This window comes from Tessaracoccus flavescens (genome assembly GCF_001998865.1).
GTDB classification, from domain to species: Bacteria; Actinomycetota; Actinomycetes; order Propionibacteriales; family Propionibacteriaceae; genus Arachnia; species Arachnia flavescens.
Genome location: NZ_CP019607.1, coordinates 400,108 through 456,850 on the forward strand (window position 1 = coordinate 400,108; position 56,743 = coordinate 456,850).

Annotated in this window: 53 protein-coding genes, 1 tRNA gene and 1 riboswitch (2 of these 55 running past the window's edge); of the genes, 19 read left to right on the forward strand and 35 right to left on the reverse strand. The window is 69.3% G+C overall.

The genetic code is table 11. From position 1 onward, the window contains the following. Window positions 1–299, reverse strand: partial view of an excinuclease ABC subunit UvrA gene (uvrA, locus tag BW733_RS01950; RefSeq protein WP_077347414.1) — the start only. Its footprint begins 2,542 nt before the window's first position; only the first 299 of its 2,841 coding nucleotides appear in the window; its start codon is at window positions 297–299; its stop codon lies beyond the left edge, outside the window. A gap of 35 nt (window positions 300–334) precedes the next feature. On the opposite strand from uvrA, the gene BW733_RS01955 reads away from it, so the two are divergent. From BW733_RS01955 to gcvP, 9 genes are all read left to right on the forward strand, one after another. Continuing rightward, entirely contained in the window at window positions 335–1,033 is a 699-nt protein-coding gene (locus tag BW733_RS01955; protein ID WP_077347416.1) for a maleylpyruvate isomerase family mycothiol-dependent enzyme, read from the forward strand. Between the two features lie 59 nt (window positions 1,034–1,092). Beyond that, window positions 1,093–1,371, forward strand: a complete 279-nt coding sequence (locus BW733_RS01960) for a hypothetical protein (protein WP_152024523.1) — start codon at window positions 1,093–1,095, stop codon at window positions 1,369–1,371. A gap of 76 nt (window positions 1,372–1,447) precedes the next feature. After that, window positions 1,448–2,251, forward strand: a complete 804-nt coding sequence (locus tag BW733_RS01965) for an LppU/SCO3897 family protein (protein WP_077347419.1) — start codon at window positions 1,448–1,450, stop codon at window positions 2,249–2,251. A 103-nt stretch (window positions 2,252–2,354) separates the two neighbouring features. After that, window positions 2,355–4,421 carry an excinuclease ABC subunit UvrB gene (uvrB, locus tag BW733_RS01970; protein ID WP_077347421.1) on the forward strand — a complete coding sequence of 689 codons (2,067 nt, stop codon included), beginning with the start codon at window positions 2,355–2,357 and terminating at the stop codon, window positions 4,419–4,421. Window positions 4,422–4,447: 26 nt separating this feature from the next. Then, window positions 4,448–4,990: a hypothetical protein gene (locus BW733_RS01975; protein ID WP_152024524.1), complete on the forward strand. Its 543-nt coding sequence runs from the start codon at window positions 4,448–4,450 to the stop codon at window positions 4,988–4,990. After that, complete coding sequence (locus tag BW733_RS01980) at window positions 4,987–5,298, forward strand: hypothetical protein (protein WP_077347425.1); 312 nt, start codon at window positions 4,987–4,989, stop codon at window positions 5,296–5,298. Before BW733_RS01975 ends, BW733_RS01980 begins: the two co-directional genes overlap by 4 nt. A gap of 57 nt (window positions 5,299–5,355) precedes the next feature. Continuing rightward, a riboswitch (glycine riboswitch) is annotated at window positions 5,356–5,443 on the forward strand. A gap of 120 nt (window positions 5,444–5,563) precedes the next feature. Continuing rightward, window positions 5,564–6,670 carry a glycine cleavage system aminomethyltransferase GcvT gene (gene gcvT, locus BW733_RS01985; protein WP_077347427.1) on the forward strand — a complete coding sequence of 369 codons (1,107 nt, stop codon included), beginning with the start codon at window positions 5,564–5,566 and terminating at the stop codon, window positions 6,668–6,670. An 8-nt stretch (window positions 6,671–6,678) separates the two neighbouring features. Beyond that, window positions 6,679–7,038, forward strand: a complete 360-nt coding sequence (gcvH, locus tag BW733_RS01990) for a glycine cleavage system protein GcvH (protein WP_202970258.1) — start codon at window positions 6,679–6,681, stop codon at window positions 7,036–7,038. A gap of 4 nt (window positions 7,039–7,042) precedes the next feature. Next, window positions 7,043–9,874, forward strand: coding sequence for an aminomethyl-transferring glycine dehydrogenase (gene gcvP, locus BW733_RS01995; protein ID WP_077347429.1), 2,832 nt, complete (start codon window positions 7,043–7,045; stop codon window positions 9,872–9,874). Window positions 9,875–9,983: 109 nt separating this feature from the next. On the opposite strand, the gene BW733_RS02000 is transcribed toward gcvP, so the two are convergent. Then, window positions 9,984–11,492: an MFS transporter gene (locus tag BW733_RS02000; protein ID WP_077347431.1), complete on the reverse strand. Its 1,509-nt coding sequence runs from the start codon at window positions 11,490–11,492 to the stop codon at window positions 9,984–9,986. A gap of 76 nt (window positions 11,493–11,568) precedes the next feature. On the opposite strand from BW733_RS02000, the gene BW733_RS02005 reads away from it, so the two are divergent. Beyond that, window positions 11,569–12,093: a TetR/AcrR family transcriptional regulator gene (locus BW733_RS02005; RefSeq protein ID WP_077347433.1), complete on the forward strand. Its 525-nt coding sequence runs from the start codon at window positions 11,569–11,571 to the stop codon at window positions 12,091–12,093. Here the strand turns inward: BW733_RS02005 and coaE are convergent. Continuing rightward, window positions 12,080–12,670, reverse strand: coding sequence for a dephospho-CoA kinase (gene coaE / locus BW733_RS02010; RefSeq protein WP_077347435.1), 591 nt, complete (start codon window positions 12,668–12,670; stop codon window positions 12,080–12,082). The genes BW733_RS02005 and coaE overlap by 14 nt on opposite strands. A gap of 408 nt (window positions 12,671–13,078) precedes the next feature. Beyond that, window positions 13,079–14,518 carry a 30S ribosomal protein S1 gene (gene rpsA, locus BW733_RS02015; protein ID WP_077352641.1) on the reverse strand — a complete coding sequence of 480 codons (1,440 nt, stop codon included), beginning with the start codon at window positions 14,516–14,518 and terminating at the stop codon, window positions 13,079–13,081. A 205-nt stretch (window positions 14,519–14,723) separates the two neighbouring features. Here rpsA and BW733_RS02020 point away from each other — a divergent pair, with 205 nt between their 5' ends. Next, window positions 14,724–15,998, forward strand: coding sequence for an integrase catalytic domain-containing protein (locus tag BW733_RS02020; RefSeq protein WP_202970180.1), 1,275 nt, complete (start codon window positions 14,724–14,726; stop codon window positions 15,996–15,998). Between the two features lie 90 nt (window positions 15,999–16,088). Next, a complete protein-coding gene (locus BW733_RS02025) occupies window positions 16,089–16,850 on the forward strand; it encodes a class F sortase (protein ID WP_077347439.1) in 762 nt (253 codons plus the stop codon). Between the two features lie 71 nt (window positions 16,851–16,921). Here the strand turns inward: BW733_RS02025 and polA are convergent, their stop codons facing one another. Beyond that, the gene (polA, locus tag BW733_RS02030; RefSeq protein WP_077347441.1) at window positions 16,922–19,639 is read right to left on the reverse strand and encodes a DNA polymerase I; all 2,718 of its coding nucleotides are present in this window, start codon (window positions 19,637–19,639) and stop codon (window positions 16,922–16,924) included. Here polA and BW733_RS02035 point away from each other — a divergent pair. Further along, window positions 19,638–20,045: a PaaI family thioesterase gene (locus BW733_RS02035; protein ID WP_077347443.1), complete on the forward strand. Its 408-nt coding sequence runs from the start codon at window positions 19,638–19,640 to the stop codon at window positions 20,043–20,045. The genes polA and BW733_RS02035 overlap by 2 nt on opposite strands. A gap of 62 nt (window positions 20,046–20,107) precedes the next feature. On the opposite strand, the gene BW733_RS02040 is transcribed toward BW733_RS02035, so the two are convergent. Further along, the gene (locus tag BW733_RS02040; protein ID WP_077347445.1) at window positions 20,108–20,686 is read right to left on the reverse strand and encodes an ANTAR domain-containing response regulator; all 579 of its coding nucleotides are present in this window, start codon (window positions 20,684–20,686) and stop codon (window positions 20,108–20,110) included. A 133-nt stretch (window positions 20,687–20,819) separates the two neighbouring features. On the opposite strand from BW733_RS02040, the gene BW733_RS02045 reads away from it, so the two are divergent. Beyond that, a tRNA-Leu gene (locus BW733_RS02045) sits at window positions 20,820–20,902 on the forward strand. Between the two features lie 93 nt (window positions 20,903–20,995). On the opposite strand, the gene pyk is transcribed toward BW733_RS02045, so the two are convergent. From pyk to mraZ, 19 genes are all read right to left on the reverse strand, one after another. After that, window positions 20,996–22,423, reverse strand: a complete 1,428-nt coding sequence (gene pyk / locus BW733_RS02050) for a pyruvate kinase (protein WP_077347447.1) — start codon at window positions 22,421–22,423, stop codon at window positions 20,996–20,998. A 53-nt stretch (window positions 22,424–22,476) separates the two neighbouring features. Further along, window positions 22,477–23,394, reverse strand: a complete 918-nt coding sequence (locus BW733_RS02055) for an RluA family pseudouridine synthase (protein ID WP_077347449.1) — start codon at window positions 23,392–23,394, stop codon at window positions 22,477–22,479. After that, the gene (lspA, locus tag BW733_RS02060) at window positions 23,391–23,900 is read right to left on the reverse strand and encodes a signal peptidase II (RefSeq protein WP_161490105.1); all 510 of its coding nucleotides are present in this window, start codon (window positions 23,898–23,900) and stop codon (window positions 23,391–23,393) included. Before lspA ends, BW733_RS02055 begins: the two co-directional genes overlap by 4 nt. 2 nt (window positions 23,901–23,902) lie before the next feature. Continuing rightward, complete coding sequence (locus BW733_RS02065; protein WP_077347453.1) at window positions 23,903–24,331, reverse strand: TraR/DksA family transcriptional regulator; 429 nt, start codon at window positions 24,329–24,331, stop codon at window positions 23,903–23,905. Between the two features lie 119 nt (window positions 24,332–24,450). Then, window positions 24,451–25,407, reverse strand: a complete 957-nt coding sequence (locus BW733_RS02070) for a DivIVA domain-containing protein (protein ID WP_077347455.1) — start codon at window positions 25,405–25,407, stop codon at window positions 24,451–24,453. A 113-nt stretch (window positions 25,408–25,520) separates the two neighbouring features. Continuing rightward, window positions 25,521–25,997 (reverse strand): cell division protein SepF, encoded by a 477-nt coding sequence (locus BW733_RS02075; RefSeq protein WP_077352643.1) that lies wholly within the window; start codon window positions 25,995–25,997, stop codon window positions 25,521–25,523. Window positions 25,998–26,078: 81 nt separating this feature from the next. Then, window positions 26,079–27,227: a cell division protein FtsZ gene (ftsZ, locus tag BW733_RS02080; protein ID WP_077347457.1), complete on the reverse strand. Its 1,149-nt coding sequence runs from the start codon at window positions 27,225–27,227 to the stop codon at window positions 26,079–26,081. A 123-nt stretch (window positions 27,228–27,350) separates the two neighbouring features. Next, window positions 27,351–28,076: a cell division protein FtsQ/DivIB gene (locus BW733_RS02085; RefSeq protein ID WP_077347459.1), complete on the reverse strand. Its 726-nt coding sequence runs from the start codon at window positions 28,074–28,076 to the stop codon at window positions 27,351–27,353. Beyond that, window positions 28,073–29,524, reverse strand: coding sequence for a UDP-N-acetylmuramate--L-alanine ligase (murC, locus tag BW733_RS02090; RefSeq protein WP_077347461.1), 1,452 nt, complete (start codon window positions 29,522–29,524; stop codon window positions 28,073–28,075). The genes BW733_RS02085 and murC overlap by 4 nt, the downstream gene beginning before the upstream one ends. Continuing rightward, window positions 29,521–30,615 carry an undecaprenyldiphospho-muramoylpentapeptide beta-N-acetylglucosaminyltransferase gene (gene murG, locus BW733_RS02095; RefSeq protein WP_077347463.1) on the reverse strand — a complete coding sequence of 365 codons (1,095 nt, stop codon included), beginning with the start codon at window positions 30,613–30,615 and terminating at the stop codon, window positions 29,521–29,523. Before murG ends, murC begins: the two co-directional genes overlap by 4 nt. 1 nt (window position 30,616) lies before the next feature. Continuing rightward, window positions 30,617–31,849, reverse strand: a complete 1,233-nt coding sequence (gene ftsW, locus BW733_RS02100; RefSeq protein ID WP_077347465.1) for a putative lipid II flippase FtsW — start codon at window positions 31,847–31,849, stop codon at window positions 30,617–30,619. 16 nt (window positions 31,850–31,865) lie between these two features. Then, the gene (murD, locus tag BW733_RS02105) at window positions 31,866–33,332 is read right to left on the reverse strand and encodes a UDP-N-acetylmuramoyl-L-alanine--D-glutamate ligase (RefSeq protein WP_077347467.1); all 1,467 of its coding nucleotides are present in this window, start codon (window positions 33,330–33,332) and stop codon (window positions 31,866–31,868) included. After that, the gene (mraY, locus tag BW733_RS02110) at window positions 33,314–34,384 is read right to left on the reverse strand and encodes a phospho-N-acetylmuramoyl-pentapeptide-transferase (RefSeq protein ID WP_077347469.1); all 1,071 of its coding nucleotides are present in this window, start codon (window positions 34,382–34,384) and stop codon (window positions 33,314–33,316) included. Before mraY ends, murD begins: the two co-directional genes overlap by 19 nt. After that, complete coding sequence (locus BW733_RS02115) at window positions 34,381–35,814, reverse strand: UDP-N-acetylmuramoyl-tripeptide--D-alanyl-D-alanine ligase (protein WP_077347471.1); 1,434 nt, start codon at window positions 35,812–35,814, stop codon at window positions 34,381–34,383. Before BW733_RS02115 ends, mraY begins: the two co-directional genes overlap by 4 nt. Next, entirely contained in the window at window positions 35,792–37,348 is a 1,557-nt protein-coding gene (locus BW733_RS02120; protein ID WP_077347473.1) for a UDP-N-acetylmuramoyl-L-alanyl-D-glutamate--2,6-diaminopimelate ligase, read from the reverse strand. Before BW733_RS02120 ends, BW733_RS02115 begins: the two co-directional genes overlap by 23 nt. After that, complete coding sequence (locus BW733_RS02125; RefSeq protein ID WP_418361339.1) at window positions 37,348–39,117, reverse strand: peptidoglycan D,D-transpeptidase FtsI family protein; 1,770 nt, start codon at window positions 39,115–39,117, stop codon at window positions 37,348–37,350. The genes BW733_RS02120 and BW733_RS02125 overlap by 1 nt, the downstream gene beginning before the upstream one ends. 326 nt (window positions 39,118–39,443) lie before the next feature. Then, complete coding sequence (gene ftsL, locus BW733_RS02130; protein ID WP_077347477.1) at window positions 39,444–39,956, reverse strand: cell division protein FtsL; 513 nt, start codon at window positions 39,954–39,956, stop codon at window positions 39,444–39,446. Further along, complete coding sequence (gene rsmH, locus BW733_RS02135) at window positions 39,953–40,912, reverse strand: 16S rRNA (cytosine(1402)-N(4))-methyltransferase RsmH (RefSeq protein ID WP_077347479.1); 960 nt, start codon at window positions 40,910–40,912, stop codon at window positions 39,953–39,955. The genes ftsL and rsmH overlap by 4 nt, the downstream gene beginning before the upstream one ends. Before the next feature lie 107 nt (window positions 40,913–41,019). After that, the gene (mraZ, locus tag BW733_RS02140; protein WP_077347481.1) at window positions 41,020–41,454 is read right to left on the reverse strand and encodes a division/cell wall cluster transcriptional repressor MraZ; all 435 of its coding nucleotides are present in this window, start codon (window positions 41,452–41,454) and stop codon (window positions 41,020–41,022) included. Window positions 41,455–41,795: 341 nt separating this feature from the next. Here mraZ and BW733_RS02145 point away from each other — a divergent pair, with 341 nt between their 5' ends. The 4 genes from BW733_RS02145 to BW733_RS02160 all read left to right on the forward strand — a co-directional run bounded on the left by BW733_RS02145 (window position 41,796) and on the right by BW733_RS02160 (window position 46,586). Beyond that, window positions 41,796–42,695: an AAA family ATPase gene (locus tag BW733_RS02145; protein ID WP_237268358.1), complete on the forward strand. Its 900-nt coding sequence runs from the start codon at window positions 41,796–41,798 to the stop codon at window positions 42,693–42,695. 6 nt (window positions 42,696–42,701) lie between these two features. Continuing rightward, the gene (locus BW733_RS02150; RefSeq protein WP_152024525.1) at window positions 42,702–43,919 is read left to right on the forward strand and encodes a DUF58 domain-containing protein; all 1,218 of its coding nucleotides are present in this window, start codon (window positions 42,702–42,704) and stop codon (window positions 43,917–43,919) included. Next, a complete protein-coding gene (locus BW733_RS02155) occupies window positions 43,916–46,066 on the forward strand; it encodes a transglutaminase TgpA family protein (RefSeq protein ID WP_077347487.1) in 2,151 nt (716 codons plus the stop codon). The genes BW733_RS02150 and BW733_RS02155 overlap by 4 nt, the downstream gene beginning before the upstream one ends. A gap of 139 nt (window positions 46,067–46,205) precedes the next feature. After that, window positions 46,206–46,586, forward strand: a complete 381-nt coding sequence (locus tag BW733_RS02160; RefSeq protein ID WP_077347489.1) for an SCO2097 family morphological protein — start codon at window positions 46,206–46,208, stop codon at window positions 46,584–46,586. A 2-nt stretch (window positions 46,587–46,588) separates the two neighbouring features. Here BW733_RS02160 and BW733_RS02165 read toward each other — a convergent pair whose 3' ends face one another. From BW733_RS02165 to BW733_RS02200, 8 genes are all read right to left on the reverse strand, one after another. Then, entirely contained in the window at window positions 46,589–47,179 is a 591-nt protein-coding gene (locus BW733_RS02165; protein ID WP_077347491.1) for a CueP family metal-binding protein, read from the reverse strand. Window positions 47,180–47,255: 76 nt separating this feature from the next. After that, complete coding sequence (locus tag BW733_RS02170; protein WP_237268274.1) at window positions 47,256–47,648, reverse strand: HNH endonuclease; 393 nt, start codon at window positions 47,646–47,648, stop codon at window positions 47,256–47,258. A 28-nt stretch (window positions 47,649–47,676) separates the two neighbouring features. Continuing rightward, complete coding sequence (gene dinB, locus BW733_RS02175) at window positions 47,677–48,864, reverse strand: DNA polymerase IV (RefSeq protein WP_077347493.1); 1,188 nt, start codon at window positions 48,862–48,864, stop codon at window positions 47,677–47,679. 3 nt (window positions 48,865–48,867) lie between these two features. Continuing rightward, window positions 48,868–52,695, reverse strand: coding sequence for a DNA polymerase III subunit alpha (locus BW733_RS02180; protein WP_077347495.1), 3,828 nt, complete (start codon window positions 52,693–52,695; stop codon window positions 48,868–48,870). Then, the gene (locus BW733_RS02185) at window positions 52,695–53,048 is read right to left on the reverse strand and encodes an SAV_6107 family HEPN domain-containing protein (protein WP_077347497.1); all 354 of its coding nucleotides are present in this window, start codon (window positions 53,046–53,048) and stop codon (window positions 52,695–52,697) included. The genes BW733_RS02180 and BW733_RS02185 overlap by 1 nt, the downstream gene beginning before the upstream one ends. Beyond that, a complete protein-coding gene (locus tag BW733_RS02190; RefSeq protein ID WP_077347499.1) occupies window positions 53,048–53,350 on the reverse strand; it encodes a DUF6504 family protein in 303 nt (100 codons plus the stop codon). Before BW733_RS02190 ends, BW733_RS02185 begins: the two co-directional genes overlap by 1 nt. Before the next feature lie 208 nt (window positions 53,351–53,558). Next, window positions 53,559–54,314, reverse strand: coding sequence for a sortase domain-containing protein (locus BW733_RS17675; protein WP_152024526.1), 756 nt, complete (start codon window positions 54,312–54,314; stop codon window positions 53,559–53,561). A gap of 114 nt (window positions 54,315–54,428) precedes the next feature. Then, on the reverse strand, window positions 54,429–54,755 hold the full coding sequence (locus BW733_RS02200; RefSeq protein ID WP_152024528.1) for a hypothetical protein: 327 nt from the start codon (window positions 54,753–54,755) through the stop codon (window positions 54,429–54,431). 116 nt (window positions 54,756–54,871) lie between these two features. On the opposite strand from BW733_RS02200, the gene BW733_RS02205 reads away from it, so the two are divergent. After that, entirely contained in the window at window positions 54,872–56,020 is a 1,149-nt protein-coding gene (locus BW733_RS02205) for an FAD-binding protein (protein ID WP_152024529.1), read from the forward strand. Here BW733_RS02205 and BW733_RS18775 read toward each other — a convergent pair. Beyond that, window positions 56,017–56,268, reverse strand: a complete 252-nt coding sequence (locus BW733_RS18775; protein WP_443081356.1) for a hypothetical protein — start codon at window positions 56,266–56,268, stop codon at window positions 56,017–56,019. The genes BW733_RS02205 and BW733_RS18775 overlap by 4 nt on opposite strands. Then, a protein-coding gene (locus BW733_RS02210; protein WP_202970260.1) for a cytochrome c biogenesis CcdA family protein crosses the window boundary here: on the reverse strand, window positions 56,265–56,743 show its 3' portion. The gene runs 100 nt beyond the window's last position; the window shows 479 of its 579 coding nt (coding positions 101–579); the start codon falls outside the window, past its right edge; it ends in the stop codon at window positions 56,265–56,267. The genes BW733_RS18775 and BW733_RS02210 overlap by 4 nt, the downstream gene beginning before the upstream one ends.

The window sequence follows — 56,743 nt, forward strand, 5'->3', positions numbered from 1 at the left end:
CCGACGGTCGAGCGCGGGTTGCGGCTCGTGGACTTCTGGTCGATCGACACCGCAGGCGAGAGGCCCTCGATGAAGTCGACGTCGGGCTTGTCCATCTGACCGAGGAACATGCGGGCGTAGGCCGAGAGCGACTCGACGTAGCGGCGCTGACCCTCGGCGAAGATGGTGTCGAAGGCCAGCGACGACTTGCCCGATCCGGACAGTCCGGTGAAGACGATCAGCGAGTCCCGAGGGAGGTCGAGGGAGACGTTCTTGAGGTTATGGACGCGTGCGCCACGTACTACGAGCCGATCATTCACGCCCGCAATGGTACGTCTTTGATAACTTGGGGCACATGCCGACCAATCGCGCCATGTTCGCCGAGGTGGTGAACGCGGTCCGCGATCACACAGCACTCATGTTGGGGACGACCATCTCCTACTCCGAGGAAGACTGGGCCGCCCCGACCGGACTCAGCGGATGGACGCGCAGCCACGTCGCGGCGCACCTCGCCGACGGCGCCGACGCGATGTTCCGGGTGATCAAGGGCCTCGAAGACGGGGCGCCCATCCGGATGTACGACTCGGCGAAGGCGAAGCACCGTGCCATCGAGCTCGGCGCGCTGACCAGCCCGCTCGATCTGCAGATCCGGCTCGACACCAGCGCGAGCGCCCTGCAACGCGAGTTCGCTGCGCTCGAGGGAGACACCCGGCCTGTCACTCTCCGCGCCGGGTACCGGATCCCGGCGAATCAGATCCCCCTCGCGCGGCTCGGCGAGGTCGTGCTGCACCACATGGACCTCGGCTCCCACTTCACGACGGCCGACCTGACGCCGGACATCGCCGTCGAACTGCTCGCGTTCAACGTCGAGAGGATCGGCCGCCGCGACGACTACCCGCCCCTGCTGCTCGTCGCGGACGAGGGCTTCGAGGGTTCGGTCGGCCGCGCAGGCTCCCCCACCCGGATGCACGGCCCGGCCGGTGACCTGGTGGCCTGGCTCGTGCGCGGCACCGAGTCGGGACGCATCTACCGCTCCGGGGACGCGGGCGCCTGACCGAGCGTGCGCGCGGATCGAGCGACGGCAGGCCCGAGCCGGGCCCGGTGGCCCTCGGCGTGCTGATCGTGGCTGTCGTCCTGCTTGCCACCGGGATCGTGCTCTCCCTCAGGACACCACTCGCGCTCAGGCTCACCGAGGGCGACTGCATCGCGCTCAGCTCGGGCGAAAGGAGAGCTCGATGCGACCTGCCCGAGTACAAGCTCGCCGAATGCGCAGCGGCCGATTTCCGGATCACCAAGGTCGCGGACGAGTCGGCGATCTCGTGCGATCCAGGCTCGGGTCCCTGCGAGTTCCCGAGGACCGGACGAAGCTACTGCGTGGCAGAAGCCGGATGACGCGGTCGAACCGGCCCCGGGTGAGGCCATGTGCTGCTAACCTGCCCCGAGCACCTCGCGACCCAGAAAGACAGAGATGACGCAGCCCCCTGACAACCAGTTCCCCGGCCAGCAGTCGGGCCCCGGCTTCGAGCCTGGCCCCGATGCGCAGTCCGGAGCCCAGCACACCCCCAATCCTGAGGGCCCCGGGCAGCAGCCGGCGGGTGCCCCGTCCCAGCACTCGCAGGGACAGCCCCAGCAGCCGCAGGGCGGATACACGCAGCAGCCGCAGGGACAGCCCCAGCAGCCGCAGGGTGGCCCCGGCGACCCCTACGCCCAGCCGGCCGGTTACGGCCAGCCGCAGGGCTTCCAGCCGATGGCCGAGGAGCCGAAGAAGGGCGGGGTCCGCAAGATCCTCAGCACCATCCTCACCGTCGCGATCCTGGCGGCCGGCGCCTACTTCATGTGGCAGCGCTTCGCCTCCGACGCCGCCCTGAAGGCGGGCAACTGCCTGGAGATCAGCGAGGGCACCGAGGACCTCACGCACAAGGCGGTGGACTGCGACTCGACCGACAAGTACACCTACTACGTGACCGAGGTCATCGACGGTGACGCCGAGTGCGCCGAGGACGCCCTTGCCTACCTGTCCGTGTCCTCCGGCCGCTTCGGCACCAACGAGAAGACCGAGTCGACGACGTGCCTCGTCCCCAACTTCGTGCCCGACACCTGCTACACCGAGGTGGACGGTTCCCTGTACGAGTACCGGATCGAGGACTGCGGCACCGCCGAGTTCAAGGTGACGAAGGTGGAGGAAGCCGCCACCATCTCCTGTGATGCGCCTGCCGAGCCGGTCCAGCTCGCTGCCTCGAACCGCAGCTACTGCCTCGCCTGGAACGAGTGAGCGGGTCCCGAATCTGACGCGCGGGCGGTCCTTCCGGGGCCGCCCGCTTTGTCCCTCGGCGAACGGACCTGGTTCTGTCAGGGGCCCGCACTAGTCTGGATCCATGCGTCCAGTCGAAGACCTAACGCGCCAGGTGGCGCCGCTCGAGGTGATCTCGGAGTTCAAGCCGTCCGGCGACCAGCCGCGCGCCATTGACGAACTCGAGAAGCGGATCGGCTCGGGCGAGCAGGACGTCGTGCTGCTGGGTGCCACAGGCACGGGAAAGACCGCGACGGTGGCCTGGCTGGCCGAACGGCTGCAGCGCCCCATGCTCGTGATGCAGCCCAACAAGACGCTCGCGGCGCAGTTCGCCAACGAGCTGCGCGATCTCCTGCCGAACAACGCCATCGAGTACTTCGTCTCGTACTACGACTACTACCAGCCTGAGGCGTATCTCCCCCAGACAGACACCTACATCGAGAAGGACTCCTCGCTGAACGAGGAGGTCGAGCGGATGCGCCACGCCGCGACCAGTTCGCTGTTGACCAGGCGCGACGTGATCGTCGTGGCGACCGTCTCCGCGATCTACGGCCTCGGCACACCCGAGGAGTACCTGCAGCAGCGCGTCACCCTCCGGGTGGGCGACGAGACGGACCGCGACGACCTGCTGCGCCACCTCGTCGACATCCAGTACGCGCGCAACGACATCGGAGGCGGCCGCGGCACGTTCCGTGTGAAGGGCGACACCCTCGAGATCTTCCCGATGTACGAGGAGAACGCGCTTCGGGTCGAGTTCTTCGGCGACGAGATCGAGCGGATCGCCACCATGCATCCCCTCACCGGCAACGTGATCCACGAGGAGCGCGAGGCCTACGTCTTTCCCGCCACGCACTACTCGGCGGGCGCGGAGCGGATGGAGCGCGCGATCGGGCGGATCGAGACCGAGCTCGCCGAGCGCCTCGCCCAGTTCGAGGCCGAGGGCAAGCTCCTCGAGGCCCAGCGGCTGCGGATGCGCACGAGCTACGACATCGAGATGATGCGCCAGATCGGCACCTGCTCCGGTATCGAGAACTACTCGCGCCACATCGACGGCCGTGCCGCGGGCTCGGCACCGTCGTGCCTGCTCGACTACTTCCCCGAGGACTTCGTGCTCGTCGTCGACGAGTCCCACGTCACGATCCCGCAGATCGGCGGCATGTACGAGGGCGACGCCTCACGCAAGCGCACGCTCGTCGAGCACGGCTTCCGGCTGCCGAGCGCCATCGACAACCGCCCCCTCAAGTTCGACGAGTTCGTCGATCGGATCGGCCAGACGGTCTACCTCTCCGCGACGCCCGGACCATACGAGATGGACCGTAGCGACGGCTTCGTCGAGCAGATCATCCGCCCGACCGGGCTCGTCGACCCGGAGGTCGTGCTCAAGCCGACGAAGGGCCAGATCGACGACCTGATGGCCGAGGTGAAGCTCCGCGTCGAACGCAACGAGCGAGTGCTGGTGACGACCCTCACCAAGAAGATGGCCGAGGACCTCACCGACTACCTCATGGACCACGGCATCCGCACCCGCTACCTGCACTCCGACATCGACACCATCCGGCGCATCGAACTGCTGCGTGAGCTGCGCCTTGGCGAGTACGACGTGCTGGTCGGCATCAACCTTCTGCGCGAGGGCCTCGACCTCCCCGAGGTGTCGCTCGTGGCCATCCTCGACGCGGACAAGGAGGGGTTCCTCCGCTCCGAGCGTTCCCTGATCCAGACCATCGGCCGAGCAGCGCGAAACGTGGCTGGCCAGGTGCACATGTACGCAGACAAGATCACCGACTCGATGGAGGCGGCGATCGGCGAGACGAACCGCCGCCGCGACATCCAGGTCGCCTACAACCTCGAGCACGGCATCGACCCGCAGCCCCTGCGCAAGCGGATCGCTGACGTCTCCGACATGCTCGCCCGTGAGGACGCAGACACCGACGCGCTGCTCGACTCGGCGAAGACCACCGGAAAGGGCGGAAGGAAGAAGGGGCTCGACGCGTCTTCGCTGGCCCAGGAGGAGCTGGCGCAGTTGATCGAGGACCTCACCAGCCAGATGCACCAGGCCGCGGCCGAGCTCCAGTTCGAGGTGGCGGCCCGTCACCGCGACGAGATCTCCGACCTGAAGAAGGAACTGCGCGGCATGATCGAGGCCAACAAGTAGCGTTGTCAGCGCGTAGTCTTGCGCTCATGGAGCAGCCGACCCCGCCCCCGTGGTGCGCCGAATCGGGGCCGCGCCGTCTCCGCCCTGTTGTGGGGTTCATCACGCAAGGCGACGACGGCCCAGGCAACATCGCACACGACGCGGTCGCGGCACGGCTCGACGACCTGGCTGAGCGGTTCGGGCAGCGCCTCGCCCGACTCGAGCGGGCCGGCCTCCCCGTTGCGGACAGTTCCGACTTCTGGCTGCGGTTGACGCTCGTCGACGGGGACGATGAGGTGATCGGGTTTCCCTGGTACGACACGCTCGCCGAGATCGACCACTTCCTCGTCCATGTCCTGCAGGGCGTGAACTCCGGCGACAGCTGGTTCGACGAGGACCAGGGGTGGGAGCTGCACACCTGGTTCACTGCGTCGTCGCTCCACCTGCGCGAGGCCGTCACCGGCGTCAACGTCGTCACGGAAAGGGAGCCGTTCACGCTCCGCGCCGCCGCCCTCCGGGAAGAGGTGCCCGAGGCGATCGCCCTGCTCGCGGGGCGGCTGGGCAGCGACCCCTGGACGGGAGCGCGATGAGCAGCGTCGAGAAGATCCGGGCGGCCACCCTCGCCAGTCTCGCGAGGCGCTGGGTGACGGGCGAGGTCGGCTTCGGGCCGTCGACCACCCGGTTCGTCAACGACACGGCTCGGCACCGCGTGGCCCTTGTCACCCATTTCGGTTCGGACCGGCTCCCCGCCACCCCGAGTCGCTCGGTCGTCGGCCACGACCTGGACCACTCAGGCGTTCTGCTCCCCGAGGCGCTCCGCTGGCTGTGGCGACCCGACCCGACGCCGGCCACCGACGACCGGGAGACCACGCTGGTGCGCCCGCTCGTCGTCACCTGAGCCCGCACCTGCCACGCCCACCCCTCCCGCCGGCGCCCGCCGTCCGCTAGGCTGACGCACGTCGACTCGGGAGAACCGGCCTCGCGCCGGTGCCGAAGGAGCAACCGCCCCGGAAACTCTCAGGCCCCAGGACCGCGCCGACGCTGGAACTCTGGAAAGAGGCCGCTGGCCCGCCGAAGGATACGAAGATCTCAGGCAACCGCGACAGAGGGGGCTTAGGGTGGAAACGCCCGACAGCGCCGTGCGCGGCAGAAGGGGTCCATCGATGGCGATCACCGCACTTCATCCACTGCACCGGGAACTCGGTGCCCGGCTCGTCGACTTCGCAGGCTGGGAGTTGCCCGTCCAGTTCGCGGGCATCATCGCCGAGCACCAGCACACCCGCAGCCACGCGTCACTGTTCGACGTGTCCCACATGGGGCAGGTGCTCGTAACCCCCCTGTCTGGTGATCTCGCCGACGCGGCGGCCGCGCTCGAGAGCCTGATCCCGGCAAGCGCCGCGGGGCTGGCCGAGGGCAGGCAGCGCTACGGCCTGATCACGACCGACGACGGTGGCGTGGTCGACGACCTGATGTTCGCCAACCGCGGCGACCACTTCCTGCTCGTGCTCAACGCGGCCCGCACGTCGGTCGACCTGGAGCGGCTGCGCGCCCTCGACGGCATCACGGTCGAGCACCTCACCGACCGGTCGCTGCTCGCGCTGCAGGGGCCGAGCGCCTCCGAGGCGCTGGCCACTCTCATCCCTGAGGTCGCCGACCTCACGTTCATGGACTCCGTGGCCCTGACCTGGGACGGCACTAAGGTGTGGGTCTCACGCTCCGGCTACACCGGCGAGGACGGTTTCGAGATCTCGGTGCCCAACGAGCGGGCGGTCGAGTTCGCCCGCGCCCTGCTCGCCCTCGACGCCGTCGCTCCGGCCGGTCTGGGCGCGCGCGACTCGCTGCGGCTCGAGGCGGGCATGCCGCTGTACGGGCACGAGCTGAGCGAACAGATCTCGCCGGTGGAGGCCGGGCTCGGCTGGGCGATCCCCAAGGTGCGTCGACCAGGCGGCTCACGCGCCGGAGGCTATCCGGGTTCGGCCACGATCGAGGACCAGCTCACCGACGGCCCCGCACGCGAACGTATCGGCCTGCGAATCGACGGGCGGGCCCCTGTCCGCGAGGGCGCCGCCGTCTTCGCCGACGAGGACGCCTCCGAGCCAATCGGCAGCGTCACCTCCGGCGGCTTCGCCGCCACGCTCGGTGGGCCGGTCGCCATGGCACTCGTCGAGACCGGCTCGGCCGGAGAACGCGTCTACGCCGAGGTCCGCGGCAGGCGGGTCGCCGCCACCGTCACCCCCATGCCCTTCGTCCCGCACAACTACCACCGATAGGAACCGACATGCTGAAGTTCACCACCGAGCACGAGTGGCTCGACCCCTCCGGCGATGACGTCGCCGTCGGCATCACCGACCACGCTGCGAGCGAACTCGGAGACATCGTGTTCGTCGAACTGCCCGAGGTCGGTGCCTCGGTGAGCAAGGGTGACGAGGTCGTCGCCATCGACTCCACGAAGGCCGCGAGCGGCATCACCACCCCCATCGACGGCGTGATCACCGCAGTCAACGAGGAGCTGGCCGACACCCCCGAGTCGGTCAACGCCGACGCGATGGGCACGTGGTTCTTCCGGATCGACCCCACCGATCCCGCCCAGCTCGACGAGCTCATGGACGAGGCCGCCTACCGCGCCATGATCGGCTGACCCTGTGCCGACGTGGGAGAAGGTCGCCTACGACCCTGACGATTTCGCCAACCGACGCCACATCGGCCCCAGCCCTTCCGAGATGGAGAAGATGCTGGGCGCGCTGGGCGTCAACACCCTCGACCAGCTGATCGACCAGGCCGTGCCGGGAAGCCTTCGCCAGGGCGAGGACCTCGGCTGGGAGCCGATGACCGAGGGCGCAGTGCTCGACGAGCTGCGTCGGATCGGGTCCCGTAACCGAGTGCACACCTCGATGATCGGCCAGGGCTACCACCAGACGATCACTCCCCCGGCCATCCAGCGCAACATCCTGGAGAACCCGGCCTGGTACACCGCCTACACGCCCTACCAGCCGGAGATCGCGCAGGGCAGGCTGGAGGCGCTGCTCAACTTCCAGACCATGGTCATCGACCTGACCGGTCTCGAGGTCGCGGGCGCCTCCCTGCTCGACGAGGCGACCGCGGCCGCCGAGGCCATGGTGATGGCGTACAACGCGGCGAAGGGCAAGCGGCAGCGCTTCTTCGTGGCCGACGACCTGCACCCGCAGGTGCGCGCCGTGCTCGCGACGAGGGCGGAGCCGTACGGCATCGACCTGGTCTCCGCTCCCGTCGACGGGGCCACCCCGGACGACACCTGGTTCGGGGCGATCGTTGCCTATCCCGGCACCCACGGCCACGTCCGCGACTACACCGACTTCATCACGCGGGTCCATGCCGCGGGCGCCCTCGCCATCGTCGACGCCGACCTGCTCAGCCTCTGCGTGCTGAAGGAACCCGGCGCGATGGGCGCCGACATCGCGATCGGTTCGGCGCAGCGCTTCGGCGTGCAGCCGGGCTACGGCGGCCCCCACGCCGCCTACCTCAGCTGCCGCGACCCGCTGAAGCGGATCATGCCCGGCCGACTGGTCGGCGTGTCACAGGACGCGGCGGGCAACCGCGCCTACCGCCTCGCCCTGCAGGCCCGCGAGCAGCACATCCGCCGCGAGCGGGCCACCTCCAACGTCTGCACAGCCCAGGCTCTGCTTGCCGTGATGGCCTCCTTCTACGCCGTGTTCCACGGCCCGCTCGGGCTCAAGGCGATCGCCCAGCGCGTCCACCTGATGGCCGCGACGCTTGCTCAGGCACTGCGTGACGGCGGGGCCGTCGTCGAGCCTGAGGCGTTCTTCGACACCGTCACCGTGACGGTGGGAGTCGGCCAGGCGGGCATCATCGCGGCGGCCGAGCAGCGCGGCATCAACCTGAGGCGGGTGGGGCGCGACAAGGTCGGCATCTCCTGCGACGAGACCACGACGCTCGACGTGATCGGCCGCGTGCTCGACGCATTCGGCATCGAGCAGGGCGAGGCCCTCACCGAGACCCCCTCGATCCCGGATGAGCTGCTGCGCGAGAGCGAGTACCTGACCCATCCGGTCTTCCACATGAACCGGGCCGAGTCGGAGATGATGCGCTACATGCGCCGCCTCAGCGACCGCGACCTCGCCCTCGACCGGGCGATGATCCCGCTCGGCTCGTGCACCATGAAGCTCAACGCCGCCGCGGAGATGATGGCCATCACCTGGCCGGAGTTCGCCTCCCTGCATCCCTACGCTCCACGCAACCAGGCCGAGGGCTACCGCGAGGTGATCGACGACCTCGAGGCAAAGCTGTGCCAGGTCACCGGCTACGACGCCTTCTCCATGCAGCCCAACTCCGGAGCGCAGGGCGAGTACGCCGGCCTGATGACCATCCGCGCCTACCACCGCTCCCGGGAGGAGGACCGCGACATCTGCCTGATCCCCACCTCAGCCCACGGCACCAACCCGGCCTCCGCGACGATGGCAGGCCTCAAGGTGGTGCCAGTGAAGTCGGCGGCCAACGGCGACATCGACCTGGCGGACTTCGCCGCGAAGGCCGAGCAGGCAGGCGACCGGCTGGCCGCGGTGATGATCACCTACCCGTCCACGCACGGCGTCTTCGAGGAGACGGTGCGGCAGGTGTGCGACATCACCCACGAGCACGGCGGACAGGTCTATATCGACGGCGCCAACCTCAACGCCATGGTCGGCCTCGTCCGGCCGGGCGACCTCGGTGGCGACGTGAGCCACCTGAACCTGCACAAGACCTTCGCCATCCCGCACGGAGGCGGCGGCCCGGGCATGGGCCCCATCGGCGTCAAGGAACACCTCGCTGCGCACCTGCCCGGCGATCCGGGCTCCGGCGAGGAGGGCGCCGTCTCGGCCGCCCCCTTCGGCTCGGCCTCCGTGCTGTTGATCTCCTGGGCCTACGTCCGGCTGATGGGCGGCGCCGGCCTCACCCAGGCGACGCGGGTCGCGATCCTGAACGCCAACTACCTTGCCGTACGGCTGTCCGAGGCCTATCCCATCCTCTACACCGGGGATCAGGGCAGGGTCGCGCACGAGTGCATCGTCGATCCCCGCTCCTTCGCGGAACACGGGGTGACGGTCGACGACATCGCCAAGCGCCTGATCGACCACGGCTTCCACGCCCCGACGATGTCGTGGCCGGTGCCTGGCACGCTGATGATCGAGCCGACCGAGTCGGAGCCGCTCGCCGAGCTGGAGCGCTTCTGCACCGCGATGCTCGACATCGCCCGCGAGGCAGGCGAGGTCGTCGACGGCACAGTCGCGGCCGAGGAGTCGCCGCTGCGCAGGGCCCCGCACACCACCGAGGACCTGGTCTCCGAGTGGGACCGCCCCTACACGCGCGAGGTGGGCTGCTTCCCACCTGGCGCTTTTCGGGTGGACAAGTACTGGCCGCCGGTCGGGCGGGTGGACAACGCGTACGGCGACCGCAACCTCGTCTGCTCCTGCCCGCCGTGGGAGGGCTCGGAGGCCTGAAAGCACCGACGGACCGGGGCCCATGCCCCGGTCCGCCGGTACCGCGACCTCCGGCTGGTCGACAGCCGGGTGCTCGACGGCGCGATCGCCTACCTGCGCTACCGCGTGGTCAGGCCCGACGAAGGGTGACGCCAGCGAGCACTGCCGCCCCGATCATGAGCGCGACGCCGATCGCCGAGGTGACAACGACCCCCGAGTCGAAGGCCGCCCGCGCCGACTCGAGCAGCTCGGCTGCCGCCTCGGCGGGAAGCGACCGCGCGACGTCGCTCGCGCCACCCAGGGTCTCCCCCGCGGTGGCGGCCTGCTCGGCGGTGAGGCTCGTGGGAAGCGCGACGCCGCCGCGGTAGATGGCCGTGAGCAGGCCGCCGAGGACGGCGGTCCCCAGCACCGAGCCCACCTCATAGGCGGTCTCCGAGATCGCCGACGCGGCGCCCGCCTTCTCGGCCGGGACGCTGGAGAGGATCAGGTCGTTCGAGATCGTCTCGGCCGCGCCGACCCCGGCGCCGAGGAGGGCGAAGGCGATGAGCAGCCCGAGGTCGGAGCCCGTCTCGCCGCTCACCATGACGAGCGAATAGCCGACCGCGTTGAGCAGCAGCCCTGCGACCACCACCGTTCCCGGCCGCACCCGCCGGACCACCTTGACCACGAGCAGGCCCGCGATCACCGTCACCGCGAGCCCCGGCAGCAGCACGAGCCCCGCCTCGACCGGCGTCTTGCCTGAGACCAGTTGCAGGTGCTGGGAGACGAAGAACAGGAACCCGACCAGCGAGAAGACGCTGAGCAGGTTCGCCGCGACGGAGCCGCTGAACACCGGGTTGGCGAAGAGGCGCACGTCGAGCATCGGTGTGGCCCGGTTCAACTGACGCCGGACGAACCAGGTGCCTGCGACGAGCGCGAGCAGCAACGTCGCCGTGACCGTCGTCGTGAAGCCGTGGACGGCGACCGACTTGATGCTCCACACGAGGGCCGTCATGGCGGCGAGCACCAGAACGATGCTCAGCGGGTCGATCGGGCCCGGGTTCGGGTCCTTCGACTCGGGCAACAGCTTGAGCCCGGCCACGAGCAGGGGAAGCAGCAGCGGGATGGCGAGCAGGAAGACCGAACCCCACCAGAAGTGATCGAGCAGGAAGCCGCCGACGATGGGGCCGAGCGCCGCGCCGCCGCTGAACCCGGCGGCCCAGATCGCGATCGCGATCCGGCGCTCCTGCGCGTCGATGAAGATGTTGCGAATCAGCGAGAGGGTCGCGGGCATCAGCATGGCGCCGAAGAAGCCCATGGCCGCGCGCGCAGCGATCAGCGCACCCGCGGTCGGGACGAACGCCGCGATCGCGGAGATCACCGCGAAGCCGGTGGCCCCGATCAGCAGCATGCGGCGGCGGCCGAAGCGGTCGCCGAGGCTGCCCATCGGGACGAGGAGTCCGGCGAGCACAAGCGGGTAGACGTCGACGATCCAGAGCAGTTCGACACCGGTCGGGCGCAGCGCCTCCGAGATCATCGGCACTGCGAAGGCGAGCACGGTGTTGTCGATGGCGACGAGCAGCACCGGCAGCATGAGCACGGCGAGCGCGACCCACCGCAGCCTCGCCGAGGTCGGCGCGGTCAGTTCGGTGACTGTCATGGATCCTCCTTCAGATAAAGCCTCCACGAGCTTAACCGTCTAGACGGTACAGTCCAAGTCGCGATAGGCTCCCGACATGTCTGCACGCGACCGGATCCTCGACACGCTCGAGGCCATCCTGATCTCCGAGGGTGAGCGTGCCGCGACGCTGGACGCCGTCGCCGCACGGGCCGAGGTCTCCAAGGGAGGCCTGCTCTACCACTTCCCCAACCGGGAGGCCCTGATCGGCGGCCTCGTCGGGCGGGCACGCAACTACGCCGCCGCCTACCGCGACGAGCTGCGCTCCTCGCCCGATGGCCCGACACTCGCCTACATCCGGACCTCCGCGGAGACGAACACGGACTTCGACCGCACCCTGATCGCGCTGGGGCGGCTTGGCGGGGACCAGCACCCCGAGGCGGCATCCGCCCTACGCGCGGCGCAACAGGACTGGGTGGACCTGGTCCGCGAAGAGATCGGCGACGAGGCGACCGCCCGTGCGATCGTGCTGATGGGCGACGGTCTCTACTACAACGCCATGTTCCAGGACGCTCCCCCGCGTGACGTGGACGGACTGCTCAGGGTCGTCGAGGTGCTGAGGGCGAGCGTCAGTCGCGGCTGATCTCCTCCCAGACCTCGCCCACGCGCGCGCGCGTCTCCTCTCGGGTTCCCGAGTTGTCGATCACGTGCGAGGCGACGGCGATCCGCTCGTCCCGCGGGGCCTGGGCGTGGATCCGCGCGAGGGCGTCCTCCTCGCTGAGCCCGTTGCGCTCGCCGAGCCGTTCCAGCTGGGTCTCGATCGGGACATCGACCACGATGATCCGGTCGAACCCGGCATGCAGCCCGGTCTCGACGAGGAGCGGGATCACCTGGATCACGCGAGCCCCCTCGGGGGCCGTCTCCTCCCGGCGTGTGGCTGCCTCCCGCACCAACGGGTGCACGATGGCGTTCAGATCGGCGCGGGCCTGCTCGTCCGCGAAGATGATCCTGCCCAACGCCGCGCGGTCAAGCGAGCCGTCCGGCTGGACAATGTCCTCCCCGAACCGCTCAACGACCCGCTCGAGCCCGGGGGTGCCGGGCTCAACGACCTCCTTTGCCAGCACGTCGGAGTCGACGATGGTGGCGCCGAGCGCAGCGAACTCGTCGGCCACGAAGGACTTGCCGGACGCAATGCCGCCGGTGAGCGCGATCCTCAACATGGGTAACAATCTAGCGGCGAACCTCAGAAGCCGTGGGCGGCGCACCCAGCTCAGCAGTTCGTCCTCGCGCAGTTCAGTCGAACTCGGGGCTCTGGGGTGACGAAGAGGTTGTCGATCAGGCTGGACGACAGGTCGCCGGACTCCCCGGTGCCAGTCCGCCGCCACCCGATCGCAGCGCTGTCGAAGCCGACCATCTCCTCGACGAACCAGGACTCGATGCCCCGCCGATCCGCGGCGAACGCATCGAGTGCGTCGTAGCGCCAGTACGCGGTGAGCTCAGGATCTGCCGGGGATTGTATCTTCAGCAGACAATACCCTCAGGCCCCTGCCATCGGCCCACCGGGTCGGGGCAGAGCGCGAGGGGCGCCGATCCTCAGCGGATCGACGCCCCTCGCGGGTGACGCTTGGTCAGTTGTTGCCGGCGAGCTTGTCGCGCAGGGCCTGCAGCGACTCGTCCGACGCCAGCGAACCCTCGGTGGAGGACTCGGTGGTGTAGCCGGTGCCTGTGTCGACCGCGAGCTCGCGCTCGTTGGTCTCGGCCGACTCGACCTGGCGCTTGTGGGCTTCCCACAGGGCCTGGGCCTGGGCGTACTGGGCCTCCCAAGCAGCGCGCTGCTCGTCGAAGCCTTCCTTCCACTCGTTGGTTTCCGGATCGAAGCCCTCGGGGTAGATGTAGTTGCCCTGGTCGTCGTAGGACGCCTGCATGCCGTACAGCAGCGGATCGAAGTCGTCGGCGGTCACGTCGACACCCTCGTTGGCCTGCTTGAGCGACAGGGAGACACGACGGCGATCGAGATCGATGTCGATGACCTTGACCATGCGCTCGTCGCCAACCGAGACAACCTGCTCGGGGATCTCGACGTGACGCTCGGCGAGCTCGGACACGTGGACAAGGCCCTCGATGCCCTCGCCGACGCGGACGAACGCGCCGAAGGGGACGAGCTTGGTGACCTTGCCTGGCACGATCTGGCCGATCTGGTGCAGACGGGCGAAGGTCTGCCACGGATCTTCCTGGGTGGCCTTCAGCGACAGGGAGACGCGCTCGCGCTCCATGTCGACCTCGAGCACCTCGACGGTGACCGGGGTGCCGACCTCGACAACCTCGCTCGGGTGGTCGATGTGCTTCCAGCTGAGCTCCGAGACGTGCACGAGGCCGTCGACGCCGCCGAGATCGACAAAGGCGCCGAAGTTGACGATCGAGGACACGACACCCTTGCGGATCTGGCCCTTCTGGAGCTGGGTGAGGAACGTGTGGCGAACCTCGGACTGGGTCTGCTCGAGCCAGGCGCGACGCGAGAGGACCACGTTGTTGCGGTTCTTGTCGAGCTCGATGATCTTCGCCTCGAGCTCCATGCCGACGTAGGGCTGGAGGTCGCGGACGCGGCGCATCTCGACCAGGGAGGCGGGCAGGAAGCCACGCAGGCCGATGTCAACGATGAGGCCACCCTTGACCACCTCGATGACAGAGCCGGTGACGACGCCGTCTTCTTCCTTGATCTTCTCGATCGTGCCCCAGGCACGCTCGTACTGAGCACGCTTCTTGGACAGGATCAGACGCCCTTCCTTGTCCTCCTTCTGCTGGACGAGGGCCTCGATCTCATCGCCGACCTGGACGACCTCGAAAGGGTCCACGTCGTGCTTGATCGACAGTTCCTTGGAAGGGATGACGCCTTCGGTCTTGTAACCGATGTCGAGCAGGACCTCGTCCCGGTCGACCTTGACGACGGTGCCGGAGACGATGTCTCCGTCATTGAAGTACTTGATGGTGGCGTCAACCGCGGCCAGAAAGGCCTCAGGCGAGCCAAAGTCGTCGACTGCGACAGTCGAGGCCTCAGTAGTGGAGGTCATGTAGTAGGGCTCCGAATAAAGCTGGATCGCACTCTGGCCCGTCAGCACTGCCTGCTCCGTCCGAGTCAGTGCAGGCCATAGCGCCGTCCCAGCCTACCCGCCACGGGCGCACGAGGCAACCCGGCGAGTTGACTCACGCTAGATGCCCGCGTAGGTCGATTCGTTGACTCATCTCAACATGCCCGCGTAGCGGCACGCTACGAGGATGGAGTTGACGATGGCCCAGCGCAAAGCGATCACCACGGCCCAGGCGAAGGCATGGACGAAGGCGACCAAGGCGGAGAAGGCCGCGATTCTGGACGCGGTGGTCCAGGTCACCGGCTGGCATCGCGATCATGCCCGCAAGATGCTGCGCCGCGCCGCGACCGGTCAGATGCCCGGGCCCCGCAAACCCCGAGAGGCGATCAGGCGCTACGACACACACGTCACCGAAGCATTGGTGCGGTGCTGGGCCATGCTCGACGGGATCGCCTCGAAACGTCTCGCAGCCGCCTTGCCACGGTTGCTGGCCGCGCTGGAACGCCTCGACCGACTCGACATGAGCGTCGAGGTCCGTGACCAGCTCCTGGCCATGTCACCGGCCACCATGGACCGGCACCTGCAGCCCTACCGCACCGGACTGATCGCTGCCAAAGGCATCGCCCACACCAAACCCGGCTCGTTGTTGAAGTCCTCGATTCCGCTCAAGACCTGGGCCGAGTGGAACGACACCGAACCCGGGTTCATCGAGATCGACCTGGTCGGCCACGAAGGCGGCGACAACAACGGCACCTTCCACTACAGCCTCAACGCCACCGACATCGCCACCGGCTGGACCGAAACCTGCACCGTGCGCTCCAAAGGCGAACGCATCGTCGCCGCTGGCCTCGACCAACTCATCGGCCGGTTCCCGTTCCTGATCCTGGGAATCCACTCCGACAACGGATCCGAGTTCATCAACCACCACCTCTCCCGCTACTGCAACCTGCGCCAGATCACCTTCACCCGCGGCCGGCCCTCCCACTCCAACGACCAAGCCCACATCGAGCAAAAGAACTGGTCGATCGTGCGCCGCGCCGTCGGCTACTGGCGCTACGACACCGCCCGCGAACTTGACCTCCTCAACCACCTCTGGCCCGCCTGGAACACCCGAAACAACCTGCTGATGCCCAGCCAGAAACTGATCTCGAAAACCCGCACCGGCGCGAAAGTCACCAAACGCCACGACACCGCCACCACACCAGCCGACCGGCTCCTTCGCGACCACCCCGACACGCTCACCCCAGCCGAGCACGCTGCCCTCCACGACCGCCTCGACACCGTCGACCCCATCGAACTCGGCGACCAGATCGCTGTGATCCAAGGCAACCTGCTCGACCTCGCCAAACGCCGCGGAGCCGTCCAGCGACGCGCGAAACGCAACCACGTCTACCTCTCCCGCACCAAAATCACGCGGGCATCTTCAGATGAGGCAACGACTCAAACCAAGCGGGCATCTTGACATGAGGCAACGGGCCCGGTCCGTCCAGCGCGGGCGCGGGGCGGTCCCTGCACATTAGGAATGGCCGTGACGCCCGTTTATGCTGGCCGGGTGAGCCATGCCGCAGTTGAACCCAGAAACAACCGTACCCGGCTGATCATCCTCGTGGTGGCCATCCTGGTCGTGATCGCTGTGATCATCTTCGCGCTGACCCGCCCTGAGCAGCCGACCACCACCGATCCGGTCCCCCCGGTCGAGACGGCTTCCGCCGAGAACCTGGCGTCCCCGTTGAAGACGATCGGTTCCCCTGCGTCGCTCAGCTCGGCCTCGGCGACCCCTTCGGCAGCGCCCTCAAGCGCCGCTGCCGACGCACGCCTTGCCAACTGCACCGCTGTCACCGAGGGGTTCACCCCTGACCGCTACACCATCGAGCGGTTCAACGTGGACGAGGAGATCGTCGCCCTCAACCTCGACGCGGACGGCAACATCGCCGCTCCCCCGTTGGACGAGGCGAGGATGGCGTCCTGGTGGAGTGGCGGCCCGCAGCCCGGAGCCGACCGCGGCAAGGCCGTGCTCAGCATCCACACCTACCGCACGGGCAAGGCGCTCGGCAACGAGCTGTACGCCGACGGCCAGTCCCGGTTCCAGCCCGGGGACGTGATCAAGCTCTACGGCGACGAGGGCCAGGTCCAGTGCTACGAGTACACCGACGCCGAGAAGATCTTCGTCGATGACTACGAGGACGACTCGACCGTGATGGTGGACTTCGAGGGCGACCCCGCCCTGACCATCGTGATCTGCTGGGACTTCGACTCCTCGACGGAGATCTGGGAGTCGCGCGTGTTCTTCCACTTCACGCCGGTCACCGTCTGACCGGTTCCCCCTGACGGCCCGCGGCCGGTCACTTCCCACCCGGAAGTGACCGGCCGCGGCCGCCTGTGCGCTCAGTGCGCTGCGGACTCCCAGGTGGGGCCGACCCCGACGGAGACGCTGAGCGGGACGGCGAGATCGAAGGCCCCGCCCATCTCCCGCTCCACCAGGTCGGCGAGTTGTTCGCGCTCCCCCGGGGCCACCTCGAACACGAGCTCGTCATGGACCTGCAGCAGCACCCGGCTCTTCAGACCCGCCTTGGTGAGTGCCTCGCCCACGTTGATCATGGCCACCTTGATCACGTCGGCCGCCGAGCCCTGGATCGGCGAGTTCAGCGCTGCGCGCTCAGCCATCTCCCTGCGCTGCCGGTTCGTGGTCGTCAGGTCGGGCAGGTAGCGGCGGCGGCCGAGCATGGTCTCCGTGTATCCGCGACGCCGCGCCTCGGCCACGACGCCCGCCAGGTAGTCGTGCACTCCCCCGACCCGGCCGAAGTAGTCGTCCATCAGTTCGCGCGCCTCACCGACCGAGATCTTGAGCTGGTTCGACAGGCCGAAGGCGCTGAGCCCGTAGGCGAGGCCGTAATTCATCGCCTTGATCTTCGCGCGCATCTCGCCCGTCACGTCCTCCGGCTCGACGGCGAACACCAGCGAGGCCATCTCCCCGTGGAAGTCGCGCCCCGAGGCGAAGGCCTCGATCAGGCCGGCGTCACCGCTGGCATGGGCCATGATGCGCATCTCGATCTGGGAGTAGTCCGCCGACATCAGCGACTCGTACCCCTCCCCCGGGATGAAGGCGGAACGGATCTGGCGCCCGACCGACGTGCGAATCGGGATGTTCTGCAGATTCGGGTCGGTCGACGACAGGCGCCCAGTGGCCGCGATGGTCTGCACGTAGGTGGTGTGCACGCGCCCGTCCGGCGCGACGGCTGCGAGCAGCCCGTCGACGGTCTGCCGCAGCCGGATCGCGTCGCGGTGCTCAAGGAGGTGGCGCAGGAACGGGTGCTCCGTCCGTGCGAACAGGTTCTCCAAGGCCTCGGCGTCCGTGGTGTAGCCGGACTTCGTCTTGCGCGTCTTCGGCATCTCCAGCTCGTCGAACAGCACCCCCTGCAGCTGTTTCGGCGAGCCGAGGTTCACCTCATGGCCGAGGACGTCGTAGGCGGCCTGCTGGGCGGTGCCGACCGCGCGGTCGAACTCGTCGCGCAGCCCCTCGAGGCGGCCGAGATCGACGGCGATGCCCACCCGTTCCATGCCCGCCAGCTGGCGCTGCAGGGGCAGCTCGACGTCGGTCATCAGCTTTGCCGCGCCCCGCTCGTCGAGCTGCGCAGCGAGGGCCTCCGCCAGGTCGTAGACGGCCCGGGCGCGAAGCAGCGCGGCGTCGGCCGCCTCGTCCGGTTCGTCCTCGAAGCTGAACGCCGCCTGGGCGTCGTCGTCGGCCGGGGCCGTCGCAGCGCTGAGGTCACGGTGGAGGTAGCGCACCGCGAGGTCGCCGAGATCGTAGGTGCGCTGGTCGGGTCGCAGCAGGTACGCGGCGAGCAGCGTGTCCTGCTCGACGCCGCGCAGGTCCCAGCCGCGGGCCCAGCACGCAAGCGTCGGGCCCTTCGACTCGTGGATCAGCTTCGTCCGGCCGGGATCGCCCAGCCATCGCGCGAGGGCCGCATCGTCGTCGGGGGTCAGCTCGGCCGTGTCGACATAGGCCCCGGTGCCGTCCGCGGACGCGAAGGCGATGCCGGTGACGTCGCCGGTTCCGCTGCCCCAGGATCCGACGAACTCGACGGCGGTGCGCTGCGCCGCATGCTCGTCCAGCCACGGCGCCAGCTCACCCTGGGCGAGGCGACGGCCTTCGACCTCGAAGCTCTCGGTCACGACCGGCTCGGCGGGGGCGAGCTCCAGCAGGCGTTCGCGCAACACGCGGAACTCGAGCGCGTCGAAGAGGGTGTGCACCTTCTCACGGTCCCAGTCGTGGCGCGCGGTGCCGTCGAGGGTCAGCTCCAACTCAAGATCGCGGACGAGGGCGTTGAGCTTACGGTTGCGCACGACCGAGTCGAGGTGGGTGCGGAAGGACTCGCCTGCCTTGCCCGGCACCTGCTCGGCGCGGGCGACCAGGTTCTCGAGCCCGTCGAACTGGGTGAGCCACTTGGCAGCGGTCTTCGGCCCGACGCCAGGGACGCCCGGCAGGTTGTCGCTCGTCTCGCCGACCAGCGCCGCGACCTCCGGGTAGCGCGCGGGCGGGACGAGGTACTTCTCCTCGACGGCCTCCGGCGTCATCCTGGCCAGGTCGGAGACGCCCTTGCGTGGGTAGAGCACGGTGACGCGCTCGTTGACCAGCTGCATGGCGTCGCGGTCACCGGTGACGATGAACACGTCATAGCCCTCGGCGGCCGCCTGCGTCGACATGGTGGCGATCAGGTCGTCGGCCTCGTAGCCCGGCAGCTCGAAGTGCTCGATCTTCAGCGCGTCGAGCACCTCCTTGATCAGCTGCACCTGCCCCTTGAACTCGTCCGGCGACTTGGATCGGTTGGCCTTGTACTCGGGGTACTCGTCGGTGCGGAACGACTCGCGCGCCACGTCGAAGGCGACGGCGAGATGGGTGGGCTGTTCGTCACGCAGCACGTTGATCAGCATCGAGGTGAAGCCGAACACGGCATTGGTGTGCTGCCCCGTACTTGTCGAGAAGTTCTCCACCGGGAGGGCGAAGAAGGCACGGTAGGCCACCGAGTGGCCGTCGATCAGCAGCAGCTTGCGGGCGTCATTCACACCGGCGAGCCTACCGAATGTGGCAGAGTTGCCGGTCATGAACGATCTGCCTGAGTGGGCCGTCGACCTCGTGTCCCCGCTCGACCGGAAGCTCGGCCTCGTGATCACGGAGATGTCCGCGGAACGGACCGTCGGGAGCATGCCGGTGGAGGGGAACGAGCAGCCGATGGGTCTCCTCCACGGGGGCGCCTCCGCCGTCATGGTCGAGACCCTCGGCTCCTTCGCCGCGATGGCGCACGGCTGGCCTGAGCGCGCGGGCGTCGGCGTCGACCTCAACATCACGCATCTGCGGTCCGCGCGCAGCGGGCGGGTCACCGGCACCGCGACCGCGGTCCATCTCGGCCGCAATGTGGTCACCTACCAGGTCGACATCGTCGACGATGCAGGCCGGCTGACCGCGACGGGTCGGCTCACCTGCCAGATGATCTCGGTGCCGCGGCACTGACCGACGCGAAGAACGCCGCGCCCCGGAGGGGGCACGGCGTTCGCGGCTGGTTGAACCGTTGGTTACTTCTTCTTGTGGCTGATGACGCCCTCGGCGACGTCGCGCATCGACTTGCGCATGTCCATCGCCGTCTTCTGGATCCACCGGAAGGCCTCGGGCTCAGTCAGGCCGAGGTCCTGCTGCAGGATGCCCTTCGCCTGATCGATGGTCTTGCGGGACTCGAAACGGTCCTCGAGGCTCGCGAGCTCCTCCTCGATGGCGGTGATCTCCTGGAAGCGCCCCATCGCGATCTCGATGGCGGGCACCACGTCCGAGGCGCCGAACGGCTTGACCACGTAGGCCATCGCCCCGGCGTCACGGGCGCGCTCGACCAGGTCACGCTGGCTGAAGGCGGTCAGCATGACGATCGGCGCGATGCGCTCCTCGGCGATGATCTCTGCGGCGCTGATGCCGTCCATCTTCGGCATCTTGACGTCCATGATGACCAGGTCGGGGTCGAGCTCGCGGGCGAGCTTGACGGCCTCTTCACCGTCCCCGGCCTCGCCGACGACGTCATATCCCTCCTCAGTGAGGAGCTCAACGAGATCGAGACGGATCAGCGCCTCGTCCTCGGCGACGATCACAGTAGGCTTCTTGTTCATTCTTATAGGCACTTTTCCCTCGCCTCCGGGAGGCGAGCTTCGCTGGTCAACCTGCGGAAATACTACCCGCACTCGGCAGATTTTGCCCACTGTGCGTCATTTCCCCGATATCGCTAGAATGTGCGAGGTTCCTGCCCGGGTGGCGGAACGGTATACGCGGACGGCTCAAACCCGTCTGGCCGAAAGGCCTTAGGGGTTCGAATCCCCTCCCGGGCACGACGACACATCGCTCACCGTCAGCGAGCGTTTGGCTGGACTAAGACAGAGGCCGGGGCACCTGATCGGGTGCCCCGGCCTCTGTGCGTCAACTCACCGCTCTTCGAGCTGATCCTTGATCTTGTGGACGCGCAGGTTGTTCGTCTTGCCAGGAACACCCATCGGGGAGCCGGAGACGATGACGATGCGCTCGCCGCCCTCGATCATGCCGCGGTCACGCAGGTGGTGGTCGACGGCCTCGACCATGTCCTCCTGCAGGTTGAACTCGGGCGTGATCTGCGTGTCGACACCCCACGTGAGGGTCAGCGTCTGGCGCGTGGAGCGCTCAGGCGAGAAGACCAGCATCGGGATGGGCGAACGCAGACGCGCCAGGCGGCGGGCGGTGTCACCCGACTTGGTGAACGCCACCAGGTACCGGGCTCCTATGCGCTCGGCGACCTCGGCGGCCGCCTTTGCGAGGATGCCGCCCGTGGTGTGCGGGTCCCAGTCGATGGTGTGGATCTCGGCGTGGCCCTCGCGCTCGGTCTTCTCGACGATGCGGGCCATGGTGGAGACCGTCTCGACCGGGAAGTCACCGACGGAGGTCTCGCCCGAGAGCATGACCGCGTCGGCGCCGTCGAGGATGGCGTTGGCGACGTCGGAGACCTCGGCGCGGGTCGGGCGCGGGTTCGAGATCATCGACTCGAGCATCTGGGTGGCCACGATCACCGGCTTGGCCCACTTGCGGGCGGCGCGGACGATGCGCTTCTGGACCAGCGGCACATCTTCGAGGGGCAGCTCGACGCCCAGGTCACCACGGGCGACCATTAACGCGTCGAACGCGTCGATGATCTCCTGCAGGTTGGCGATCGCCTGCGGCTTCTCCAGCTTGGCGATGACGGGGAGGCGACGGCCTTCCTCGTCCATGATCTCGTGAACTCGCTTGATGTCGTCAGCCGAGCGCACGAAGGACAGGGCGATCATGTCGACGTCCTGGCCGAGCGCCCAGCGGAGGTCGCGCTCGTCCTTGTCGGAGAGGGCGGGCACCGAGACGGCGACGCCGGGCAGGTTGATGCCCTTGTTGTTGGAGACGGGGCCGGGGACGGTGACCTCGCAGATCACGTCGGTGTCGGTCACCTCGACAGCACGGAGGCCGACCTTGCCGTCGTCGATCAGGATCTGATCGCCGGGCTTCACGTCGCCCGGGAGGCCCTTGTAGGTGGTGGAGCAGCGCTCCTTGTCGCCGAGGATGTCTTCGACGGTGATGGTGAACCGGGCGCCGGTCTCCAGGAAGACCTTCTGGTCGTCCACGAAGCGGCCCAGGCGGATCTTCGGGCCCTGCAGGTCTGCGAACAGGCCCACGGTCTTGCCCGTGATCTCGGAGGCGGCACGCACGTTCTTGACGCGGTTGCCGTGCTCGTTGTAGTCGCCGTGGCTCATGTTGAGGCGCGCGACATTCATGCCGGCGTTCAGGAGTTCGACGAGGCGGTCAACTGTCTCGGCCGACGGGCCGAGGGTACAAACGATCTTTGCTCTACGCACGGCCCATACCCTACCCGACCAGACGGGATCGCCCCAGAGGGGTCACCCTCTGTTCACCTGCCGTCGCGGATCTGCTCCAACGCAAGGGCGAGGTCGTCCGGGTAGGGAGAGCTGAATTTCACGTATTCACCCGTGGTGGGGTGGATGAACCCGAGCTCGACGGCGTGGAGCCACTGGCGCACCAGCCCGAGGCGCTGCGCCAGCGTCGGATCGCTTCCGTAGAGCGGATCTCCGACGCACGGATGGCCGATGGCCGACATGTGCACGCGGATCTGATGGGTCCTGCCCGTCTCCAGGTGGATTTCGAGCAGCGTCGCTGCGCGATGCGCCTCGAGGGTCTCGTAGTGGGTGACCGAGTGGCGTCCGCCCTCGATCACGGCCATCTTCCAGTCGGCGCCGGGGTGGCGGGCGATGGGCGCCTCGATGGTGCCGGAGAAGGGGTCCGGGTGGCCCTGTACGAGCGCGTGGTACGTCTTGTCGACCGTCCGGTCGCGGAAGGCCTGCTTGAGCACCGAGTAGGCGACCTCGGACTTCGCGACCACCATGAGGCCGCTGGTTCCGACGTCGAGGCGCTGCACGACGCCCTGCCGCTCCGCCGCACCGGAGGTGGTGACGGCGACGCCTGCGGCAGCGAGATGCTGGGTGATCGACGGGCCTTCCCAGCCGAGGCTCGGATGGGCCGCGACCCCGACCGGTTTGTCGACGACGACCAGATCGGCGTCCTCGTAGACGATACGCACGCCGTCGGCCAGTTCGGCCGTGACGGGCTGCGGGGCGGCCTCCTCGACGAGTTCGAGCAGCTCTCCCCCTGCGACCCGCTGCGAGCCTTTCGAGACGGCGGATCCGCCGAGCAGCAGCTGCCCCGCGTCGATGAAGGTATCGATCCTCGACCTGCTGTAGCCCGAGACCCGTGCGGCAGCTGCGTCCACCCGCTCACCCGCGAGGGCGTCGGGCACGATGAAGAGGCTCACGGGGCCTTCTCCCCCGCTCCCTCGGCCTCGTCCTTGTCCGGGTCGCCTCGGAAGCTGTTGATGATGATGATCGCGGCCGCGAAGGTGATGCACATGTCCGCGACGTTGAAGATCGCGAAGTTCGGCAGCTGGAACATGTCGACGACGTGGCCGTGCAGCGCGGCGGGCGGCTGGAAGATCCGGTCGATCAGGTTTCCTGCGATGCCTGCCATCAGCAGGCCGAGGGCGATCGCGTGCCACAGCCTCGTGATCCTCGGCAGCGCGTAGAACAGGCAGGCGAGCAGCGCGACGATCGCGAAACAGCTGAACACGATCGTGAAGTTGGAACCCATGCCGAAGGCGGCGCCTGGATTGAAGATGAGATTCAGCTTGAGCAGTGACCCGATCAGCTCGACGGGCTGGCCCGGCGTGAGGTAGGCCACCGACGACCACTTGACCACCTGGTCGAGCGCAAGGCCGAAGAGGGCGAGGCCGCCGGCGATCAGGCCGACGCCGCGGCGGCGCACGCTCAGCGTCGTTCCTCGCGCTGCTTGCAGGTGACGCAGAGCGTTGCCCGCGGGAAGACCTGCAGGCGTCCCTTGCCGATCGGCTGGCCGCACACCTCACAGAGCCCGTACTCGCCGTCGTCGAAGCGGGTGATCGCCAGACGGAGCTGCTCGGCCATCTCACGCACGTTCTGCACGAGCGATACCTCCTGGTCGCGCTCGAAGTTGCTGGAGCCCACATCGGCCGGGTCGCGGCCTGCACCGTCGGTGCCGCCCTTCAGGAGCGACTCCAGTTCGGCCTCGGTGGTGGCGATGCGACGCTCGAGACGCTCCAACTCGTCCTGGAGTTCGGCGCGCTGTTCAGCGACCTCCTCCTCGGTCCAGGGGTCTTCCCCTTCGAGTACGGGGAGAACCACCGGGGTCTTTGCGGCGGCTTTCTTCGACGTCGGCATTGGCCTGCTCTTTCTCGGGAGTGCACAGGGTTGACTGTGCGGGAAGGCTACACCACAATCGGCGCAATGCAAGCGGCCGACACCCGAAGGTGTCGGCCGCCGTACGAAGTGGCGTTTGACTACGCGTTATCCCCACTTGCCAGCGCGTCGAGACGCGGCGTGTCGGAACGGTTCTGCGCCAGTTCCGGGACATCGCCGGGCTCGGGACGGTCGTCCTTGATGGACGCGAGGAGCCGCTGCAGGGAACCCGTGAGGTTCTCGCGGTAGTTGTTCTCGAAGCCGCGCAGGGCATCGACCTTGCTCGTCAGCTCGCCCTGCTCCCGCTCGAGGTCGGAGAAGAGCTCACGGCGCCGCTCGCTGGCCTGCGCGTCGACTGCGGCCGCACGCTGCTCGGCCTGGGCGGTCATCTGCTCGGCGTTGACCCGGGCCTCGGACTCGACGCGCTCGGCCTTGGTGCGGGCGTCGGTCTTGATCTCGCTCGCGCGCTGCTCCGCCTCGGCGATCTTGCGCTCGGCCTCTGCCTGGGCCTCGTTGACGAGCGTGGTGGCCTGGTCGGTCGCCATCTGCAGCAGGCGGGTGACGGCCGGTGCGGCGTCCTCGCTAGCGGTGACGGTGATGTGCTCGCCGCCTCCGACGGCGGCAGCCGTGGTGACGCGTTCGGAGCGGGCCTGGTCGAACTCGTTGCGGACCTGGTCGAGCTGGCTGCGCAGCGAGTCGTTCTCTGCCGACAGCTCGCGGATCCGGCTCTCGGAGGCCTGCTGGGCGGCGTTGGTGTCGCCGGCCTGGGAGATGACCGCGTTCAGGCGGTCGACCTCTGCGCGCAGCGAGGCGATCTCACGGTCCTTGTCCGCGACGGCCCTACGCAGTTGCGAGTCGTCACCGACCGCAGGCTGAACGCTGGTCGTCTGCACCGACTCGAGCTCGCGGCGCATGCGCTCGCGCTCCTTGTCGAACTCGTCGAAGGTCAGCTCCACCTTGTCGATGAACGTGTCGACGTCGCCGACCTGATAGCCGGACTCGCCGCGACGCGTCATGCGGAAGCGGATTTGACGGACCTCATCCAGGGTCAAGCTCATGTTTGCTCTCCAAGATCATCGAAAGTACTGACCGTGTGGCCGATTCCTCACACAGTAGCCTAGCCGCAAGTTGCATCGCCAAAACTTCAGGAACCGCTTGAGGGTTTGCCCGTTCAGCTCTGGTTGAAGAAGCCACCCGAGGCGATGCGCTCCTTGTCCTCCGGCCCGACCACCAGGTTCTGGGGGCAGAGCAGGAAGACCTTCGAGCTCACGCGCTCGATGTTGCCGCGCATGCCGAAGATCAGTCCGGCGGCGAAGTCGACCAGGCGCTTGTCCTCGCCGTCCTCCATGTCGGACAGGTTCATGATGACGGGGATGCCGTCGCGGAAGTTCTCGCCGATCACGCGGGCCTCGTTGTACGAGCGCGGCCGGACGGAGACGATGCGGCTCAGGTCGGCCACCTCCTTCTCGGCGACCGGAGTCAACTGCGTGGGGCGACGCGCTGGAAGCTGCGACACCTTGCTCGGCTCATCGTCGACATAGACATCGCTGGTGAGCTCCTCACCCTCGGCATCCCGTTGGTCGTCGTCAACGTAGCGCCCGTCCTCGACGAGCCCCATCCATGCAGCAAGCTTGCGAACGCCCACGATGCCTCCTTGGGTTGGAATTCTGTCCAAAAGGCTATCGCGCCGTGTGCCGGGTTGTCGGATGCGACGCTCCGACGCGCCGGATCACTTCATGAAATCAGGCACGTCCAGATCGTCGTCGTCGTCCACGGGCCGCGGCGCGGGGCGCGGGGCGCTCGGTCGCTGGCCGGGCATCGGGCTGGCCTGCGGGGCCTGCTGGCTGGTCACCGGCGGGTTCGTCGGCCGCGGCTGAGCAGGCGGACGGGTTTCGGCCGGCCGCACCTGCGGCTGGCGGCGCTGGGGCTGGCCGCCGTCGAAGCCGGCGGCGATGACCGTGACGCGCACCTCGTCGCCGAGGGCGTCGTCGATGACGGTGCCGAAGATGATGTTGGCCTCGTCGTGCGCGGCCTCCTCGATCAGCTGCGCGGCGGCGGAGACCTCGAACAGACCGAGGTCGGAGCCGCCGGCGATCGAGAGCAGGACGCCGTGGGCGCCGTCGATGCTTGCCTCGAGCAGCGGCGACGAGATCGCCATCTCGGCCGCGGCGCGGGCACGGTCCTCGCCGCGCGCCGAGCCGATGCCCATCAGCGCGGATCCGGCCTGGCTCATGATGGACTTCACGTCGGCGAAGTCGAGGTTGATCAGGCCGGGCGTGGTGATCAGGTCGGTGATGCCGGAGACGCCCTGCATCAGCACCTGGTCGGCCTGCTTGAACGCGTCGAGGATGGCGACCTGGTGGTCGGTCATCTGGAGCAACTTGTCGTTGGGGATGACGATGAGGGTGTCGACCTCTTCGCGCAGCGATTCGATGCCGGTCTCGGCCTGAGTCGAACGGCGGCGGCCCTCGAAGGAGAACGGGCGGGTGACGACGCCGATGGTCAGCGCGCCGAGCGAGCGGGCGATCTTCGCCACGATCGGGGCGGCGCCGGTACCGGTGCCGCCTCCCTCGCCTGCGGTGACGAAGACCATGTCGGCACCCTTGAGGGCCTCCTCGATCTCGTCGGAGTGGTCCTCGGCGGCCTGGCGGCCCTTCGACGGGTCGGCGCCTGCGCCGAGGCCGCGGGTCAGTTCGCGGCCGATGTCGAGCTTGACGTCTGCGTCACTCATCAGGAGCGCCTGCGCATCGGTGTTGACCGCGATGAATTCGACGCCGCGGAGTCCGGCCTCGATCATGCGGTTGACCGCGTTGACACCGCCGCCGCCGACACCGACGACCTTGATCACCGCGAGGTAGTTCTGAGATGCGCTAGCCATGGAGTGAAGGCTATGTGAGCTTTCGGGCCCAGGTCCAACGGCACGACCGAATCGGGCGCGATTGACCTCAAGTTCTACTTCAGGGTTGCCGACCTCGAGGGTTGAACCTTCACCCCCAGGGACTCACTTCGTCGTCGGATGCCTCGGCGCAGAGACATCGTAGACCTTCGCCTCCACGTCCAGCAGCGCGGCCAGCACGTCGCCCTTGAGCTGCGACTCCTCCGCGCTGCCCCACACGATCTCCCGGTCGTCGGAAAGGGTGAAGCCGATCCGGTCGACCGCCTCGGCCGTGAGCAGGCTCACCTGGGGGCGCAGGTCGTCCGGGATGTTGGCCACGACGGTGGCGATGTCCCTGCGCAGCCGGTCGTCCGCGTCATCGGACTTCACCTGGACGACCCCCGCGGTCGGCTTCGGCGTGGTGTTGAACACCACCCCGTCGCGGTCCACCCAGGAGACTGCCTCGTCGCGGACGAGCTGGTAGACGAGCTCACGCTCGGTGACGTCGAGCCTGACGGTGTCGGGAAGGTCGCGGTGCACCTCGACGTCGAGCACCGGGGCGAGGTCACGCACCCGCTGCGCGATGGCCTCGGTGTCCTGGCGCAGCAGCGGCACGTCGAGTTCGACCGCCGCGGCCTCGGTCACCTGTTCGGGGGTGAGCAGCTCGGTGCCGTCGACCACCACCTGCCGGGCTGCGAACACCGGCGAGAAGAGCGCGAGCCAGATGCCGACGCCGAGCACCACCACGAGCCCGGCGACGGAGCCCCAGATGATCAAGCGGCGCCTGCGCTCCGCCTCTCGCCTGTCCTGGAGCGCCTTGGCGAAGGCCCCTGGTGGCAGCGGCTGGGTCACGAGACCTTGGCGTCCGGGCGCTGCTTGAGCAGGTCGGCCAGCAGCGGACCGACGATCGTCACGTCACCGCAGCCGAGCGTGATGATCAGGTCGCCCGGCTGGGCCATGTCGTTGAGCGCGGCGGGAAGGTCGTACTTCTCCTTGACGTAGACGACCTCCTCGGCGCCGGCCTTGCGGGCCGCGTCCACGACGAGTTCGCCCGTGACGCCGGGAATCGGATCCTCGCGTGCCCCACAGACGTCGTTGATCACCGCCACGTCTGCCAGCGTCATCACCTCGCCGAACTCGTCGGCGAAGTCGACGGTGCGGGTGTAGAGGTGCGGCTGGAAGCAGGCGATGAGCCTGCCCGCGAGTCCGGTCGCCTCGTTGCCTGCCGCGGTGGCCCTGCGGGCGGCGGTGAGCGCGGCGCGGATCTCCGTCGGGTGGTGCGCGTAATCGTCGTAGACGCGGATGCCCGCCGTGTCGGTGATCAACTGGAAGCGACGCAGGGTTCCCTCGAAGCGGCCGAGCGCGTCGACCGCCTGGTCGTGGGTGAGCCCGAGCAGACGCCCGACGGCATAGGCGGCGCACGCGTTTGCCAGGTTGTGGTTGCCGGGGACCTGCAGGATGATCGGCCCCTGCTCGTCGCCGTACGTGAGGGTCGCCTTCACCCCTCCCCCATGCGCGACGACGTCGGTGAAGCGCACGTCGGCGTCCTCGGCCTCCCCGTAGCGGATGACGTCGTGGCCGTCACTGATCAGTTCCTCAGCCAGCGCCCGCGAGCCGTGGTCGTCGACGTTGATCACCACGCGGCGGACGTTCGGCTGGGTCGCGAAGGTGCGGAAGCCTGCGGCGTACTTCTCGGGGGTGCCCCAGTTGACCAGGTGGTCGGCCTCGATGTTGGTGATGACGGCGATCTCGGTCGGGTACTGCAGGAAGGAGGCGTCCGACTCGTCGGCCTCGACGACGAAGGCATCGCCGGAGCCGGCCGCGGAGCTGACCCCGGTGGTCGAGAGGGGGCCACCGATGACGTAGGAGGGGTCGACTCCCGCCTCACTCAGCATCACGGCCGTCATGGCGGTGGTCGTGGTCTTGCCGTGGGTTCCGGCGACGGCGATGGCCCGCTTACCGAGCATCAGGGCGGCGAGGGCAGCCGAGCGGTGCCAGACCCGCAGCCCACGGCGACGGGCCTCGACGAGTTCGACGTTGTCCTCGCGGATGGCCGAGGAGATCACGACGGTGTTGGCGTCGCCGATCTGATCGGCCGAATGCCCGACATAGGTGCTCACGCCGGCGCGCGCGAGGCCCTGCAGGGCGGTCGAGTCGGACTGGTCGGAGCCGGAGGTCCTGATCCCGAGCTCCGAGTAGAGGCGGGCGATGCCGCTCATCCCGGAGCCGCCCGCCGCGATGAAGTGCACCGGGCCCACCTGGTCGGCGGGGACGATCTCAATCGGATCGAGGAGCATCAGTTGTCACCTTCCTGCGCGGCGAGATTGAGCACCGCGTCTGCCAGCACGTCGGCCGCGTCGGCCGGATACATGTCCTTGCAGGTGGAGGCCATGCGGGCGAGCCGAGCACGGTCACCGAATGCGTCCTGCACCAGCGTCGCAAGTCTATCCGGGCTCAGCTGGGCGTCATCGACGAGCCAGCCTGCGTCGGCGGCGATCAGCTCGGCCGCGTTGCGGCCCTGTTCGCCGTTGCCCCAGGGAAGCGGGACGAAGATCACCGGCAGCCCGCTCACCGCGGTCTCCATCACGGTCCCCGCGCCTGCGCGACCGAGCATCAGGTCGGCGGCCGTGTAGGCAACGGCCATGTCGCTGACGAAGGGCACCGGGCGGTACTGGGCGCCGTTGTCGTGCCGCACGACGACGTCGTCGTCGCCGAAGTTCTTCGGTCCGAGCACGTGCAGGATCTGGATGCCCGCCTCGAGGATGCGGTCGCGGGCACCGTCGAGCGCCTTGTTGATGCTGAGCGCGCCCTGCGATCCTCCGCTGACCAGGAGGGTCGGTCGGTCGGGGTCGAGCCCGAACCGTGACCTTGCCTCGGCCGGGGTCAGCTCCGGGTGGGTGATCGAGCGGCGCATCGGCATGCCGATCAGCTTTCCTCCGGGCAACACCGTCTCGGGGAAGGTCGTGCCGACGTAGCCGGCCTTCCTCGCACCGACCTTGTTTGCGATGCCTGGCAGCTTGTTCGCCTCGTGCACGACGACTGGGATCCGGCTCAGCCGGGCAGCGAGATAGGCGGGGATGGAGACGTAGCCGCCGAACCCGACGAGCACGTCGGCCTTCGCCTCCCTGAGCACCTTGCGCGCCTGGCGCACGGAGCGGGTCAGGGTGAACGGGAGCTTGAGCAGGTCGAGGTTGACCGTGCGCGGAAGCGGGACCGGATCGATCAGCTCCAGTTCGAGACCGGCCTCGGGGATGACCTTCGTCTCGAGACCCTTCGCGGTGCCGATGCACACGATCGATGCATCGGAGCGCTCCTGGATGGCCCGGGCGGTGGCGATCAGCGGGGACGTGTGTCCCGCCGTTCCTCCCCCGGCCAGCACGACGCTGGTCATGTCAGTCCTCCTTGGTGGCCGCCATGACGCTCGTCATCCGCGGCCGCGACTTGTCCTTGCGGGCGGCAAGGTACGCGCGTGCCGTCGGCGTGTCGCGCGCGAGGGCCAACAGTACCCCGGTGGCCATCAGCGAGGCCATCAGAGCGGAGCCGCCCGAGGAGACGAACGGCAGCGGGACACCGAGCACGGGAAGCAGGTGCATCACGACGAAGATGTTGATCACGGCCTGGGTGAGGAACCACCCGGTGATGCCCGCGGCGACGACCTTGTTGAACATCTTGTCCGAGCGCATCGCGACAGCAAGCCCGGCCCAGCCGAGCAGGCCGAACAGGGCGATCACCAGCAGCACGCCGAAGAGTCCCAGCTCCTCGCCGATCACCGCGAAGATGTAGTCGGTGTGGGCGCCGTCCTTGAGGCCGCCGTATTTCTGCCTGCTCGCGCCGAGCCCGAGCCCCCACCATCCGCCGCTGGCCAGCGCGTAGAGCGCCGACATGGGCTGGGCGGAGAGGTCGGTGTTGGACTGCGGGTCGAGGAAGATCGCGATCCGGCTCATCCGGTTGCCCGAGCCGTAGACGAGCAGCGCCACGAGGGCGGCCGCCGCGGTGCCGAGGGGCACCATGACGCGCAGCGGGGTGCCGATGAACCACATTATCAGCACCAGGATCAGGCCGATGACCAGGCCCGTTCCCAGGTCGCGCCCGGCAAGGACGAGGGCGAGGATGAGCCCTCCGAGCGGGATCAGGGGGATGGCAAGCTGCGCCGGCTCATGCAGCCGCCCGCGCTTCATGTGGAAGACCGTTCCACACCACACGATCAGGGCGAGCTTCGCGAACTCCGAGGGCTGGAACTGCACGGGGCCGAGCGCGAGCCAGTTCAGGTTGCCTCCGCCCGAGACACCGAGCGGGGTGAGCACGAGGACGAGGAGCGCGACCGCGAGCATCCAGGCGGGCCAGCCGAGCCGTCGGATGAAGTCGGCGTTGATCCGGCTGAAGACCACCGCGAACACGAGACCCACGCCGAGGAAGAGGACCTGGCGGGTGACGTAGTAGTACGGGTCGAGGCCGGAGTACATCGCGAGCACCGAGGAGGCGGACAGCACCATCAGGGTGCCGAGTCCGGCGAGGACCGCGACGCTTGCCGCGATGAAGTAGTAGGGCGCCATGGGTGAGGCGGTGAGCGCCCTGACCTGGGACCAGATGGTCAGCCGCGCCGGGGAAGCTGCGTCGGTTGCCATGGATCACGTCCCCTTTCTACCTGGCCAGGTACTTCTTGACCGCCTCGGCGAAGCTGTCTCCACGGGCGGCGTAGCCGTCCCACATGTCGAGGCTCGCGCAGCCGGGCGACAACAGGACCGTGTCCCCCGGTCGTGCCATCGCGCCCGCGAGCGCGACGACCTCGTCCATCACCTCAGTGTGGTTGTTCTCTAGCACGGTGACGGGGACATCGGGCGCGTGTCGGGCAAGCGTCTCGGCGATCTGCTCCCGGTCGACCCCGATCACGACGGCACCGCGCAGCTTGTCGCGGTGCCTTTCGATCAGGTCGTCGAAGGTGGTGCCCTTGGCCTGCCCGCCCGCGATCCAGACGAACGAGTCGTAGGCCTGCATGGCGGAGTCGGCCGCGTGCGGGTTCGTCGCCTTCGAGTCGTCGACCCAGGCGATCCCGTCGGACTCGGCCACCTGCTGGATCCGGTGGCCCGCGAGCTGGAGCCGCTGCAGCCCTGCTGCCACCGACTTGGCGGCGACGCCGTAGCTGCGCGCGAGCGCTGCTGCCGCGACGGCGTTTGCCACGTTGTGCGGGGCGAACGGCTGCACGTCGGAGACCTTCGCCAGTTCTAGCGCCGAGTCGCGCCGCTGGGGGACGAAGGCGCGGTCGACGATCAGGTCGTCGACGACGCCGAGCATGGAGATGGCCGGGATGCCGGTGGTGAAACCGATGGCGCGTGCGCCCTCGACGACATCGGCCTCCTCGACCATCTTCTCGGTGGCTGGCTCGGCGACGTTGTAGACGCAGGAGTGCGTCACTCCCTGGTAGATCTTGGCCTTGTCCGCGAAGTAGCGGTCCTTCGCGCCCTCCCCCGCGTACCACTCGAGGTGGTCCTGGTGCAGGTTCAGCACGACGGCCGAGTGCAGGTTGACGTTGTTCATCCAGTGCAGCTGGAAGCTGGACAGCTCGACGGCGAACACGTCGTAGTCGACGTCGTCGAGGATCGCCTCGATGATCGGGCGGCCGATGTTGCCTACGGCGGCGGCCTTCTTCCCATCTGCGATCAGCATCGACTCCAGCATCTGGGTCGTGGTCGTCTTGCCGTTGGTGCCTGTGATGCCGAGCCACGGGATGACCCGGTCGGGCTGCATCATGCGCCAGGCGAGCTCGGTCTCGCCCCACACGGGGATGTTCTGGGCCGCGGCCTGGCGCAGGAGGGGCGCGGTGGGGCGCCAGCCGGGCGAGGTGACCACGAGGTCGGTGCCGGGCGGCAGTTCGGCCGTGGCCCCCTTGCCGAGGCGGACGGTGACGTCGAGGCGTTCGAGCAGCGTCGCCTTGTCCGCGTAGGCCTCGGACTCGTCGAGCACGGTGATCTTCGCGCCCAGCGACATCAGTCCGTCGGCGGCAGCGAAGCCGGAGACACCGAGCCCGGCGACCACGACGTGGGCCGAGCCCCAGTCGGAGAGCCGGTTGGCGGTGGTCATCCACTCCTTGGTCACTGTCCGGTCACCCATTCCGCGTAGAAGATGCCGAGCCCGATCGCCACGCAGAGGCCGCAGATGATCCAGAACCGGATCACGACGGTCACCTCCTGCCAGCCGAGGAGCTCGAAGTGATGGTGGATCGGCGACATCTTGAAGATGCGCTTGCCCTTTGTCGCCTTGAAGTAGGTCACCTGCAGCGCGACCGAGCCGACCTCAATCACGAAGAGCAGGCCGAGGATGACCAGCAGCAGCTCGGTCCTTGTCATCACAGACAGGCCTGCGAGGGCGGCACCGATGGCCATGGAGCCGGTGTCGCCCATGAAGATCTTGGCGGGCTTGGCGTTCCACCAGAGGAAGCCGAAACAGGCGCCTGCGAAGGCTATGGCCACGACCGCGAGGTCGTTGGGGTCGCGCACCTCGTAACACCGCGGCCCCGCGGTGGAGGCGCGGCCGCACCACTGGTTGAACTGCCAGATGTTGACGAGCGTGTAGGCGGAGAAGACGAGCGTGGCGCTCCCCGCGGCGAGGCCGTCGAGCCCGTCGGTCAGGTTGACGGCGTTGCTCCATGCGGCGATCAGGAAGACGATCACGATCACGGCGAGGAAGATGGGCAGCTGCAGCCACCCGATGTCGCGCAGGAAGGAGATCGCGGGAGAAGCGGGGGTCTGACCCCTGTGGTCGGGGAAGTTCAGCGCGACCAGCGCGAAGACGCCGCCGATCACCACCTGGCCGATCAGCTTTCCGCGGGCGGTCAGTCCGAGGCTGCGTTCCTTGGAGATCTTCGCCCAGTCGTCGAGGAAGCCGAGGAAGCCCATCGCGGTGGCGAGGCCGAGCAGCAGCAGCCCCGAGAGCGTCGGCGGTTGCCAGCGCACCAGGTGCGAGATGAAGTACGCGAGGATCACCGATCCGACGATGACGAGGCCGCCCATGGTGGGGGTGCCACGCTTCACGTAGTGGGCCGTCGGCCCGTCCTCCCGGATGAACTGTCCGTACTGACGCTTGGTCAGGAACTTGATGAGCATCGGGGTGCCCACCATCGCGAATATCAGGGACAGCCCGCCCGCAAGCAGGATGTTGATCACGACGCTTCTCCGTCCTGGGCGGCCAGTTCGGCCGCCACGGTCTCCAGGCCGACGCCGCGCGATCCCTTGATCAGCACAACATCGCCGGGCCCAAGATTAAGGGAATCGGCCACCAGATCCCGAACCGTCGCCCTGGCCGGGAGGTGTTCCTCCTCCGCTCCCGCGACGATGTCGTCGGCGAACTCCCCCACGGCCACGAGCTCGTTGACGCCCGCATCGGCTGCCTGCCTGCCCAACTCCCGGTGCAGATCCGCGGAGAGGGGTCCGAGCTCCAACATGTCACCGAGCACCGCGACGACCTTCGCCTCGGGATGCTCCTGCCTGGTCCCCGCAGCGAGCTCCACCGCCGTGCGCAGCGCGACCGCCATCGAGTCGGGGTTCGCGTTGTAGGCGTCGTTGAGGATCAGGACCCCGTCCGCGCGTGGGTGCAGCTCCATCCGCCACTGGGACCTGGGCGTCGCGCCGGACAGCGCCGATGCGATGAGGTCGAGCTCGAGCCCCGCTGCGAGCGCGGCCGCGGCGGCGGCGAGCGCATTGCTCACCTGGTGCCTGCCGATCACAGAGAGGCTGACGCCGGCAGAGCGCTCGGCGGAGGCGTCGGAGGCGTGCAGGGTGAACGACGGTTGGCTGAGCGGGTTGAGCGTCACGTCACGGGCGGTGACGCGCAGGTCGCCTCCCTCGAGCTCCCCCTCCCCGAACCAGGCGATCCTGGCCTGTGTCGTCTCGCGCATGGCGGCGACGAGGGGGTCGTCGAAGTTGAGCACCGCCCAGCCGTCGGCTGGCAGGTCGGCGACGATCTCGGACTTGGCCCGTGCAGTGACCTCGAGGCCGCCGAACTCGCCGACGTGGGCGCGCCCGACGTTGAGCGCGACGCCGATGTCGAGCCCGACGAGCGAGGTGAGCCAGGCGATGTGTCCGACGCCACGGGCGCCCATCTCGGAGATCAGGAACGAGGTCTCATCGTCGACCCGGCAGGCGGTGAGCGGCACGCCGACCTCGTTGTTCTGCGATCCGGCGGGGGCGACCGTCGGGCCGGCGGCCTCGAACACCTGGGCCATCAGGTCCTTCGTGCTCGTCTTGCCCGAGCTGCCGGTGACCCCGATGCTGAGCAGACCGCGGGCGCGGGCCTCGCGGACGATGCCACGGGCGAGCCAGCTGAGCGCCTGCACGGAGTCCTCCGCGAGGATGTGTGGCACGTCGGCCTCGGTGACCTGCATCCCGATCACGCCTCCCGCACCGGAGCGCACGGCCGCCTCGGCGAACCGGTGCCCGTCGACGCGCTCACCGGGGATGGCGACGAACACGGCCCCCGGGCCTGCCTCGCGGTTGTCGATGACCACGTCGGGCCCGACCTGTGCGTCGTCGCCGAACAGCTCGACGGCCGCCGGCTGCATCAGGTCGACGAGTTCACTCATCATGCGCGGACGCATCCGACGCTCCTTCCTCCACGCGGCGGCGCCAGGCACGCCTCGCCTCCTCGACATCGTCGAAGTCGACGACGCGATCCGCGAGGATCTGGCCACGCTCGTGGCCCTTCCCCAAGATCGCTACGACAGTACCGGTTCCGGCCCTGCGGATGGCCTCTTCGATGGCGGCGCGGCGCCCCGCGACCTCGATCACCTCGCCCGCATCGGCGGCCGACCTGGCCCCCTCGAGCGTCTGGGCCCGGATGGATGAGGGGTCCTCCGTGCGCGGGTTGTCGTCGGTGATGATGGCGAGCGCCGACCCGTTGGCCGCTGCGGCGCCCATGCCCGGCCGCTTGTCAGGGTCGCGGTCGCCACCGCAGCCGAGCACCGAGATCACGGGGCCGATGCCCGCGAGCGACGAGAGGGCGGCCTCCACGGCCTGCGGGGTGTGCGCGAAGTCGACCACCACGAGCGGCGCGTCGTCGCCGAGGTCGACGCGCTGCATCCGGCCGGGCACCTGGGCGGCCCTGAGACCGGCCAGCGCCGCGGACGCGGGCACCCCGACCGCCTCGAGCATGGCAAGCGCGACAGCCGCGTCGATCATGTTGTAGCGCCCGGGGAGGGTCAGCTCGAGCTCCAGCGCCTCTCCCCCGCGCACGACGGTCGCCACGCCGCCGAGCGGGGCGACCGCCTCGTAGTCGGCGAGTAGGTAGTCGACGCCCTCGGTGGTGCCGACGGTGACCAGGCGTGACTGGCCGTGCTGCGCCACCCGCCGTGCGAGTTCCTGGCCGCGCTCGTCGTCGACCCAGATCACGCTCACGGCGCTGCGTCCTGGCTCGAAGAGGCGGGCCTTCGCCTCGAAGTAGTCCTCGATGGTGTGGTGGAAGTCGAGATGGTCGCGCCCGAGGTTGAGGAAGCCGACGGCGTCGAAGCCGATCGCGTCGACCCGTTCGAGCGCCATGGCGTGCGAGCTGACCTCCAACGCCACCGCCTGGGCGCCGCGTCGCTGCATCACGGCGAGCAGCCCCTGGAGATCGGGAGACTCCGGCGTGGTCACGGTGGAGCGCGACGAGCGCAGCTCCTGCGTCCCGAGCCTGAACCCGATGGTGCCGATCGTGCCGGTGGGCACCCCTGCCGCCATCAGGCCGCTCTGCAGGAGCGCGACGGTCGTGGTCTTGCCGTTGGTGCCGGTGACGCCGAGCATCGTCATCTCGCGCGCGGGCTCCCCGAAGAGCCGGGCCGCGACGGTGGCCATGGCGGTGCGGACGTCCTCGGCGGCGACCACGGGGACGAGCGAGGGACCGATCAGCTCCATCCCCGCGTCGTCGGTGAGCACCGCCACCGCACCGGATTCGATCGCCGAGGCCGCGAACTGCGCGCCGTGCGCCCTGCTCCCCGGAACGGCCACGTAGAGCCAACCGGGCTGCACCGCACGCGAGTCGAGGGTGATCCCCGTCACCGGTTCCCGGCTGTCGGTGTCCCCGACGAGGCCGAGCCCGGAGATGAGCGCCGACAGCGCGGCTGGGGGCAGCGGGTCGGGTCTGAGCGAGGTATCCATCAGTCGAACGTTAGCGGGCCGTTCGGTGCCTCCGTCGTCGACGGGGCCACGTTGTAGCGCGGAAGCGCGACCTTCAGCAGATTGTTCACGACGGGCAGCGCGATCCGGCTGCCGAGGTTCTCACCGGTCGGCTGGTCGAGCGCGACGTAGACGAGGATCTGCGGGTTCTCGGCCGGGGCGACGCCGACGAACGAGGACGTGAAGCCGTTGTAGCACTTGCACTCCGGGTCGAAGCGCTGCGCCGTTCCCGACTTGCCAGCCGTGCGGTAGCCGGGGATGTCGCGGTCGCGCTTCTCGACGGGTTTGCCCATCGTGATCACCGACTCCATCATCTCGACGACCTGCTTCGATGCCTCCTCAGAGACCACGCGGCGCGAGGTCGGCTCGGGCAGCTCGATGGGCGTGCCGTCTGCCTGCTTGGCCGAGCGGATGATCGTCGGCTGGTGGTAGGTGCCTCCGTTGACCGCTGCCGCGATGGCCGCCGAGAACTGGACGGCGTTGACGCTCAGGCCCTGACCGAACGAGATCTGGTCGCGCGTGTAGTCGGCCATGTCCGCGTCCGGGAGCCGGCCGGCGGTCTCGCCTGGCAGCCCGATGCCGCTCTTGGCCCCGAGCCCGAAGGCCGAGAGGTAGTCGCGCAGCTCGCCCTTGTCGAGCTCGCGGGCGAGCTTGATCGTGCCGATGTTGGATGAGTTGGCGATGATGCCGCGCGCGGTCATGTTCACGGTGCCGTGGTCGTAGGAGTCGCGCACGACGCCGTCGCCCGAGGCGATCGACGGCGGCACGACGACCTCGCTGTCGGGCGTGACGAGGCCCTTGTCCGCGAGCGCGGCCATGGTGAGCACCTTCTCCACCGAACCGGGCTCGTAGGCCTGGGTGACGGCGCGGTTGCCGAGGTCGTCCGCCTCCGCGGTACCGGGGGCGGCCGAGTCGTAGGAGGGGTAGTTCGCCAGCGCGAGGATCTCGCCGTTGGTGACGTTCATGGCGACAAGCGTTCCCGTCTTGGCCCCAGCGCTGCGCGCGCCCTGGGCGAGGGCCTGCTCGGCCATCCAGTTCAGGTCGGAGTCGATGGTCAGCTCGTACGACGCGCCGTCGACGGCGGGGGTCATTGTGGAGTTGCCGAGCGGGATCCGTCCGTAGGTCGACGAGTCAAAGGCCTGCGTCCCTGCCGTGCCGGTGAGCTTGTCGTCGAGCGCGTACTCGAGCCCGGCGGCTCCCTTTCCTTCCGCGTTGACGAAGCCGATCACGTTCGAGGCGACCGAGCGGTTCGGGTAGGTGCGGATCGCATCGGTGGTGCCGAACACGCCGTACCACGGACGCTTCCGGTCGCCGTCGATGCCGAGCTTCATGTCGGCCTGGAGCGCTGTGTACGTGGCGGCGGGCACCTGCCGCGCGACGACCTCGTAGCGCGAGTCCTCGTTGATCAGCGCCACGTAGTCGGCCTTGCGGCCCCCGAGGTGCTTGACCAGCAGGTCGGCGACCGCCTCAGGCGCGGCGGCTGCCTCTGCCTGCTTCTTCTTGCTCATCGGGTACCGCTTGTCTGCGCCGTTGGTGCGCACCATGTCGGGGTCGATCGAGACGAGCATCGCGGGCTCGGTCGCGGCGAGCACGACGCCGTTGCGGTCGCTGATGGACCCGCGGGTGGCGGGCAGCTCACGCGTCTTGGTCATCTTCGCCGCCGCCTCGGCGGCGTAGGCCTTCGCGTCGATGCCCTGCAGTTGGACGGCGCGGACCCCCGCGACGCCGAGCAGGACCGCGACCACGAGCATGAAGACGCGGATGCGGACGGAGGTGCGACCGATGGGCAGCCGGACGGTGCGGCGATACCTGCGCGGGGCCTCCGACCTCCTGCGGCTGCCGGTCTGCCGCGCGGCCGGCTTCGCGGCCGGCCTGCGCCTGTCCTGCGCGGTACGTGGCCGGGAGCTGCCGGTCTGGCTGGCCTTTGCGGGCTGCTTGCGCCCGGCGCTCGCCTGCGGCTTCTTCGCCGCTGCCGGGCGCGACGACGTGGACCTCGCGGACCCGGAGGTGCGCGAGGTCGAGGTCGAGGACCTGCGCCCTGAGGCTGCGGCCGGGCGTCGCTTGGGGTCTCGTTGCGTCACGGCTGCTCCTGTTCGGTGCTTCCGGCTGCGGACAGATCGGACGGTGGCTTCGTCGTGGCCGGCTCGGGGACCGGAATGGGCTTCTGGGTCAGCTCCGGAACGGGGACTGCCCCGGTCAGGAACGGCATCTCGTCGCCCTTGACCGCCTCGGGAACACCGGTGACCGAGCCGTCGGCGAGATTGATGAACGCCGGGTACGGATTGGGCGCCATGCCGAGTTCCGTGGCCCGGAGGGCGAGCGCGTTGGCGCTCGAGACGCTCTGGAGCTGGGACTCGAGCGAGGCCGAGGTGTAGCCGAGCTCGGTCGCCTGCCTGCGCAGGTCGGTCAGGTCGCGCGACTGCTGACCGACGGAGGTGCTGACGACCATCACGCCCGCGAGACCGGCTGCGATCAGGACGGCGATGATCGCCACGAAGCCGAGGGTGGACACGGTGGCCGTCGGCGTGTGCACGACGGCGAGCCGGGGTCGCGACTGCGTTCCGGTCTCGCTGATGGGTTCTGCGCTCATGATGCCTCCCTAATCCGTTCGGCCACGCGCAGCCGGGCGGAGGCTGCGCGGGGGTTGGTTGCTGTCTCGTTCTCGTCCGGCCGTTCCGCTCCCCTTGTCAGGAGGCGAAGTTCGGCCTTGAGGTTCTCGGGCACGACCGGCAGGTCGCGCGGGGCGCGGTCGGCCGCACCCGCGGCGAAGGTCCGCTTGACGAGTCGGTCCTCCAGCGAGTGGTAGCTGAGCACCGCCATCCGGCCGCCGAGCGACAAGGCACCGACAGCCGCGGGAAGGACCCCCTCGAGTGCCACCAGTTCGCGGTTCACCTCGATGCGCAGCGCCTGGAAGGTCCGCTTGGCCGGGTGCCCTCCGGTGTGCCGTGCCGCGGCCGGGATGGCTCCCGAGATCACCTCGACGAGGCGCCCGGAACGATCGAACGGCTGGTTCTCCCGCTCCGCCACGACGGCCCGGGCGATCCGGTCCGCGAAACGCTCCTCGCCGTACCACTTGAGCAGGTTGGCGAGGTCGCGCGCCGAGTAACTGTTGAGCACGTCTGCCGCCGTCTGACCGACGGTGGGGTTCATCCGCATGTCGAGCGGCGAGTCCACCCGGTAGGCGAAGCCGCGGTCGGTGCGGTCGATCTGCAGCGACGAGAGCCCGAGGTCGAGCAGGATCGCGTCGACCTTCTCCACACCGAGGTCGTCGAGCACCTCCGGCAGTTCGTCGTAGACGGCGTGCACGAGCGTGGCGCGCTCCATCAGCGGGCCGAGCCGCTGCTCGGCAACCTGATGCGCGTCCGGATCCCGGTCGATCCCGATCAGCCGGGCCTCCGGGCAGGCCTCCAGCACGGCGATGGCGTGCCCGGCGAGCCCGAGCGTGCCGTCGACATAGATGGCCCCCGGGCGCGAGAGGGCGGGGCGGAGGAGATCCACGATGCGCTCACGCATGACCGGATCGTGAACATCGGCGAAGCCCTGCATCTACGTCGACCCTTTCCCTGCTCCACACGGAGGTTCCCTTCCGGGCCGTTCCTGACATCGGGGAAGTGAAGTCAGGCTCGAACCGGCCGGGAGCCACCGGGTGGAGATCACAACCCGCTGAGGGCGGTGAACTCGTTGTCCATCTCCGAGAAGCCCTCTTCACTGGCCTCGGAGTACTGCTGCCATGCCTGGGCGTCCCAGATCTCGGCGCGGTCGCCCGCTCCGATCACCACGACGTCGCGATCCAGACCCGCATAGGTGCGGAGGTTGGGCGGGATCGTCACCCGACCCTGCTTGTCCGGAACTTCATCGCTGGCCCCCGCCATCAACATGCGCTGATAGTCGCGGACCTGCTTCACGGTGCTCGGGGCGCTGATGAGGGAGGTCATCTTCGCCTCGAAGGTGGCGCGGGGGTACACGGCCAGCGCCCGCTCCTGGGTCCTCGTCACGACGAGGCCCTCGGCGAGCGCTTCGCGGAACTTCGCGGGAAGGATCAGTCGGCCCTTCTCGTCCAGCTTCGGCGTGTACGTCCCGAGGAACACGATCAGGCACCTCCTTCCTCCCTTAGGCACCCACTTTGCTCCACCTGCCACCACATTACCCCACTTCTCCCCACTTGCGCTCCTGTTTATTGGGCCGATTCGGGTCCACCCGCTCTGGGAGGCGGTGTGGTTGAGCGTGAGGGAGCCCGAAAACGTCCTGGTGGGGAGAAATGGAGGAACGGGGTGGCGCGGGGACCGGCCCGACGTCGGCTGCCCGGAGGCGTATTAAGCTTGGCGAGGCTGAAGAGGCCGCACGACCAGCACTAGGAGCCCAGGTGATCCAGCACGCCACCCCCTCGCTGACCGAGGTGTCCCAACTCGCCAACCGCATCTCCGAGGAGATGGGACGCGTCATCGAGGGCAAGCCGCGGCAGATCCGGATGGCGGTGACTGTGCTGCTCGCCGAGGGGCATCTGCTGATCGAGGACGTGCCCGGCGTGGGCAAGACGGTCCTGGCGAAGGCGCTCGGCCGCGCGATCCAGGGCGACGTCAAGCGGATCCAGTTCACGCCCGACCTGCTGCCGAGCGATGTCACCGGCGTGTCGGTGTTCAACCAGTCGACCCGCGAGTTCGAGTTCAAGCCCGGCGGCATCTTCGCCCACATCGTGCTCGGCGACGAGATCAACCGCGCCTCGCCGAAGACCCAGTCGGCGCTGCTCGAGGCGATGGCCGAGTCCCAGGTCTCCGTCGACGGCCGCACGCACCGGCTCGTGCAGCCGTTCATGGTGATCGCCACGCAGAACCCCATCGAGATGGAGGGCACCTATCCGCTCCCCGAGGCGCAGCGCGACCGCTTCATGGCCCGGATCACCATGGGCTACCCCGCCCGCCAGTCCGAGGTCGCGATGCTGACCCACCACGCCGGGGGCAACCAGCTCGCCGCCGTGCAGCCGGTCACCGACGCGGCCACCATCGCCTCCGCCATCCAGGCGGTGCGCGCCGTCTACGTCGCCCCCGTGATCAACGACTACATCGTCTCCATGGTCGAGGCGACACGACAGCACCCGGAGCTGCGGCTCGGCGCGAGCCCCCGCGCCTCGCTGCACCTGATGCGGGCGTCGCGCGTCGCGGCCGCGCTGGCCGGACGCGACTACGTGATCCCCGAGGACGTGCAGACCCTCGCCGTCGAGGTGCTCTCGCACCGCCTCCTCCCCACCGTCGAGGCGCAGGTCGCCCACCGCGATCCGTCGACGATCATGTCGGCCATCGTCTCCTCCATCCCCACCCCCGAGCGGGGGTAAGGGCTGTTGCGCGCGCGCTTGACCGGCCGCGGGCTCGCCCTGCTGATCGTCGGACTTGCCGGCTCTGCGGGGGCCGCGTTCATCGGGGAACTCGACCTGCTGTGGCTCATGCTGCTGCTCGCCGCGCTCCCGCTGCTCGCCCTCACCTACCTCCTGGTGGCGAGGCCGAGGATCGACCACGAGCGCACCCTCGAGCCACCGATGATGCCGATCGGCGAGACGGCGCGCGCCGTCCTGCGGGTGCTGAACAACTCCCCCGCCCAGTCGAGCGCGCTGCGCTTCTCCGACGCCGCCGAGGCCCCAGTGGGCGGCGGGGCGTCCTTCGTGATCGCGAGGGGCTTCGGCCGGTGGCACCAGGCGGTCGGCTACAGCATGGAGGCGACCTCACGCGGCCGGTTCACGGTGGGCCCGCTGACCGCCCAGGCGACCGACCCGTTCGGGCTCGCCGCCCGCACCGTCACGTCGAGCGGTGAGAACTCCGTGCTGCGGGTCACCCCTCACGTCTGGCGGCTGAACGGGCTTCCCGGGGGTGCCGGGCTCGGCGCCGCGGGCGACGCGACGCCCCAACGGATCGGCCAGGCAGGAACCGACGACGTCCTCGTGCGCGAGCACCGCCACGGCGACGACATGCGGCGCGTGCACTGGAAGATGTCGGCGAAACGCGACGACCTGATGGTGCGGCTCGAAGAGCATCCCTGGGACCCGTCCAGCACCCTGATCGTGGACACGCGCCGCTCGGCGCACCCCGACCATTCGCCGCGCGGTTCCCTCGAATGGGCGGTCTCGGCCGTCGCCTCCGTCGGGCAGACGCTGCTCAACGGACGCTTCCGGCTGTCGATCGTCGCGCCGTCGGGCGTCGTGTTCGAGTCGGGCCATTCCGTCGGCCCCGTCGCCCAGCAGCGGATGCTGGAGGCGCTGACCGACCTCGCACCGTCCGACCAGACCGGCCTCTCGTCCGCCGTCACCGACCCGGAGGCGTTGACGACCTCGGCCTCCATCATCGCCGCGACCGGGCTGCTGGGCGCGGCAGACGCCGCCGCCCTCAGCGCAGCCGGCTCCCGCGCCAGGAGCCTCGTGGCGCTCGTCCCCGACGCAGAGGCCTGGGGTGCGCCGTCGAAGGACCACCAGGATGCCTGCCGCCTGCTGCGCAGCCGCGGCTGGCGCGTGGAGACCTTCTCGCCCGGCGAGAGCGTTCCGAGCGTCTGGGAGCGGGTGGTCCGGTGAAGTTCCGTCAGAACCCGCTGTCCAGCGTTGTCATCGCGCTCGCCGTCTGGGCGTGCCTGCTCCCGCTCGGCGACCTGATCGACCGTGAGGCCTTCCTGCTGGAGTCCCTGCCCATCGTCGGGATCTCCGCCGTGATCGGCCTCGTGCTCTCGCTCCTGCACGCCCCCCGCATTCTGATCCTGCTCGCCCAGACCGTCGGCCTCGCGGGCGTCGTCGTATGGCGTGGACTCTCGCTCGCCGGCCCCGGCGATGCGCTCGGCGCCCTGCGCCTGCTGACCAGCGACGGCGTCGAGGCGATCCGCACCCAGGCGCCACCGCTCGCGGCGGTGCCCGGCCTGATCTGGCTGGTCCTGCTGCTGAGCGCGCTGCTGGTGCTCGTGGTCGAACTACTCGTCAACGGGCTGGAACAGCCCGGCTGGTCGATCGCGCCGCTGTCGCTGCCCTTCGTCATCTCCGCGCTCATCGTCAGACAGGATCTGGGTTTCCTGGACGTGCTGCCGGTGGTCGGGGGGTATCTGCTGATCCTGCTCGTCTCCAGCGGAACGGGTCGTGGCGCCGCGACGGGCCGGGCGTCGCGCCAGGGCAGCTACCAGGCCTCGCGCTATGCGACGGCGGCGGTGATGGCCGCCATCGCGGTGGTCGCCGCCCTCGTGCTCGCCCCGCTCATCCCGCTCGGCCAGAAGCAGCCGTGGAACAGCGCAGGCTCCGACGGGCCCATCCAGCTGAGCGATCCGACGGTCCGGCTCAACGAGGACCTCCGGCGCCCGGAGGACTCCCCCGTGCTCACCTACACACCGAGCGACGGCGAGCCGACCTACCTGCGCACCGTCGCCCTGAGCAATCTCACGGCCGACGGGGCCCGCCTCGTTCCCATGCGGCTCAGCCGGTTCGGCCTCGGGGGCGCCTACGACTACCCCGGAGACGACGTGCGGGTCGAGGTGCAGATGCGCGACGTCCCCTCCGAGTACCTGCCAGCGCCGTTCGCGGCGGACAGCTTCTCGGCGGAAGGCACGTGGAGCTTCGATCCAGACACCATGAGCATCGTCGCCGCCGGCGAGACCCGCGCAGAGCAGACCGTCAACCTCCGCTACTCCGTCGACTCCACGATCCCGAACCCGACGAAGGAACAGGTCGAGGCGGCGGCGGTCGGCACCGGAGTCGACCCCGTCAACTCGGAGGTGCCCAGCGGACTCTCCGCCGAGATCGAGGCACTCACCAGCGAGGTGGTCGGCTCCGCTGAGACCGCGGGGCAGAAGGCTATGGCGATCCAGTCCTACCTGCGCTCGGACCGGTTCACCTACTCCCTCGAGGCCCCCACCGGCACCGGAAGCGATGTGGTCAGCGCCTTCCTGCTCAACGATCCGGAGGGCTACTGCATCCACTTCTCCGCGGCCATGATCACGATGGCCCGGATGGAGGGCATCCCGGCACGGATGGCAATCGGCTTCACCCCCGGCGAGCGTCAGGAGGACGGCTCCTACGAGGTGACCACCCACGACGCGCACGCCTGGCCGGAGCTGTACCTCGACGGGCTCGGCTGGGTCCCGTTCGAGCCGACCCCCGCCTTCGACGGCCCGCCCGAGTACACCGACCCGGCGCAGCAGCCGTCCGCTCCCCCGTCGCAGACGCCGACTGCCTCGGCCCCGCCGTCCGCCGTTCCCCAGCAGCCGACCCCGACCATGACGCCCCCTGCCCAGCCCGAGGAGGGCGGCCAGGGCCAGGACGGCGGGGGCGCGGTCGTGATCGGGATCGCCGCCCTCGTCCTGCTGCTCGCGCTGCCGCTGATCGTGCGCTCGCTCCAGCGGGCCGTGAGGCTCCGCTCTGGCCAGGAGCCGTCGGCCCTTGCCGACGGCGCTTGGTCGGAGGTGCGGGCGACCCTTCGCGACCATGGGCTGCCCTGGTCGAAGGCCTCACCCGGGCCCGCCTCCCGCGAGCTCGCGGAGTCGCTGCCGCAGCAGGCGGCAGCCGCGCTCTCCGAGGTCGCGCACACGGTCGAGCTGAGCCGCTTCTCCCGCGGCGACGTCGACACCGACCAGCTCGCCGCGCAGGTGAAGTCGCTTCGCACGTCGGTCGCGAGGGGCGCGGGCACCGGCACCCGGATCAGGGCGCTCCTGCTGCCGAGATCGGTGTTTACGCGCCATGGCTGACCGGTCTTCTTTCGGCACGTTGACCAGGTGCATAGAATGAACCTCATAGACGACGCCCGGACCGATCCGACTGGCGCCATGGAACCGTCGTCAGTGGCCGGGAAGCCGCTGCCGACCACGAGCCGACGAGGGAGATGACATGGCACTTTCCGAACAGGAACGCAAGCTGCTCGAGCAGCTCGAGGCGTCCCTCATGGCCGATGACCCGAAGCTCGCGGATCGTCTGAGTGGCACCGCCGAGGTGCGCGTCCACCGTCGACGCGCCGCGTTGGCCGGGCTCGGCTTCGTGGTTGGCATCGTGGTCCTGCTCGCCGGGGTGCAGGTGCATCCCGCGATCAGCATCGTCGGTTTCCTGATCATGCTCGGTGCCGCGCTGCTGGGGATCAACTCCTGGCAGCGGGTCGGCGACGACGGCGCCCAGCCTGCCAAGCCCGCCGCACCGAAGAACACTCCCCCCACGAGCGACTTCATGGACAAGCTTGAGGAGCGCTGGCGCCGCCGCGAACAGGGCGACCGCTAACCTCAGGCCAGCTGCATCGTCGTGATGCAGGTCGGGTCCTCCGCCCCGGTCGAGACCTCCGTGGTCGCCGTCCTCCCGTCGTGCTCGACGGTGACTGTCGCGGTGATCTCCTTCGGAAGCCAGAACCCCGCGAACCCGTTCGGCGCCGTGGTGACCTGGCCGTCGAAGATCTCCTGACCGTCCTCCCCGACGATCGTGACGTCGAACTCCTGCTGTGCCAGCTCCCCCTGGCAGCTGGCCAGGTTGTGGTTGTAGCACTCATGCGTGCCGGTGACGTAGGGCGCGACCGACAGATAGAAGGCGTCCTCGATGGGGAGGCTCACCTGCTGCTTCTCGTCGGCGAGGATCAGCTCCCCCGGGAGCACCGACCCGTACGGCCCGTTCTCCCGGTCCTCATTGGTGCCGTCGAGCGCCTCGACGATCTCGGTGACCGACCTGCCCGCGAGATCGTGTTGCGCGAGGAAGTCGTCGACATCGACCGCCGCGGCGCTGGTGCTGGCCGGCTGCGGGCCGGGCGCGGGCTGGTCGGCGGTGCAGGCACCCGCGGCGATCAGGGTGGCGAGGGAGGCGGTGGCGATGAGCAGCGTGCGCACGGAGCGGACCTTTCGTCTGGGTTATCTTCCCTCGAACATACCTGGTGGGGGTATGCCGACCAGGGGCGGGGTCGGTTTAGCCTTCGTCCTCCGGTTCGGCCTTGCACGCGGCCGCGGGCAGGAGGCCGAGGATCTGGGCATGCCGGATCAGGAACTCCCTCTCGTCCAAACGCTTGCGCCGCAGCCAGGCCGTCACCTCGTCGTTGTGTTTGCTCGCATTGCACGAACGGCAGGCGGGCACGACGTTGTCGAGGGTGTAGCGGCCGCCGCGGGAGATCGGCAGGACGCAGTCGCGCTGCAGCGGCGCCCCCGTCGCCCCGCAGTAGGCGCATCGTCCCCAGGCCGCGACCATGGCCTTCCACTGCTGGTCGGTCAGGTCGTTGTCGACGCGGGCGAGCCGACTCTGGCGCCGCTTCGCATAGCGTGCCCGGGTCGCGGCCGAGGCGGTGATCTTGCGTCGTTGTGGCACGCCTGGATGCTACCGACCCACCAGCGGTTCAGCCCGCAGCCGTGAGGACGTCGGCGCGCCGGGCCAGCCGGGCGCGCTGCACCGCGTGCGGCCCGAACCGGAGCACCGCACGGTCGATCGCCGACTCCGCCTCCTCCCACCCCCGCTCCGGCTCGTCGAGCCTCGGCTGCTGGTAGGTCTCCGACTTCGGCACCAGCTTCTCCACCCGCACCCCGACCCGCCGGATCCGGGCACGCTGCAACGCCAGCTTCTCGAACAGCCGCAGCGCCTCCGCGTAGATGTCGTTGGTCTTGTCGGTGTAGGCCTTCAACGTGCCGGACCGGGTGATCGTCGTGAAGTCGGCGAACCGCACCGAGAGCGTCACCGTCTTTCCCACCATCTCCTGCGCCCGCATCCGGCCCGCCGTCCGGTCGGCCATCCGCAGGATCTCGGTGACGACAAGGGCCGGGTCGTCGGTGTCGCGACCGAACGTCTCCTGCGAGCCGACGCTGTGCTCGGCGGGCTCGCGGGCGATCACGGAGCGGTCGTCGCGCCCCCAGGCCAGGTCGAACAGCAGTTCGCCCGGCCCGTCGCCAAGTGCCCGCTGCAGCGTCGGCTTCGACGTGTTGGCCAGGTCACGCACCGTGCTGAGCCCCAGCCGGTGCAGCTTGCCTGCCGTCGCCTCGCCCACCCCCCAGATCGCCTCGACGGGCAGCGGATGCAGGAAGGCGATCGTGTCCTCCGCCTTCACCCGGACGAGGCCGTCCGGCTTGGCCTGCTTGGAGGCGAGCTTCGCGATGAACTTGCTCGGCCCGATGCCGACGGAGCAGGCGATCGACTGCTCGTCCATCACCTGTGCCCGCAACTGCTCGCCGATGACGATCGGGTCCCCGCCGAGCCTGCGCATGGCGGTGGTGAGGTCGATGAAGGCCTCGTCGATGGAGGCCATCTCGACCCGGTCGGTGAGGGTGTCGAAGATCTCCGAGATCCCGGAGGAGACGGCGGAGTAGTGATCGAAGTCGGGGTGGACGACGGCGACCTTCGGGCACAGCCGTCGCGCCCTGCTCGACGGCATGCCCGAGGTGATCCCGAACCGCCTGGCCGGATAGTTGGCGGAAAGCACCACTCCCCTCGTCGAGCCGCCGACGAACATCGGCACCTCCCGGAGTTCGGGGTGCCTCGCCATCTCGACCGAGGCGTAGAACGCGTCCATGTCCACGTGTGCGATGACCCGCATGGGCTACCTCCCTGAGCTTCCGGGGCTGGAGTGCCACAGCTTGCGTGGCGCCTCCGCGGCCCCGGTTCCTGCCGGTTTGATGTCTGAATAGGGCGACTGCTTGAAGCCGCTTGCGTGGACGAGGACCCGCCTTCGCCCCATGCCGCCCGCCCGCGTGTGCTGTTGCGGATCGGGTGGCGGCTCGAAGCCCTCGGGGGCGGGCTCATCGCCGTCGCCTTCTCCCGCCTGCGCGGCGGGCTGCTTCGGGCGCTCCTCCCAGGTGCCGACCAGCGAGTAGCCCTCGGGCACCTCGTCGAGGATGGCGGTCACCGCGGCGATCGCCTCCTCCTCGCTCGCCCCCTCGGCCAGCGCGCCCCGCCACGCCTCATCGAGCGTGCCGAGATCCCAGGCCCCTGTGGCCCGGATGGAGATGCCGCGCGGGCCGGTGCGGCGGATCTTGCCGCGTACCAGCAGCATCCACGACGAGAAGACCGTCGAAGCGTACGGCCCCTGGACGTCCTCGAAGAAGGTGGTGTCGACCGGCCCCGTCGAGTCGTCGAGCGTGAGGAAGATCACCCGCCGGCCTGAGCGCACCGGAGGTGTCTGGGTGGCGACCTTCACGCCTGCGACGAGCACCTCGGACTGGTTGCGGTGCTGCAGCAGCACCCGCGAACTGGACGCCCCGATGGCCCGCAGCAGCGGCAGGTACCTCCCCATGATGTGCTGACTGGCGTCGAGGCCGAGGATCTCGAGTTCGGCCCGCAGCCGCTGCTCGTCGTCCATCTCCGGAAGGCCCGTCACGACCACGTCCGCGGTCGCCTCGGCGTCGGTCTCGCCGAAGTCAAGGGCACCCTGCACGGCCTGCGCGCTGCGCTCGGCCTGCTGCCGTTGCGCCCTGGCCAGCTCCGCCGGATCGTCGCTCAGCACCTGCCGCCTGCGGCCCTTCGCCCGCGCCGCCGCCCTCTCGTCTGCCCTCCGGGCACGGTGCAGGTCTGCCAGCGCGAGCAGGAGGTCGCGCCGGGTCACCTGGTCGTGGCGGCGCACAGGGGCGCCACGCCCGACGCCGTAGAGCCGGTCGAAGGCTCCGGCGAGGATCAGCCGCTCGACGACCGGTTCGCTCGCCCGCGCCCTCGCCCAGAAGTCGCTGAGCGAGACGAACGGCTGGCCCGCGACGATGCGTTCGATCTCCGCCTCGGAGATGCCCTTGACGTCGGCGAGCGCGAGGCGGATGCCCCAGCCCTCTACCCGGGGCAGCCCCTCCGTGGTGGTCGGCGCCCCCATGGCGAAGTGCTCGGGAAGGCGCACCTCCTCGCCCAGCTCGTCGACGAGTTCCTCGAGCCGTTCGGCCCGGTACTGGCCCGTGCTGCGGTTCACGTCGAGGCCGAGCACCGAGATGTTCATCCGTCTCGCCTCCTCCAGCAGCAGCCGCTTCGGGTACATGCCTGGATCGTGGGTGAGGATGCCGGAGAGGAAGTGCGCCGGGTAGTGGCGCTTCAGCCAGGCTGACTGGTAGGTGGGCAGCGCGAAGGCCGCTGCGTGTGCCTTGCAGAACCCGAAGGAGGCGAAGGACTCGAGGATGAACCAGATCTGGTCGATCAGGTCCTCCGGGTAGTCCCTTTCCGTCGCCTTCTGCGTGAACCACCGCCTGACCTGGCGCTGGCCCTCCGGGTCGCCGAGGGCGCGGCGCACCTCGTCGGCCTGGGCGAAGGTGCAGCCGGTGACGGCGGAGATGATCATGATCAGCTGTTCGTGGAAGACGACCACGCCGTAGGTCTGTTCGAGCGCGGGGATGAGGCTCTCGTGCAGGTACTCGGGCTCGATCCACCCCTGTCTCGCCTCCAGGAACGGGGTCACCATGTCGGACTTGACCGGGCCGGGCCGGAAGAGGGAGATGTCGACGATGAGGTCGTGGAAGGTCTCGGGGCCGAACTTGCCGACCAGTTCACGCTGGCCCGGCGACTCGATCTGGAAGCAGCCGAGGGTCGCCCGGTGGGCGATCATGTCGTAGACGGCCTCGTCGTCGAACGGCGCCAGCGCGTCGATGTCAGGCGCCGGCCCCTCCGCATCGGTGCGGTCGATCTCCTCGAGGGCGTGTGCCATGGCCGACTGCATCCGGATCCCGAGCACGTCGAGCTTGAGCAGCCCGAGGTCCTCGACGTCGTCCTTGTCGAACTGGCTCATCGGGTAGCCGCCGTAGCTGGCCTCCAGCGGGGTGCGCTGGCCGAGCGACGAGTCGCTGAGGATGACGCCGCACGGATGCAGCGCGATGTGGCGGGGCAGCCCGTCGAGGGATTCGACGAGTCCGAAGAGGAGATCGAGCCGCTCCTCCCCCAGCCCGGCGGCCCGCAGCTCGGGCAGGTCGCGCAACGCGTTGCGCGCGTCGCGGGCGCGGATGTGCGGGAACGCCTTCGCCATGGCGTCGATCTCCACCGGCGGCAGGCTGAGCGCCGCGCCGACGTCACGCACGGCGTGGCGCACCCGGTACGTCTCGAGCATCGCGACGCACGCGACCCGCTGCCCACCGAAGGTCTCGAGGATCTTGTCGTAGACCTCCGTGCGGCGGGCCGACTCGACGTCGAGGTCGATGTCGGGCAGCGCGACCCTGAGCGGGGAGAGGAAGCGTTCCATGATCAGGCCGTAGCGGATGGGATCGACCCCGGAGACGCCGAGCGCGTAGTTGACGAGGCTGCCCGCCCCGGAGCCGCGGGCCGCGCAGCGGATGCCTAGCTCGCGGATCAGGCCCACCACGTCGCCGACGGTGAGGAAGTAGGACTCGAACCCGAGCTTTCCGATCACGGCGAGTTCGTCGTCGAGCCGGTCGAACACGTCGCGCCCCGGGGCCGCGTAGCGCTCAGCGATGCCCGACTCACAGCGGGCGCGCAGCACCGAGGCCGCCTGCTCGGGGGTGGTGCCGAGGGTCTCGAACTCGGGCAGCCGGATCTCGCCGAGACCGATGTCGCCGATCGGGTCGAGCCGACAGCGTTGGGCGACGGCGACGGTGGCCGCGAGCAGCGTTTCGCCGTCTGGCCTGCCCGCCAGTCGCGCCGCCTCGTCTGCCGCGACCCGCATCGCGGCGGGTGGCTTGAGGTAGCCCTCCGCGTTGCGGCGGTCGATGTTGCGCACGTCGAGCGGGACGAGCCTGCGCGCCGCGTCCAGCACGTCGACGGTGGCGGCCTGGGCCCTGCGGGCCATCCGCACCGCGTTGGTGAGGACGGCGGTGACCCCGAGCCGGTCGGCGAGGCGGATCAGCCCCCCGGCCTGGTGCGCGGAGGTGACGCCACGGCCGCCGACGTGGTGGTTGGTCGCGGCGAACACCAGCCCCTCACCGAGTTCCTCGCGCCAGCGCAGCGCTGCCCGTTCCGCGGCATCGGCGCGACCGGCGGCGATCAGCTCGCCTACCTCGGAGTCGGCACCGAGCAGGACGAGCACGTCGCGTCCGGCGCAGTGCCGGGCGATGGTCTCGAGCGTCACCACCGGATCGGAGCGCTCACCGCTCAGCTGGGCGGCGGTGATCAGGGAGCACAGCGTGCCCCAGCCCGCGCGGGAGGTGGCGAGCACGACGGCGCGCGGCAGCCGTTCGTCGCGGAGCTGGCCTCCGCGGGCTGCGGTCGGGCGGCGCACCGACTGCCACCCCTCGGGCCGGACGGCCAGGTCGACCCCGACGATCGGCGCGATGCCTGCCTGCAGGCAGGCCTTTGCGAACCGGACCGCGCCGTAGAGGCCACCACGGTCGGTGATGGCGAGCGCGTCCATGCCATGGGCGGCGGCCTCTGCCACCAGTTCGGCCGGATGCGAGGCGCCGTACTGGAAGGAGTATCCGGAGGCCACCCGGAGATGCACGAAACCACTCATCAGATCGCCTCCGCGGCCACCGCCCGCTCGCGCCTGCGCAGCCAGCGCGCGGCCTCGGCGAGGAACTGTCCGGCCGCGCGGACCATGTCGGCCGCGACCCGCTCGCTGACGGTGCCGATCTGGGCGGCAGGGGCGTAGGCGGCGAAGTAGGCGGCCCATTCGGCCAGCTCGGGCGCTGCCGCGGCGAGCAGCGGCCAGACATCGGTGCGGCCACGGGCCCAGCGGGGTGCGGCCGCGACCACCGCGACGGCGATCTGCTGGGCGGCCTGGTAGGCGCTGACGAAACGGGCGGCGGGCGGCTCGGCGAACTCGGCCTCCACGATGAGCCGCTGGGGATGGGTGAGGTCGATCATCAGTCGAGCACCGCCTGCAGCACCCAGTCCTCGGCGTCGACGGTGCGGGCCAGTTCGTAGACCCCCCGCTGCCTGCCGTTGCCCGCCTCGACGCGCCACACCTCCCGTTCGCCGAGCGGATCCGTCTGCGCACCGTCGACGCTCTCGCCACGGGCGGCCCTCGCCTGCTTCCCCGCCCACCAGGGCGTCGCGCGGCTCCAGTGCCCGTGGATCTCCTTGACCAGGAGGAGCCGGTCGCGCCAGATGAACTGGCGCGGCTCCTCGGCGAAGAGCACGTGGATGGGTTCCTCATAGGTACGCATGGCTTCCTCCCGGGGATCGTTGTTCGACAACTGCTCATTCGACCCGGGAGCCCCGGACCGGCGCAGGGGTCGAATCCGCGCCGGGCCGGGGCGGCCCATATCCTTTTCGCCTGTTCAGACCAGAGCTTCCCCGAACTAATCGAACAGGCGTTCGGATGAAGACAACTATAGGCGCCCCCTACGACAGGACGTCAACCCCGATCCGTGATCAGGGGACAAGTTCTGCGATCACGACGGCGTTGTACTGGCTGAGCTTGCCGTTCTCGAGGTAGCAGGTCACCCAGACCAGGCGCCCCGGATGCACGCCCCAGATCTCGGGATCGTTGGCGAACTCGTCCTTGTCGACCAGCTTGACGCTGGTGACCATGTAGGTGAGCCGCTCGACATCGGTGGTGACGTGGATCTCGGAGCCCGCGGGGATCCGTTCGGGCGAGATCTTGTTGCATGGCACCTCATCTGCCGTGCGACGCGAGTGCGTGTGGCAGGCGAGGTACGCGGTGTCGGCCGCTCCGCGGCCAGGTGGGACACCGCGGTCGCGCACCCACCAGACGTGGGTGAAGTCAGGAGGGTCGATCACCCCTGAGTCGGCGATCTCCATGATCCGTGCCTCGGACGCGTAGCCCGCCGCGGGCAGTTCGACCGATTCGACGCCACTCGCCAGCACCCTGCCGACGGGGCTGGGTGCTGGCGAGGGCCTCGGCGGCGTTGCCGAGTTGGCCTGCGTCGACGCGGGAGAGGCTGTCGGCGCAGGCGTCGGGGAGGCGACACCGGACGGGGCCGGTGTGGCCGCGGGAGAGGCGACCGATGTCGCCGTCGGACTCGCGACCGGCATGGGACTTGCCACCGCCGGGGGCAGGCCGGGAGCATCCTCCAACGGCTGCCCCTGGCGAAGGGCCTGATAGCCCAGCGCGGCCAGGCTGAGGATGATCCCCAGCCAGGCCGCGTAGGCGACCGGTCGCGCCATCCTCACCTGCGACGGGTGACGACCAGTGCCCCTGCGGAGGCGATCAGGCCGACGAGCCCGATGAGGCCGACGGCCGCGTCGTCTGCCGCACCGGTGTCCGCCCTGACTCCGCGGTCATGCTTGACCGGCTTCGTCGGCGCAGGAGTGGTCGGCTTGGACGTCGTCGACGGAGGGTGCAGGGCCCTCCCCGACCACACCGATCACGTACGAGCTGTTCTGGCCGTCCTTGAACCAGGTGCCGACGGTGGCGTTCATGTCCACCTGGATCGGGTTCTTGCCGCCCTTGAGCACTTCCTCGGCGCCGGGTTTGCCGACATACTTGCAGACCCAGACCTTGTGTCCCGTGTCGTCTGCCTGGGCTACGTTGGTCGCGATGACCACACCGCCCACGCACAAGGCCGCCGCTGCCGCGACGGCCGTCAATCGTGCAAAACGTTCCATGGAAGCCCCCGTTTCCATTGAAGGTCGGGGAACCGTGCGCCCCCCAGCCACTGGCCCTATTAAGCTCCTCCCCTGGCCCGGGTCAATAGTCAAAGCCAAATAGTTACGGAGCGCCCATGCTGACCATCGCAGGATCTGGCCTTGCGGGCATGGCCTCGGCGGCACGGCTTGCCCGGCTGGGGCATCCGGTGACGCTTGTCACCGGTGGCGCACCGCTCGGCGGACCGCTTGCCGCCTCACCCGGCCCGGGGGAGGTCCTCGTCGACGACCACGGCCCCGCGATCACCCTCCCCGCCACCTGGAAGGACCTGTTCAAGAAGTCGGGCGCCCACCTGCAGACCGAACTCAACCGGGCAGGGCTCGCCCTGGTCGAGGCGCCACCGACCAGGCACCTGCTCTCTGACTGCTCCACCCTCGTCCTGCCCACCGAGCGGGGCGCCCAGTACCGGGCGATCCTCAACCATCTCGGTGAACACGACGCGGTCGCCTGGCGCGACCTGCTCGACGACCTCGACCGGGTGTGGCGCGCCTTCCGCAGGCACGCCCTCGAGGGGCGCGAGCCGGTCGACGCGGAGGCCCGCTCGGCCCTGTGGCTCGACCGCAGCGTCGACCAGATCGCCGCACGACTCGACGATCCGCTCGCCGACCTCGTGCGGGACCTCGTCGACGACCCCGACTCCCCCGCCGTCCTCGCGCTTCCCCTCGTGGTCGAGCGTTCCTTCGGTCGCTGGATCCTTGTCGACGACGAGGGGGTCCCGCAGAGTGCCTCCCGGCTCGTCGACCTCCTGGCGCAGCGGCTCCGCGAACGCGGCGTCCGGATCGTCGACGAGACCGACGACGCCGTCGATCTCGACTGCAGGCCTCCAACGCCCTCAGCCCCCGGGCGAGCCACTGTGCGGCACCGGATCGTCTCCTCCCCCTGCGCCGAAGTCGAGGAGCTGCGCGACCACGGGTTCGCAGCCACGCGCATCCTCTGGCGACGACCCGTCGAGAGCGGCACCCTCGTCACCACCCTCAACCGTGCACGGCTCGGCCTGGATCCCGAACACCCCCCGCAGCCGCGCACGGAACGGCAGTGGCTCGAGCGTGTCCCGATCGTCGGCGAGGACGGGGCCCTGCGTGCCTCGGCCGCCTCTCCCGCGGGCCCTGAGCCGTGGGCGCAGCTGGCAAGCGCCGCGCTGGCGGTCTACGAACTGCACGAGCGGTTGACGGGCCAGGACTGCCGTCCGACGAACGTGAACTTCACGCTGCCCCGGCTGCGCTAGCACTCCTGATCCTCCCCGGAAGGGCGCTTCGGGCGGGAGAGCCAACGCCACGCGATCAGCCCGAGCACCACGGCGGCAAGGGCGATCATCACGAGGTCCGGGACGGCGTCGCCGACCCGGCGCAGCCAGTTCTCGAGCCGGAACTGGTCGGTCGCGCCGAGGATCCCTCCGAGCGCGGAGGTGGCGTCGGTGAGCATGAAGACCAGGCCGACCGCGATGAAGAGCGCCCCGGAGACGATGCCGATCACCGAGGAGGTGAACGGGCCGATGCTGAGCGGCCTTGGCTTGAGCCGCTCGCCGAGGTTGAGCCGGTCCCACAGCAGCGCGAGCAGCACGAGCGGCACCACCATGCCGGCCCCGAAGGCCGCAAGCAGCACCGCGCCGTAGAGCGCGCTGCCCCGACCGCGGCGACGGTGAGGACGGCGCCGAGCAGGGGGCCGGTGCAGGCTCCTGCGAGGCCGTAGGTCGCCCCGAGCAGGACCGCCCCGAGCGCCGAACGCGGGTCGCCGCGCTGCCCGAGCCCCGGCAGCGGGATCCGGATGCCGAGCGCGGTGATCAGACCGAAGCAGATCAGCACCGCGCCTCCGACGACGGCGAGCGTCTGCCGGTGCACCGTGACGAGCGAGCCGAGCGCCCCGGCGCCGAGACCGAGCGGCACGAGAGTGAGCAGCAGGCCGAGATAGAACAGTTCGGTACGGCCGAGCAGCCGGGCGCGGTCACCAC

Excerpts from the sequence above, each read along its gene's own strand:
- BW733_RS01955 (WP_077347416.1), top strand. The coding sequence starts at position 335 with ATGCCGACCAATCGCGCCATGTTCGCCGAGGTGGTGAACGCGGTCCGC.
- BW733_RS01965 (WP_077347419.1), top strand. The coding sequence starts at position 1,448 with ATGACGCAGCCCCCTGACAACCAGTTCCCCGGCCAGCAGTCGGGCCCC.
- uvrB (WP_077347421.1), top strand. The coding sequence starts at position 2,355 with ATGCGTCCAGTCGAAGACCTAACGCGCCAGGTGGCGCCGCTCGAGGTG.
- BW733_RS01975 (WP_152024524.1), top strand. The coding sequence starts at position 4,448 with ATGGAGCAGCCGACCCCGCCCCCGTGGTGCGCCGAATCGGGGCCGCGC.
- BW733_RS01980 (WP_077347425.1), top strand. The coding sequence starts at position 4,987 with ATGAGCAGCGTCGAGAAGATCCGGGCGGCCACCCTCGCCAGTCTCGCG.
- gcvT (WP_077347427.1), top strand. The coding sequence starts at position 5,564 with ATGGCGATCACCGCACTTCATCCACTGCACCGGGAACTCGGTGCCCGG.
- gcvH (WP_202970258.1), top strand. The coding sequence starts at position 6,679 with ATGCTGAAGTTCACCACCGAGCACGAGTGGCTCGACCCCTCCGGCGAT.
- BW733_RS02000 (WP_077347431.1), bottom strand. The coding sequence starts at position 11,492 with ATGACAGTCACCGAACTGACCGCGCCGACCTCGGCGAGGCTGCGGTGG.
- BW733_RS02005 (WP_077347433.1), top strand. The coding sequence starts at position 11,569 with ATGTCTGCACGCGACCGGATCCTCGACACGCTCGAGGCCATCCTGATC.
- coaE (WP_077347435.1), bottom strand. The coding sequence starts at position 12,670 with ATGTTGAGGATCGCGCTCACCGGCGGCATTGCGTCCGGCAAGTCCTTC.
- rpsA (WP_077352641.1), bottom strand. The coding sequence starts at position 14,518 with ATGACCTCCACTACTGAGGCCTCGACTGTCGCAGTCGACGACTTTGGC.
- BW733_RS02020 (WP_202970180.1), top strand. The coding sequence starts at position 14,724 with ATGGAGTTGACGATGGCCCAGCGCAAAGCGATCACCACGGCCCAGGCG.
- BW733_RS02035 (WP_077347443.1), top strand. The coding sequence starts at position 19,638 with ATGAACGATCTGCCTGAGTGGGCCGTCGACCTCGTGTCCCCGCTCGAC.
- polA (WP_077347441.1), bottom strand. The coding sequence starts at position 19,639 with ATGACCGGCAACTCTGCCACATTCGGTAGGCTCGCCGGTGTGAATGAC.
- BW733_RS02040 (WP_077347445.1), bottom strand. The coding sequence starts at position 20,686 with ATGAACAAGAAGCCTACTGTGATCGTCGCCGAGGACGAGGCGCTGATC.
- BW733_RS02065 (WP_077347453.1), bottom strand. The coding sequence starts at position 24,331 with ATGCCGACGTCGAAGAAAGCCGCCGCAAAGACCCCGGTGGTTCTCCCC.
- BW733_RS02070 (WP_077347455.1), bottom strand. The coding sequence starts at position 25,407 with ATGAGCTTGACCCTGGATGAGGTCCGTCAAATCCGCTTCCGCATGACG.
- ftsZ (WP_077347457.1), bottom strand. The coding sequence starts at position 27,227 with ATGGCTAGCGCATCTCAGAACTACCTCGCGGTGATCAAGGTCGTCGGT.
- murG (WP_077347463.1), bottom strand. The coding sequence starts at position 30,615 with ATGACCAGCGTCGTGCTGGCCGGGGGAGGAACGGCGGGACACACGTCC.
- ftsW (WP_077347465.1), bottom strand. The coding sequence starts at position 31,849 with ATGGCAACCGACGCAGCTTCCCCGGCGCGGCTGACCATCTGGTCCCAG.
- murD (WP_077347467.1), bottom strand. The coding sequence starts at position 33,332 with ATGGGTGACCGGACAGTGACCAAGGAGTGGATGACCACCGCCAACCGG.
- BW733_RS02115 (WP_077347471.1), bottom strand. The coding sequence starts at position 35,814 with ATGCGTCCGCGCATGATGAGTGAACTCGTCGACCTGATGCAGCCGGCG.
- BW733_RS02120 (WP_077347473.1), bottom strand. The coding sequence starts at position 37,348 with ATGGATACCTCGCTCAGACCCGACCCGCTGCCCCCAGCCGCGCTGTCG.
- BW733_RS02125 (WP_418361339.1), bottom strand. The coding sequence starts at position 39,117 with ATGCTCGTGGTCGCGGTCCTGCTCGGCGTCGCGGGGGTCCGCGCCGTC.
- ftsL (WP_077347477.1), bottom strand. The coding sequence starts at position 39,956 with ATGAGCGCAGAACCCATCAGCGAGACCGGAACGCAGTCGCGACCCCGG.
- rsmH (WP_077347479.1), bottom strand. The coding sequence starts at position 40,912 with ATGCAGGGCTTCGCCGATGTTCACGATCCGGTCATGCGTGAGCGCATC.
- BW733_RS02145 (WP_237268358.1), top strand. The coding sequence starts at position 41,796 with ATGGGACGCGTCATCGAGGGCAAGCCGCGGCAGATCCGGATGGCGGTG.
- BW733_RS02160 (WP_077347489.1), top strand. The coding sequence starts at position 46,206 with ATGGCACTTTCCGAACAGGAACGCAAGCTGCTCGAGCAGCTCGAGGCG.
- dinB (WP_077347493.1), bottom strand. The coding sequence starts at position 48,864 with ATGCGGGTCATCGCACACGTGGACATGGACGCGTTCTACGCCTCGGTC.
- BW733_RS02180 (WP_077347495.1), bottom strand. The coding sequence starts at position 52,695 with ATGAGTGGTTTCGTGCATCTCCGGGTGGCCTCCGGATACTCCTTCCAG.
- BW733_RS02185 (WP_077347497.1), bottom strand. The coding sequence starts at position 53,048 with ATGATCGACCTCACCCATCCCCAGCGGCTCATCGTGGAGGCCGAGTTC.
- BW733_RS02190 (WP_077347499.1), bottom strand. The coding sequence starts at position 53,350 with ATGCGTACCTATGAGGAACCCATCCACGTGCTCTTCGCCGAGGAGCCG.
- BW733_RS17675 (WP_152024526.1), bottom strand. The coding sequence starts at position 54,314 with ATGGCGCGACCGGTCGCCTACGCGGCCTGGCTGGGGATCATCCTCAGC.
- BW733_RS02200 (WP_152024528.1), bottom strand. The coding sequence starts at position 54,755 with ATGGAACGTTTTGCACGATTGACGGCCGTCGCGGCAGCGGCGGCCTTG.
- BW733_RS02205 (WP_152024529.1), top strand. The coding sequence starts at position 54,872 with ATGCTGACCATCGCAGGATCTGGCCTTGCGGGCATGGCCTCGGCGGCA.